This is a genomic window from Rhodoferax sp. P1_F3, assembly GCF_056405715.1.
Genome location: NZ_JBFUBO010000004.1, coordinates 113232 through 170902, shown reverse-complemented (window position 1 = coordinate 170902; position 57671 = coordinate 113232). Strand labels below are relative to the sequence as shown.

The 57671-nt window shown below is 60.5% G+C and carries 46 protein-coding genes and 2 tRNA genes (1 of these 48 only partly in view); 21 read left to right on the top strand and 27 right to left on the bottom strand.

What is annotated here, in order from left to right; translation table 11 throughout:
- Positions 1–147: 147 nt before the first annotated feature.
- Positions 148–786 (bottom strand): NAD(P)H-dependent oxidoreductase, encoded by a 639-nt coding sequence (locus AC1DZ5_RS08525; RefSeq protein ID WP_477888023.1) that lies wholly within the window; start codon positions 784–786, stop codon positions 148–150.
- Between the two features lie 144 nt (positions 787–930).
- Positions 931–4956: a phosphoribosylformylglycinamidine synthase gene (purL, locus tag AC1DZ5_RS08520; protein WP_477888021.1), complete on the bottom strand. Its 4026-nt coding sequence runs from the start codon at positions 4954–4956 to the stop codon at positions 931–933.
- Between the two features lie 162 nt (positions 4957–5118).
- Between purL and AC1DZ5_RS08515 the strand changes: the two genes are divergently transcribed.
- The 3 genes from AC1DZ5_RS08515 to AC1DZ5_RS08505 are packed head-to-tail and all read left to right on the top strand — an operon-like array spanning position 5119 to position 9144.
- Positions 5119–5667 (top strand): response regulator, encoded by a 549-nt coding sequence (locus AC1DZ5_RS08515; RefSeq protein WP_477888019.1) that lies wholly within the window; start codon positions 5119–5121, stop codon positions 5665–5667.
- 43 nt (positions 5668–5710) lie between these two features.
- Entirely contained in the window at positions 5711–6520 is an 810-nt protein-coding gene (gene map / locus AC1DZ5_RS08510) for a type I methionyl aminopeptidase (RefSeq protein ID WP_477888017.1), read from the top strand.
- Between the two features lie 26 nt (positions 6521–6546).
- A complete protein-coding gene (locus AC1DZ5_RS08505) occupies positions 6547–9144 on the top strand; it encodes a [protein-PII] uridylyltransferase (RefSeq protein ID WP_477888015.1) in 2598 nt (865 codons plus the stop codon).
- Here the strand turns inward: AC1DZ5_RS08505 and AC1DZ5_RS08500 are convergent.
- From AC1DZ5_RS08500 to smc, 5 genes are all read right to left on the bottom strand, one after another.
- Entirely contained in the window at positions 9134–10762 is a 1629-nt protein-coding gene (locus AC1DZ5_RS08500; protein ID WP_477888013.1) for a sensor domain-containing diguanylate cyclase, read from the bottom strand. The genes AC1DZ5_RS08505 and AC1DZ5_RS08500 overlap by 11 nt on opposite strands.
- Before the next feature lie 154 nt (positions 10763–10916).
- Positions 10917–11456, bottom strand: coding sequence for a peptide deformylase (def, locus tag AC1DZ5_RS08495; RefSeq protein ID WP_477888011.1), 540 nt, complete (start codon positions 11454–11456; stop codon positions 10917–10919).
- Entirely contained in the window at positions 11453–13519 is a 2067-nt protein-coding gene (gene ligA, locus AC1DZ5_RS08490; protein WP_477888009.1) for an NAD-dependent DNA ligase LigA, read from the bottom strand. Before ligA ends, def begins: the two co-directional genes overlap by 4 nt.
- A gap of 17 nt (positions 13520–13536) precedes the next feature.
- Positions 13537–14580 carry a cell division protein ZipA C-terminal FtsZ-binding domain-containing protein gene (locus tag AC1DZ5_RS08485; protein ID WP_477888007.1) on the bottom strand — a complete coding sequence of 348 codons (1044 nt, stop codon included), beginning with the start codon at positions 14578–14580 and terminating at the stop codon, positions 13537–13539.
- Between the two features lie 28 nt (positions 14581–14608).
- Positions 14609–18124: a chromosome segregation protein SMC gene (smc, locus tag AC1DZ5_RS08480; protein WP_477888005.1), complete on the bottom strand. Its 3516-nt coding sequence runs from the start codon at positions 18122–18124 to the stop codon at positions 14609–14611.
- 213 nt (positions 18125–18337) lie between these two features.
- Here smc and dapC point away from each other — a divergent pair, with 213 nt between their 5' ends.
- From dapC to AC1DZ5_RS08450, 6 genes are all read left to right on the top strand, one after another.
- Entirely contained in the window at positions 18338–19555 is a 1218-nt protein-coding gene (gene dapC, locus AC1DZ5_RS08475) for a succinyldiaminopimelate transaminase (protein WP_477888003.1), read from the top strand.
- Between the two features lie 34 nt (positions 19556–19589).
- Positions 19590–20414, top strand: a complete 825-nt coding sequence (gene dapD, locus AC1DZ5_RS08470; protein WP_477888001.1) for a 2,3,4,5-tetrahydropyridine-2,6-dicarboxylate N-succinyltransferase — start codon at positions 19590–19592, stop codon at positions 20412–20414.
- A gap of 39 nt (positions 20415–20453) precedes the next feature.
- Entirely contained in the window at positions 20454–21620 is a 1167-nt protein-coding gene (locus AC1DZ5_RS08465; RefSeq protein WP_477887999.1) for a PilT/PilU family type 4a pilus ATPase, read from the top strand.
- A complete protein-coding gene (gene dapE, locus AC1DZ5_RS08460; RefSeq protein ID WP_477887997.1) occupies positions 21620–22807 on the top strand; it encodes a succinyl-diaminopimelate desuccinylase in 1188 nt (395 codons plus the stop codon). Before AC1DZ5_RS08465 ends, dapE begins: the two co-directional genes overlap by 1 nt.
- The gene (gene prmB / locus AC1DZ5_RS08455; RefSeq protein ID WP_477887995.1) at positions 22804–23694 is read left to right on the top strand and encodes a 50S ribosomal protein L3 N(5)-glutamine methyltransferase; all 891 of its coding nucleotides are present in this window, start codon (positions 22804–22806) and stop codon (positions 23692–23694) included. The genes dapE and prmB overlap by 4 nt, the downstream gene beginning before the upstream one ends.
- A 284-nt stretch (positions 23695–23978) precedes the next feature.
- A complete protein-coding gene (locus AC1DZ5_RS08450) occupies positions 23979–25922 on the top strand; it encodes an ABC-F family ATP-binding cassette domain-containing protein (RefSeq protein WP_477887993.1) in 1944 nt (647 codons plus the stop codon).
- A 77-nt stretch (positions 25923–25999) separates the two neighbouring features.
- On the opposite strand, the gene AC1DZ5_RS08445 is transcribed toward AC1DZ5_RS08450, so the two are convergent.
- The 7 genes from AC1DZ5_RS08445 to AC1DZ5_RS08415 form a co-directional block, all read right to left on the bottom strand.
- A tRNA-Lys gene (locus AC1DZ5_RS08445) sits at positions 26000–26075 on the bottom strand.
- Between the two features lie 17 nt (positions 26076–26092).
- Positions 26093–26168: transfer RNA gene (locus AC1DZ5_RS08440), tRNA-Lys, on the bottom strand.
- A 39-nt stretch (positions 26169–26207) separates the two neighbouring features.
- Positions 26208–27020, bottom strand: a complete 813-nt coding sequence (locus tag AC1DZ5_RS08435) for a tRNA threonylcarbamoyladenosine dehydratase (protein ID WP_477887991.1) — start codon at positions 27018–27020, stop codon at positions 26208–26210.
- 10 nt (positions 27021–27030) lie between these two features.
- Positions 27031–27822, bottom strand: coding sequence for a tol-pal system protein YbgF (gene ybgF, locus AC1DZ5_RS08430; RefSeq protein ID WP_477887989.1), 792 nt, complete (start codon positions 27820–27822; stop codon positions 27031–27033).
- An 8-nt stretch (positions 27823–27830) separates the two neighbouring features.
- A complete protein-coding gene (gene pal / locus AC1DZ5_RS08425) occupies positions 27831–28373 on the bottom strand; it encodes a peptidoglycan-associated lipoprotein Pal (RefSeq protein ID WP_477887987.1) in 543 nt (180 codons plus the stop codon).
- Positions 28374–28397: 24 nt separating this feature from the next.
- Positions 28398–29660 (bottom strand): Tol-Pal system beta propeller repeat protein TolB, encoded by a 1263-nt coding sequence (gene tolB / locus AC1DZ5_RS08420; RefSeq protein WP_477887985.1) that lies wholly within the window; start codon positions 29658–29660, stop codon positions 28398–28400.
- Between the two features lie 10 nt (positions 29661–29670).
- On the bottom strand, positions 29671–30570 hold the full coding sequence (locus AC1DZ5_RS08415; RefSeq protein WP_477888341.1) for a glycosyltransferase family 2 protein: 900 nt from the start codon (positions 30568–30570) through the stop codon (positions 29671–29673).
- Positions 30571–30638: 68 nt separating this feature from the next.
- Between AC1DZ5_RS08415 and AC1DZ5_RS08410 the strand changes: the two genes are divergently transcribed.
- Genes AC1DZ5_RS08410 through AC1DZ5_RS08385 form a run of 6 tightly spaced genes read left to right on the top strand, consistent with a single transcriptional unit; the run spans position 30639 to position 36165 of the window.
- Positions 30639–31433 carry a glycosyltransferase family 2 protein gene (locus tag AC1DZ5_RS08410; RefSeq protein ID WP_477887983.1) on the top strand — a complete coding sequence of 265 codons (795 nt, stop codon included), beginning with the start codon at positions 30639–30641 and terminating at the stop codon, positions 31431–31433.
- The gene (gene msbA / locus AC1DZ5_RS08405) at positions 31426–33159 is read left to right on the top strand and encodes a lipid A export permease/ATP-binding protein MsbA (RefSeq protein ID WP_477887981.1); all 1734 of its coding nucleotides are present in this window, start codon (positions 31426–31428) and stop codon (positions 33157–33159) included. The genes AC1DZ5_RS08410 and msbA overlap by 8 nt, the downstream gene beginning before the upstream one ends.
- Positions 33156–33872, top strand: coding sequence for a polysaccharide deacetylase family protein (locus tag AC1DZ5_RS08400; protein ID WP_477887979.1), 717 nt, complete (start codon positions 33156–33158; stop codon positions 33870–33872). Before msbA ends, AC1DZ5_RS08400 begins: the two co-directional genes overlap by 4 nt.
- A gap of 3 nt (positions 33873–33875) precedes the next feature.
- Entirely contained in the window at positions 33876–34520 is a 645-nt protein-coding gene (locus AC1DZ5_RS08395; protein WP_477887977.1) for a class I SAM-dependent methyltransferase, read from the top strand.
- Positions 34521–34526: 6 nt separating this feature from the next.
- On the top strand, positions 34527–35405 hold the full coding sequence (locus tag AC1DZ5_RS08390; RefSeq protein ID WP_477887974.1) for a DUF6492 family protein: 879 nt from the start codon (positions 34527–34529) through the stop codon (positions 35403–35405).
- Between the two features lies 1 nt (position 35406).
- Positions 35407–36165, top strand: coding sequence for a hypothetical protein (locus AC1DZ5_RS08385; protein WP_477887972.1), 759 nt, complete (start codon positions 35407–35409; stop codon positions 36163–36165).
- Here the strand turns inward: AC1DZ5_RS08385 and AC1DZ5_RS08380 are convergent.
- From AC1DZ5_RS08380 to AC1DZ5_RS08330, 11 genes are read right to left on the bottom strand one after another with little or no spacing between them, the layout of a single operon-like run.
- On the bottom strand, positions 36117–37652 hold the full coding sequence (locus AC1DZ5_RS08380; protein WP_477887970.1) for an O-antigen ligase family protein: 1536 nt from the start codon (positions 37650–37652) through the stop codon (positions 36117–36119). The genes AC1DZ5_RS08385 and AC1DZ5_RS08380 overlap by 49 nt on opposite strands.
- Entirely contained in the window at positions 37645–38589 is a 945-nt protein-coding gene (locus tag AC1DZ5_RS08375) for a glycosyltransferase family 2 protein (protein ID WP_477887968.1), read from the bottom strand. Before AC1DZ5_RS08375 ends, AC1DZ5_RS08380 begins: the two co-directional genes overlap by 8 nt.
- Positions 38586–41006 (bottom strand): glycosyltransferase family 4 protein, encoded by a 2421-nt coding sequence (locus AC1DZ5_RS08370; RefSeq protein ID WP_477887966.1) that lies wholly within the window; start codon positions 41004–41006, stop codon positions 38586–38588. Before AC1DZ5_RS08370 ends, AC1DZ5_RS08375 begins: the two co-directional genes overlap by 4 nt.
- A gap of 9 nt (positions 41007–41015) precedes the next feature.
- Positions 41016–42491 (bottom strand): ribonuclease G, encoded by a 1476-nt coding sequence (gene rng / locus AC1DZ5_RS08365; protein WP_477887964.1) that lies wholly within the window; start codon positions 42489–42491, stop codon positions 41016–41018.
- Positions 42473–43093 carry a Maf family protein gene (locus AC1DZ5_RS08360; protein WP_477887962.1) on the bottom strand — a complete coding sequence of 207 codons (621 nt, stop codon included), beginning with the start codon at positions 43091–43093 and terminating at the stop codon, positions 42473–42475. Before AC1DZ5_RS08360 ends, rng begins: the two co-directional genes overlap by 19 nt.
- Before the next feature lie 2 nt (positions 43094–43095).
- Complete coding sequence (gene rlmH, locus AC1DZ5_RS08355; protein ID WP_477887960.1) at positions 43096–43563, bottom strand: 23S rRNA (pseudouridine(1915)-N(3))-methyltransferase RlmH; 468 nt, start codon at positions 43561–43563, stop codon at positions 43096–43098.
- An 8-nt stretch (positions 43564–43571) separates the two neighbouring features.
- A complete protein-coding gene (rsfS, locus tag AC1DZ5_RS08350; RefSeq protein ID WP_477887958.1) occupies positions 43572–44258 on the bottom strand; it encodes a ribosome silencing factor in 687 nt (228 codons plus the stop codon).
- Positions 44258–44872, bottom strand: a complete 615-nt coding sequence (gene nadD, locus AC1DZ5_RS08345) for a nicotinate (nicotinamide) nucleotide adenylyltransferase (protein ID WP_477888339.1) — start codon at positions 44870–44872, stop codon at positions 44258–44260. The genes rsfS and nadD overlap by 1 nt, the downstream gene beginning before the upstream one ends.
- Positions 44873–44874: 2 nt before the next feature.
- Positions 44875–45795: an oxygen-dependent coproporphyrinogen oxidase gene (gene hemF / locus AC1DZ5_RS08340; protein ID WP_477887956.1), complete on the bottom strand. Its 921-nt coding sequence runs from the start codon at positions 45793–45795 to the stop codon at positions 44875–44877.
- Positions 45792–47084, bottom strand: coding sequence for a phosphoribosylamine--glycine ligase (purD, locus tag AC1DZ5_RS08335; protein WP_477887954.1), 1293 nt, complete (start codon positions 47082–47084; stop codon positions 45792–45794). Before purD ends, hemF begins: the two co-directional genes overlap by 4 nt.
- The gene (locus AC1DZ5_RS08330) at positions 47081–47800 is read right to left on the bottom strand and encodes a YebC/PmpR family DNA-binding transcriptional regulator (protein WP_477887952.1); all 720 of its coding nucleotides are present in this window, start codon (positions 47798–47800) and stop codon (positions 47081–47083) included. Before AC1DZ5_RS08330 ends, purD begins: the two co-directional genes overlap by 4 nt.
- A 134-nt stretch (positions 47801–47934) precedes the next feature.
- Between AC1DZ5_RS08330 and AC1DZ5_RS08325 the strand changes: the two genes are divergently transcribed.
- The 4 genes from AC1DZ5_RS08325 (at position 47935) to AC1DZ5_RS08310 (ending at position 52646) form a co-directional block, all read left to right on the top strand.
- Complete coding sequence (locus AC1DZ5_RS08325) at positions 47935–49530, top strand: helicase HerA-like domain-containing protein (RefSeq protein WP_477887950.1); 1596 nt, start codon at positions 47935–47937, stop codon at positions 49528–49530.
- Positions 49531–49593: 63 nt separating this feature from the next.
- The gene (upp, locus tag AC1DZ5_RS08320) at positions 49594–50247 is read left to right on the top strand and encodes a uracil phosphoribosyltransferase (protein WP_477887948.1); all 654 of its coding nucleotides are present in this window, start codon (positions 49594–49596) and stop codon (positions 50245–50247) included.
- Between the two features lie 65 nt (positions 50248–50312).
- Entirely contained in the window at positions 50313–51293 is a 981-nt protein-coding gene (locus AC1DZ5_RS08315) for a GSU2403 family nucleotidyltransferase fold protein (RefSeq protein WP_477887946.1), read from the top strand.
- Between the two features lie 66 nt (positions 51294–51359).
- A complete protein-coding gene (locus AC1DZ5_RS08310) occupies positions 51360–52646 on the top strand; it encodes an amidohydrolase family protein (RefSeq protein ID WP_477887944.1) in 1287 nt (428 codons plus the stop codon).
- A 41-nt stretch (positions 52647–52687) separates the two neighbouring features.
- Here the strand turns inward: AC1DZ5_RS08310 and AC1DZ5_RS08305 are convergent, their stop codons facing one another.
- Entirely contained in the window at positions 52688–54133 is a 1446-nt protein-coding gene (locus AC1DZ5_RS08305; RefSeq protein WP_477887942.1) for an aminotransferase-like domain-containing protein, read from the bottom strand.
- Between the two features lie 89 nt (positions 54134–54222).
- Here AC1DZ5_RS08305 and AC1DZ5_RS08300 point away from each other — a divergent pair, with 89 nt between their 5' ends.
- On the top strand, positions 54223–55491 hold the full coding sequence (locus AC1DZ5_RS08300) for a benzoate/H(+) symporter BenE family transporter (protein ID WP_477887940.1): 1269 nt from the start codon (positions 54223–54225) through the stop codon (positions 55489–55491).
- A gap of 5 nt (positions 55492–55496) precedes the next feature.
- On the opposite strand, the gene AC1DZ5_RS08295 is transcribed toward AC1DZ5_RS08300, so the two are convergent.
- The gene (locus tag AC1DZ5_RS08295; RefSeq protein WP_477887938.1) at positions 55497–56804 is read right to left on the bottom strand and encodes a serine hydrolase domain-containing protein; all 1308 of its coding nucleotides are present in this window, start codon (positions 56802–56804) and stop codon (positions 55497–55499) included.
- A gap of 180 nt (positions 56805–56984) precedes the next feature.
- Between AC1DZ5_RS08295 and AC1DZ5_RS08290 the strand changes: the two genes are divergently transcribed.
- Positions 56985–57671: the 5' portion of a response regulator gene (locus AC1DZ5_RS08290; RefSeq protein WP_477887936.1), read on the top strand. Its footprint extends 63 nt past the window's final position; the window shows 687 of its 750 coding nt (coding positions 1–687); the start codon lies at positions 56985–56987; its stop codon lies off the right edge, out of view.

The following is a 57671-nucleotide window of genomic DNA, read 5'->3' as shown; positions in this document are numbered from 1 at the left end:
GCGTCAATTGCAACAATCTGTTTCAAATAAGAATTTATTCCTTGAAAAAGTGAAAAAGTTGACTTCTCCATCGCGAGCCACAAAGCGACGCGCATGAAAAAGGGCTGGTAAATACCAGCCCTTTGGAGATCAGAACGCCGTGGCGTTTCAGGCCACTTCGGTGATGAATTGCTCGCGCGGGCGGCGTACCTTTTTCAGGTTCACCAGCCAGTCGCCTTCTTCTGCACGGTAGCCCAGGGGGAGAATCGCCACGCTGCGCAGGCCGCGTGCCTGCAGGCCCAAGATCTCATCCAGCGCCTTGGGGTCAAAGCCTTCCATGGGCGTGGCATCGACTTGCTCTTCGGCGGCGGCAATCAGGGCGGTGCCTAGGCCAATGTAGGCTTGGCGAGCAGCGTGCTGGTAGTTCACCTCGGCATCGCGCTGGGGATACGTGCCCAGCAGCATTTGGCGGTAGTTTTCCCAACCTTCGTTCTTGATGCCACGCTCGGCATTCACCAGGTCAAACATGGCGTTGATGCGCTCGGCGGTGTAGTTGTCCCAGGCGGCGAAGACCAGCAGGTGCGAACTGTCGGTGACTTGTTCCTGGTTCCAGGCAATGGGCTTGATGCGCTCACGCACCGCTTTGCTGGTGACCACAAAAACTTCAAAGGGCTGCAGACCGCTGGAGGTGGCGGTCAATCGCACGGCTTCCAGAATGCGGTCCACCTTCTCTTGAGGCACCACCTTGGCGGGGTTGAACTTCTTGGTGGCGTAGCGCCATTGCAGTTTGTTGATCAGGTCGGACATGTCGGGAACTTTCAAAAATAATTGCTATGGCAAGTATTTTGGGCGGTTTGGCCAAAAGACAAGGGCGCGGGCCCGAATTCACGGAGCCGGCTCCCCTCATTTACCTGCGCCAAGCCAAGGCGCACAAAATATGTTATCCGCGCGTCAACCCACCCACTTGCGCGCGTTGTGCCAGAGCTGCATCCAGGGGCTGTGGGCGTCCTGGTCCAGGTTGGTCCAGCTCATCTGGATGTTGCGGAAGACGCGCTCGGGGTGCGGCATCATGGCCGTGAAGCGGCCGTCGGCCGTGGTCACTGCGGTCAGGCCGCCGGGGCTGCCGTTGGGGTTGAACGGGTAGGCCTCGGTCGCTGCACCGCTGTTGTCCACGTAGCGCATGGCCGCAATCGCCTTGTTAGCGTTGCCGCGGTACTTGAAGTTGGCAAAGCCCTCGCCGTGTGCCACGGCAATGGGCAGGCGCATGCCGGCCAGATCCTTGAAGAACAGGCTGGGCGACTCCAGCACTTCCACCAAGCTTAGGCGTGCCTCAAAACGCTCGCTTTGGTTGGTGGTGAAGCGCGGCCAGTCTTGCGCGCCGGGGATGATGTCGGCCAGCTCGGCAAACATCTGGCAGCCGTTGCACACGCCCAGGCCAAAGGTGTCCTGGCGGGCAAAGAAAGCCTTGAACTGGTCGGACAGGCCGTCGTTGAAGGTGATGCTGCGCGCCCAGCCGATGCCCGCGCCCAGTGTGTCGCCATAGCTGAAACCGCCGCACGCCACGACGCCCTTGAAGTCGGCCAATTTGGCGCGGCCGGTCTGCAGGTCGGTCATATGCACGTCATAGGCTTCAAAGCCGGCTTCGGTGAAGGCGTAGGCCATTTCCACGTGCGAGTTGACGCCTTGCTCGCGCAGCACGGCCACCTTGGGGCGGTTCTTCAGGATGGCTGGCGCTACGTTTTTAGTAGCTGCTTGCGAAGATTCCACGAGGGCTAGCGCCTTGTTTGGCAGATAAACGTGCAGGCCGGGGTCTTTTTCGGCGCCCGCGGCGGCGTGCTCGGCATCGGCACACACGGGGTTGTCGCGCTGCTGGGCAATTTTCCAGCTCACGGCGTCCCACACCTGGTGCAAGTCGGCCAGCTTGGCGCTAAAGATGCTCTTGGCATCGCGCCAGATTTGCAGCTCGCCCTTGCCGGCGGCAATGGCGTCAGCGGCGGGTCGCGTTTTGCCAATGAAGTGGCTGAACTTGGACAGACCGTGTTCGCGCAGCGTCGCCATCACTTCGGAGCGCTCAGATGTGCGCACCTGCAGCACCACGCCCAGTTCTTCGCTGAACAGGGCCTTGAGCGTGAGTTCGTCCCGGCGGGCACCCACCTGCCCTGCCCAGTTCTTGCTGTCGCCCACATCCATGCGGCTGTCGCTGATGCCGTCGCCTTCGGTCACCAGCATGTCCACATTGAGCGCCACGCCCACACGGCCGGCAAACGCCATTTCGGCCACCGTGGCCAGCAGGCCACCGTCGCCGCGGTCGTGGTAGGCCAGCACTTGGCCCTTGGCACGCAACGCGTTCACGGCGTTGACCAGGTTGACCAGGTCCTTGGCATCGTCCAGATCGGGTACGGTGTCGCCGGTCTGGTCTAGCGTTTGCGCCAGGATGCTGGCGGCCATGCGGTGCTGGCCCTTGCCCAAGTCGACCAAGACGAGCGTGGTGTCTTCGGTCGCATTGAGTTGCGGGGTCAGCGTGCCGCGCACGTCCTGCAGCGTGGCGAATCCGCTCACGATCAGGGATACGGGCGAAGTCACCTTTTTGTCCGCGCCCTCGTCTTTCCACTGCGTGCGCATGGACAGGCTGTCCTTGCCCACGGGGATGGAAATGCCCAGTGCAGGACACAGCTCCATGCCCACAGCTTTGACGGTGGCGTACAGCGCGGCGTCTTCACCGGCTTCGCCGCAAGCGGCCATCCAGTTGGCGGACAGCTTGACGCGCGGCAACTCAATCGGCGCAGCCAGCAAGTTGGTAATGGCCTCGGCCACGGCCATGCGGCCCGATGCTGGTGCGTCCAGCGCGGCCAGCGGCGTGCGCTCGCCCATGGACATGGCTTCACCGGCAAAGCCCTTGAAGTCGGCCAGTGTGACCGCGCAATCCGCTACCGGCACTTGCCAAGGGCCAACCATCTGGTCGCGGTGCGTGAGGCCACCGACGGTGCGGTCGCCAATGGTGATGAGGAAGCGTTTGGAGGCGACTGTCGGGTGCGCCAGCACGTCGATCACAGCCTTTTGAATATCCACACCCGTCAGGTCCAGTGGCTTGAAGGTGCGCGCCACGGTCTTCACATCGCGGTGCATCTTGGGCGGCTTGCCCAGTAACACGTTCATGGGCATGTCGACGGGCGATTCCGCGCCCTCGTCCACCAACTGCAACTGGCGCTCTTCCGTCGCCACGCCAATGACGGCAAACGGGCAGCGCTCGCGCTCACACAGCGCCTGGAACTGTTCCAGCGACTCGGGGGCAATCGCCATCACATAACGTTCCTGGCTCTCGTTGCACCAAATTTCCTTGGGTGCCATGCCGGACTCTTCGAGCTTCACGGCACGCAGGTCAAAGCGCGCACCGCGACCGGCGTCATTGGTCAGTTCAGGGAAAGCGTTACTCAGGCCACCAGCACCCACATCGTGGATCGCCAGAATCGGATTCTTGTCGCCCTGCATCCAGCACTGGTTGATGACCTCTTGCGCCCGGCGCTCGATCTCGGGGTTGCCACGTTGCACCGAGTCAAAGTCCAGTTCGGCCGCATTGGCACCCGTGGCCATGGAGCTGGCCGCGCTGCCGCCCATGCCGATGCGCATGCCAGGGCCACCCAATTGGATCAGCAGGCTGCCGGCGGGGAATTCAATCTTGTGGGTCTGGCCCGCGTCGATGATGCCCAGGCCGCCCGCGATCATGATGGGCTTGTGGTAGCCGCGCTGCACCGTGTCCACGTCGCTTTCCACGGTCTGCTCGTATTCGCGGAAGTAGCCCAAGAGGTTGGGTCGGCCAAATTCGTTGTTGAAGGCGGCGCCGCCCAGCGGGCCCTCAACCATGATTTGCAGCGGACTGGCGATGTGCTCGGGCTTGCCCATGGTGCTGCCCCACAGCTTGGAGACGGTAAAGCCGGTCAGGCCCGCCTTGGGCTTGGAGCCGCGGCCGGTGGCACCCTCGTCGCGGATTTCGCCGCCCGCGCCCGTAGACGCGCCGGGAAATGGGGAGATCGCGGTCGGGTGGTTGTGGGTCTCCACCTTCATCAAAATATGGTTGGTTTCGCTATGCTTTTCATAGCTTGCTGCGCATATTCCATCTGGGCTGGAGGCCGATTTGGCTACAAACCGCTCAACCTGCACGCCTTCCATGACCGACGCGTTGTCCGAGTACGCCACCAGCATGTACTGCGGCGCCAGTTGGTGCGTGTTGCGGATCATGCCGAACATGCTCTTGTCCTGCGCCACGCCGTCGATGGTGAACTGCGCGTTGAAAATCTTGTGGCGGCAGTGCTCGCTATTAGCCTGCGCGAACATCATCAGTTCCACGTCGGTCGGGTTGCGGCCCAAGGTGGTGAAGGCGTTCACGAGGTAGTCAATTTCGTCAGCGGCCAGGGCCAGTCCGAACTGCGTATTCGCCTTGACCAGTGCATCTTTGCCACCACCCAACACGTCCACATGGTCCATGGGCGCGGGCTGCAGTGCGTTGAACAGCTCCTGCGCCTGGGCGCGGTCCAGCATGGCGCTTTCGGTCATGCGGTCGTGCAGGAGCGCGGCGACCTGTTGCAGTTGCTCGGTGCTCAGTGCTCCCTTGGACAGCAGGCCATTTTTTAGGGTGATGCGGTACTCCACCAAACGTTCGATGCGCTTGACAGCAAATCCACAGTTGTGGGCAATGTCTGTCGCTTTGGAGGCCCAAGGGCTCACCGTGCCGAAACGGGGGCTGACCACAATCGCCACGCCTTCAGAGGCGCCAGCATACGGATCCCCATAGGTCAGCAAAGCGGCTAGTTTGCCGGCCAGCGGTTGGTCCAGTGCGGTTTCGGTCGCCACCAAATGGACAAATCGGGCCGAAATGCCCGAAATTTTGTCGTGGATGCCCTGCAAAAGCGGCAAAAGTTGTTGAACACGGAAGTTGCTCAGGGCGTTGCCGCCTTCGAAAGAGGTGATGTGCAGGGTCACGGTGGTGGCCTAGGAAAGATGAAGCGTCGCCCGAAGGGCTGGATGGGTGAGCGGCGATTTTAACTGGCTGCACGGTCGGCTCTGGTCACGCAGTCCACGACAAAAAGCGGACAATTTGTGACTGGGCCGGTGGGCCCCTACAAACACAGTGGAGTTTCGTTGGTGGCGATTTTTTCCAAATTCCGCAGTATTTTCTCGGCGCCTGGCGCCGCGCCCGGGCCTCTGCCCATCGTGGACCCCACGGGGCAGTTGCCCGAGCGGCGGCTGCGCCCCCGGCTCAATGCCCGTCCCGACCTGCGCATTGTTGTGGTGGACGATTCGGCCACGGTGTGCGCTGCACTGCGCAAGATCCTGCAGTCCATCGGCCTGGATGTGCGCGTAGCCGCCAGCGCCGAGGTAGGCCTGGAAATGGTGCTGGCCGACCCGCCCGACCTGATTTTTCTGGACATCGTGCTACCCAAGATGAATGGTTTTTCGGCCCTGCGCGTACTGCGCCGCAACCCGTTGACCCGCAATATCCCGGTCATCATGATCAGCGGCAACGAGCAGGCCACCGAGCAATTCTTTGGCAGCGCCATTGGGGCCGACGACTTCATGAAGAAGCCGTTTTCCCGCCTAGAGGTGTTTGAACGCATGGAGCGCTTGCTGGATGACGGCCTGGTACCACGCCGCAAATCGCCCTTGACCATGCCCGCGCCGCTGGGCAGCTGAGGCTTCCAGCGCGTCCGCATCGGGTCTGGGATAATCGGGCCCCATGACTATCACCTACAAAGACGCGGACGGCGTCGCAGGCATGCGCGTGGCGGGCAAGCTGGCTTCCGAAGTTCTGGACTACCTCACCCCCTTCGTCCAGCCCGGCGTCACGACCAACGCGCTCGACAAACTGGCGTATGACTACATCACCGAGGTGCAAGGCGGCATTCCTGCCCCGCTGAACTACACCGGCGGCGGCAACATCCCCTACCCCAAATCCATCTGCACCTCGGTCAACCACCAGGTCTGCCACGGCATTCCCAACGACAAGCAGCTCAAAAAGGGCGACATCGTCAATATCGACGTCACTGTCATCAAGGACGGTTGGCACGGAGACACCAGCCGCATGTTCATGGTGGGTGAGGTTTCGATTGCTGCCAAACGCCTGTGTGCCATTACCTACGACGCCATGTGGCACGGCATCAAGATGGTCAAGCCCGGCATCCACCTGGGTGATATTGGCCACGCCATCCAGAAGTTTGCCGAAGGCCAGGGCTTTAGCGTGGTGCGCGAGTTCTGCGGCCACGGCATCGGCCGTATCTTCCACGAAGAGCCGCAGGTGCTGCACTATGGCCGCCCCGGCACGCTGGAAAAGCTGGTCGAGGGCATGACCTTCACCATCGAGCCCATGATCAACGCCGGTGGCAAGGACATCAAAGACGGACCCGAAAAAGACGGCTGGACCATTGTGACCAAGGACCGTTCGCTCTCCGCCCAGTGGGAACACACCGTACTGGTGACGCCCACCGGCTACGAAGTGCTGACGCTGTCGGCCGGCAGCCCGGCCACACCGGCCTTTGTGGCGGCCTGAGTTTTTCTTTTCCCATTTCAGCACCCATGATTGAGCTGCAGGCCCTGCGCGCCGAATACCGCGCGCACAAAGCGCAGTTGTTGCAAACCATTGCAACGCCCCAATCCACTGGCCGGGCCGTACGCAAGGTGCTGCAACGCATGTCCCAGCTCACCGACAGCGTGCTGGTGCGCCTGTGGCAGCACGCTGGTCTGGGCGAGCCCTATGCCCTGTTGGCCGTGGGCGGCTTTGGCCGCGGCGAGCTGTTCCCGCATTCGGATGTGGATGTGCTGGTGCTGCTGCCCAATGGGCAGTCGCCCGAGTTCGACCCGGAGCTGCAAAAGAAGATAGAAGCCTTCATTGGCAGCTGCTGGGATGTGGGCCTGGAGATCGGTTCCAGCGTACGCACCCTGAGTGACTGCCTGGCCGAGGCCGACAAGGACGTAACGGTGCAAACTGCGCTCCTAGAGTGCCGCCTGATCACGGGCAACCAGGTGCTGGTGGGGCAATTCCAAAAAGCCTTTTTTGCGGCGATGGACCCCAAGGCTTTCTTTGTGGCCAAGACGCTGGAGATGCGCCAGCGCCACACCAAGTTTGAAGACACGCCCTACTCGCTGGAACCCAACTGCAAAGAGTCGCCCGGTGGTCTGCGTGACCTGCAGGTGATCTTGTGGGTGGCCAAGGCCGCGGGCTATGGTGACGACTGGCAGGCCTTGGCCGCCAGCGGTCTGGCAACCAACTTTGAGGTCAAACAAATCCAGCGCAATGAGACCCTGCTGCTACTGATCCGGGCACGCCTGCACCTGATTGCCAACCGCCGCGAAGACCGCCTGATTTTTGACATGCAAAACGCGGTGGCCGAATCCTTTGGCTACACAGCCCCGCCACCCGAAACCGACAAACGCAGCTTTGTACGTGCCAGCGAGGCGCTGATGCGCCGCTACTACTGGGCCGCCAAGGCTGTCACCCAGCTCAACCAGATTTTGTTGATGAACATTGAGGAGCGGCTCAACCCCTCCACCCATGCGCCCCGCCGCATCAATGACCATTTCAACGACAAGGCCGGCATGATCGACGTGGTCAGCGATGAGCTGTACCGCCGCAACCCGCATGCCATTCTGGAAACCTTTCTTGTCTACCAGACCACCGTGGGCATCAAAGGCCTGTCGGCCCGCACGCTGCGCGCGCTGTACAACGCGCGCGACCTCATGGACGCTAAGTTCCGCAGCGACCCGGTCAACCGCGCTACCTTTCTGCAGATCCTGCAGGCGCCCGACGGCATCACCCACGCCATGCGGCTGATGAACCAGACCTCGGTGCTGGGCCGCTACCTCTGGGTGTTCCGCAAGATCGTAGGCCAGATGCAGCACGACCTGTTCCACGTCTACACCGTGGACCAGCACATCCTGATGGTGCTGCGCAATGCGCGACGCTTCTTCATGGTGGAGCACGCGCATGAGTATCCGTTCTGCTCGCAACTGGCCTCTGGGTGGGATAAGCCCTGGATTTTGTATGTGGCCGCCCTGTTCCACGACATTGCCAAGGGCCGTGGTGGTGACCATTCCGAGCTGGGCATTGTGGAAGCACGCCGTTTCTGCAAGCAGCATGGTATTGCCACGGAAGACGCCAAGCTCATCGAATTCCTGGTCGGCGAACACTTGGCCATGAGCCGTATCGCGCAGAAGTCCGACCTGTCCGACCCCGCCGTCATTGCCGACTTTGCCAAGCGTGTGGGCAACGAGCGCTACCTGACCGCGCTGTACCTGCTGACCGTAGCCGACATCCGCGGCACCAGTCCCAAGGTATGGAATGCCTGGAAGGGCAAGCTGCTGGAAGACCTGTACAAGTACACCGCTCGCGCGCTCGGTGGCCGCGCACCCGACCCCGACGCCGAGGTGGAGGCCCGCAAGCGTGAAGCGCTGGTGATGGTGGCGCTGTACGCCATGCCATTTGAGGCCCACAAACCGCTGTGGGACACGCTGGACGTGAGCTACTTCATGCGCCACGATGCGGCCGACATCGCCTGGCATACCAAGCAGTTGTCCCGCCACGTGACCACAGCCCTGCCCATCGTGCGGGTGCGCCGCTCCCCCGTGGGCGAAGGCCTGCAGGTGCTGGTCTACACCCAGGACCAGACCGACCTGTTTGCCCGCATCTGCGGTTACTTCGACCAGGGTGGCTTCAGCATTCTGGATGCGCGCATCCACACCACCAACAAGGGCTACGCGCTGGACACCTTCCAGATCGTCACCACCGCGGATATGGACGAGCACTACCGCGAGACGACCAGCCTGCTGGAGAGTGGCTTGGCGCAAGCCATTGCCGAAGCCGGCCCCCTGCCCGCCCCCAGCCGCGGCAGGGTGTCGCGCCGGGTCAAGAGCTTTCCTATTGCGCCGCGCGTGTCACTTAAGCCCGATGAAAAAGCGCAGCGCTGGCTGCTCAATATCTCGGCCAGCGACCGCCTGGGCCTGCTTTACAGCGTGGCCCGGGTGCTGGCGCGCCACCAGATCGAGGTGCAATTGGCCAAGGTAGCTACGCTGGGCGAGCGCGTGGAAGATACCTTTCTGATCCACGGCCCGCAGCTGCAGCACAACCGTGCCCAGATCGAGATCGAAACCGAACTGCTGGACGCCCTCAAAGCCTAGGCACATCGGGCGCGCCGTACACACAGGTGCGCATGCGCCCGCTGTGCTTGGCCGCATACAGCGCCTTGTCTGCCTGGGCAAATAGCTCGGCACCACTACCCTGAACGGTGGTCCAGGTGGACACGCCAATGCTCACGGTCAACGTGGCGGCGGTGGGAGAACGCACATGCTCCAGGTTCAGCGCCTCCAGCGCCTTCATGATCTTGTCCGCCAACGCACGGGCTCCGACTGCATCGGTGTCGGGCAGCAGCATGGCAAACTCCTCACCACCCAGGCGTGCAGGCAGGTCCTGCTGGCGGCCGCAGGTTTGCAGCAGACGGCCCAGATGCTGTAACACCACATCACCCTTGGGATGGCCGTAGTGATCGTTGTACAGCTTGAAGTGGTCCACATCCAGCAGCAACAGGGACAACGGTGCTGTACGTCGTGCCAGTCGGCCCAGCTCCAGGCCCAGGCGTTCGTCGAAAAGCCTGCGGTTGGCGATGCCGGTGAGCGCGTCGGTGCTGGACAGGGTTTCCAGCGAATCCACCTGCGCGCGCAGCACGGCCAGCAACCCATTCACGCCCTGCGTAAGCGCCCCAATTTCGTCGGGGCGGTCGTAGCGCAGCACGCTGTCCCAGCGGCGGGAGGCACTCAACGCCACCACGTCGGCATGCAGGCGCGCAATCGGGCGCACCAGCCACCAGTGCACCGCCAGCAGCAGCACCAGCCCGGTGGTCAGGGCCACGGCCGCCAATTGGAACAACACATCCGTCACCACGTGCTGCGCCTGCGCCATCAGGCTGCGCTCCATGCGCATGTGCACCCAGGCCAACGGGTCGCCTTCCAGGTCTTCCAGCCGGTATTTCAGGGTGATGGTGGCGGGGCTGTACTGCACGCCCACATCACCATGCGCCAGAAAATGGAAATCCGGCAACTTCCAGGTGTCTGTCGGTTCGCGCGGAGCATCTGCTGCGCTACCGTCGGTGGGGTCCAGCGTGAAGGCGGCCCCAGCGTTCTGTGCAATGCCGGCCAGCGTGGCAGCCTCCAGCTCGCGGGCCATCACCACGGTGCCAGCAGCGGGGCCGCTGCCGTCGCTGTGCACCACCTGGGTCCAGCACACGGCGGCCAGCTTGGTCTGCAGCCAGGCCAGGCCGCACTCGGTGGCTTTGGGGTTTTGCGGCTTGTGGACCCAGCGCCGCAGCAGCGGCACCAGCATGTCCTGCGCACGTGGCATCACGCCACCACTGAGTTCGCGGGCGCCAAATCCCACTATTTGGTGCTGGCGGTCTAGCAGCAGCACGGCGTTGAGGTTGGAGGTCAACATGGCAGCGCTGCCGATGTTGCTGCGCTCAAAAACCTTGTCGGGGCGTAACAGGTGGAAGTACAGCTCGTCCCAGAAGGCCCAGTCGTGGTTCAGCGCGCTCACCGCCGCCATCTGCTCGTCAAAGCCGCTGACCACGCGTTTGGCGCTGTCGAGCGCGATGCGGCGCTCAATGCTGTCAAACGTAGGCAAGAGGCTGTTTTTCATGAGCAAGAGGCCCACACTGCCCATCAGGCCAAACACCAAGGCGAACGCCACTACGATCCGGGGACCGATTCCTAAACCCGCAAAAAAATGGCGCGTGGTTTTGACCATGGGAACACTGCAACGACTGTTATTTTGTGAAGCAGCTTACCGCCAAACACCCCGGTCGTACAGACAGGGCCACCCTCCCCTGGTGCAAATAAGCCCCTAGCCCCCGTTAACACTGCGCAAGCAGCTACATTTTTAGTAGCATGGTGCTACGCTTTCAGTCATCCTCGGCTGCCGCAATGCCGGGGAATAGCACCTCGGTATAGCCAAACTGGGCAAAGTCCCGCACCCGCATGGGGTAGAGCTTGCCGATCAGGTGGTCGCACTCGTGCTGCACCACGCGCGCGTGGAAACCATCCACCGTGCGGTCGATAGCGTCGCCATACTGGTCAAACCCCGTGTAGCGGATATGCGCCCAGCGTGGCACCACGCCGCGCAGGCCCGGTACCGACAGGCAGCCCTCCCAGTCGCTTTCCTCGGCCTCGCCCAGTGGGGTGATCACCGGGTTGATTAGCACCGTGGGCGGCACGACGGGCCGGTCTGGGTAGCGCGGGTTGCGGTCATTGCTGCCAAAGATGACCAGCTGCAGGTCCACCCCAATCTGCGGCGCCGCCAGCCCGGCACCATTGACCGCCCGCATGGTGTCCAGCATGTCGGTGATCAGCAGATGCAGCGCGTCGGTGTCGAACTCGGTCACCGGTTGCGCCACGCGCAGCAGGCGCGGGTCGCCCATTTTGAGAATATCGCGGACGGTCATTTCAGCATCTCCAGCATGGCGGCCTCGTCCAGCACGGGCACACCCAATTCATTCGCTTTGTCCAGCTTGCTACCAGCCTCAGTGCCAGCGACCACATAGCTGGTCTTCTTGCTGACCGAACCTGCGACTTTGGCGCCGGCGGCTTCCAGCAGGTCTTTGGCCTGGTCGCGGCTCAAGGTGGGGAAGGTGCCCGTCAACACAAAGGTCTTGCCGGCCAGGGGCTTGGGCGCTTGCGCTGCGGGCTCGCCCTCTGCCCAGGTCACGCCGCAGGCGCGCAGCTGTTCCACCACTTCGCGGTTGTGTTCCTGCGCAAAAAAGGTGTGCAGGCTTTTGGCGACGATGGGGCCCACGTCGCTCACACCGGTCAGGGCTTCTTCGGAGGCATTCATGATGGCGTCCAAGGTGCCGAAGTGGCGCGCCAGCTCCTTGGCCGTAGCCTCGCCCACATGGCGAATCCCAAGACCAAACAGAAAGCGCGGCAGCGTGGTTTGCTTGGACTTTTTCAGCGCGGCAACGATGTTCTGTGCCGACTTCTCCGCTATGCGGTCCAGCGCGGCCAGGGTGCTGAGTCCCAGCTTGTAGAGGTCGGGCAGCGTGCGGATGGTGTTGCTCTCCACCAACTGGTCCACCAGTTTCTCGCCCAGACCTTCCACCTCCACCGCGCGGCGCTGGGCGTAGTGCAGGATGGCCTGCTTGCGCTGCGCCGGGCAAAACAGACCGCCGCTGCAGCGGTGGTTCATCTCGGTCTTTTCGCGCACCACATCGCTGCCGCAGATCGGGCATTGGCGGGGCATACGGAAGTTGGGTACGTAGCTGGCACGCGGACCCGCGCTCACAACACCCACCACTTCAGGAATCACATCACCCGCTCGGCGCACGATGGCGCTATCGCCCACGCGCACCCTCTTACGCCGCAGTTCAAACAGGTTGTGCAGCGTGGCGTTGGACACGGTGGTGCCACCCACAAACACCGGATCGAGCCGCGCCACGGGCGTGAGCTTGCCGGTGCGGCCCACTTGCACGTCAATACCCAGCACCTTGGTGATCTGTTCTTGCGCCGGGTATTTGTGCGCCACGGCCCAGCGCGGCTCGCGGGTCACAAAGCCCAGCTGTCGCTGCAACGCCAGGCTGTTGACCTTGTAGACCACACCGTCGATGTCATAGGGCAACTGGTCACGCGAGGCACCGATGCGTTGGTGATACGCTATTAATTCAGGAGCGCCTCGCGCAATGTCCACGAGGGCTGCAACCGGAAAACCCCATGATTTCAGGATTTGCAGCATGGCGTAGTGCGTGGCGAAGGCCGGGCCACCCTGCTCCGCTGCCGTCACCTCACCCAGGCCGTAGGCAAAAAAGCTCAGGGGCCTCTGGGCTGCAATGCCAGGGTCCAGCTGGCGCACGGCACCGGCGGCGGCATTGCGCGGGTTCACGAAGGTCTTTTCACCCTTCTCGCGCTGCTTCTCATTCATGGCCTCGAAATCGTCGCGGCGCATGTAGACCTCGCCACGCACTTCCAGCACCGCGGGCACGCCCTCAGGAAGACGTAAGGGGATTTGGCCAATCGTGCGGATATTCTGCGTGACGTCCTCGCCATACTCACCGTCGCCGCGCGTGGCGGCCTGCACCAGCACGCCCTGCTCGTAGCGCAAACTCATGGCCAGACCGTCGAACTTGAGTTCGGCCACGTACTCCACGGGTGCATCGGCCTCACCCAGGCCCAGCTCTTTGCGCACGCGGGCATCGAAGGCTTGGGCACCGGTGGATTCGGTATCGGTCTCGGTGCGGATGCTGAGCATGGGCACCACATGGCGCACGGTGGCAAAGGCGTCCAGCGGCTTGCCACCCACGCGTTGCGTGGGCGAGTCGGGCGTCACCCATTCAGGGTGCGCGGCCTCGATGGCCTGCAGCGCCTGGAACAGGCGGTCGTATTCGGCATCAGGAATCGAGGGCTCGTCCAGCACGTAGTACTGGTGTGCATGGAGGTGCAGTTGCGCGCGCAGCGCCTGTAATTGAGCGTAGTCCGGCGTGGCCGGCTCGGAAGAAAACAAGTCCAGCGTCGCCATACCTGACCCAAAAAAAGTTAGCTGAACAAACGCCGTGCCAGCGGCGATCCTGCGGCCAGGTCACGCTGCTCCAGCGTGTCGTACAGGGTTTGCAGCTCGGTGCCAATCACGTCCATGGTCTGCGCGGCCAGCGGCTGGCCGTTGTCGTCGGTCACCACGCCTTCCATGGCCTGGGCCAGGGCGGATGCGGCTTCACGCATGCGTTCAAACGGCTGCTCGGCACGGTCCACCTGGGCTACATCCAGGTGCAGGCTGATGTCGCGGATGGCGGATTGGGCAGGGTCTTCGGCCAGCGCGGCTTGGGAGTCAAAGCTCAGTACCAGCAGCGGCGGCAGGCCGTCAACCGAGCACGGCAGCACCAGGCGCCCGGGGATCACGCCGGGCACAAAACCCAGGCGCGCCGCGTTTTGCTGGATGTAGCCGGGGCTCCACGACGCGTTGCGGGCGCGGATGGTGAAGCCCAACTGCGCATCGTGCGCGCTGGCGAACTGGTCCAACTCACGGGCACGCGCCACCTCGTCCAGCATTTCTGGAAATTCGGGCGTGGCGTTGATGGCGTCGGCAAAGGCCTGCGTCTTCACCACGAACTCGGAATATTCAATCTCGTTGAGCGCGCCCGAGCGGTTGGCCAACTGCACACCAGCCTGGAAACCGCCGTAGCGTTGGCCAAGGCCGGGCGCTTCCCATACCAGGGTGATCAGGTTGTACCCCTCGACCGAGAACGGCTTGGTGCCAGCGCGGCGCGTACTGGGCAAGGCGGCCAAAGCGGCTTCGCCCGACACGGCAGTGACTGAAGGGTCCAACGCCACCGTAGCGATCACATCGATCAGCGAGTCCATCGCCGGGCGGCGCGGCGCTTGGGGCAGCGTGAACGCGGGCGTTTCCAGCGCACTGTCGGACAGCGTGGGTTCGCGGTCGGTGGTGGGCTGCGTGTCGTCGGTCGCGGGCTCTGGCTGGGCCTGGCGCGGCGCGTTGCGGCGCGAGGTCCAGGCGCTGTGCGCCACCACGCCGGCGAGCACCACGCCGCCTGCGATTGCCAGTCCGAGTTGTAAGTTGCTCATCGTTAGGTCTTGTGTGGGTTGCTGGCGCTCACGCCAGTTCAGCCAAGGTGACGGCAGACTCCATGTCCACGGCCACGATACGGGACACGCCCTGCTCCTGCATGGTCACGCCGATCAATTGCTCGGCCATTTCCATGGCGATCTTGTTGTGGCTGATGAACAAGAACTGCGTGCCCTTGCTCATGCTGGAGACCAGTTTGGCATAGCGTTCGGTGTTGGCATCATCCAGCGGCGCGTCCACCTCGTCCAGCAAGCAGAACGGTGCGGGGTTCAGTTGGAAGATGGCGAACACCAGCGCAATGGCCGTCAGCGCCTTTTCGCCACCGGACAGCAGGTGGATGGTCTGGTTCTTCTTGCCGGGTGGCTGGGCAATTACCTGCACACCCGAGTCCAAAATTTCGTCGCCCGTGATGACCAGGCGTGCATTGCCGCCACCAAACAGCTCGGGGAACATGCGACCAAAGTGCATATTCACCTGGTCAAAGGTGCCCGACAGCAGTTCGCGCGTTTCGGCGTCGATCTTGCGGATCGCGTCTTCCAGCGTGTTCATGGCCTGGGTCAGGTCCACGTTTTGTGCGTCGAGGAATTGCTTGCGTTCGCGTGCCGCGGCCAGCTCGTCCAGCGCAGCCAGGTTGACCGCACCCAGCGCGGCAATCTCGCGGTGCAGGCGGTCGATATCGCCCTGCATGCCAAACAGGCGCACATTGCCGTCCTTGATGCTTTGTTCGATGGCTTCCAGGTCGGCCTGGGCATCCACCAGCTGGGCTTCAAACTGCTCGAAGCCCAGGCGCGCGGCCTGCTCCTTGAGCTGGAATTCGGTGATGCGCTGGCGCAGCGGCTCCAGCTCGCGCTCCAGCTGCATGCGGCGCTCGTCGCTGGCGCGCAGCTTGGCGGTCAGGTCGTCGTATTCGCTGCGCTTGGCGCCCAGGGCCTGCTCGCGCTCCAGCTTCAGAGCCAGTGCGTTTTGCAAGCCAGCCTGGGCGGCCGCGTCGGTCAGGCGCGTCAGTTCTTCCTGCGCGCGCTGTTCTTCCGACAGAATATTCTGCGTTTGCTGCGCTGCAGTTTCGATAGCACGCGACAGTTCAGCGTTGCGGGCTTGCAGGCTGCGCTGGGCGAAAACCGCCTCTTGCGCCTGGCGCTCCAGCGTGCGCTGTTGCTCACGGCACTGCACCAGCTTGCGCTGGCCTTCGATCACGCGCTCTTCGAGCTGGGCATGGCGCTCCTGGCTGTCGGCCAGCTGCATGTCGAGCGACTCGAAACGGCCTTCGGCTTCCACGCGGCGCTCTTGCAGGTCGTCCAGCTGGGCTTCCACCTCGGCCATATCGGCTTCGATCTGCGCGCTGCGCGCCCGGGTTTGCTCCAGCAACTGGGACAGGCGCAGTGTCTCCACTTGCAGCTCGTGCGCACGGCTTTGGGTTTCTGCGGCCTCGCGGCGCACGCCCACCAGGCGCTGGGCGCTCTCGGCGTAGGCGCTCTCGGCGCGGCTCAGCGCCACGCGGGATTCATCAGCAATCAGCTGCTGGGCACGCAGCTGCTTTTCCAGGTTTTCAATTTCCTGCGCGCGGGCCAGCAGGCCAGCCTGCTCACTGTCCTGCGCATAAAAACTCACACCGTGTGCTGTGACCACATGGCCGGACTTCACATAAATACTTTCGCCGGCCTGCAGCTTGTCGCGCTGGGCCAGGGCATCTTCAAAGCTGCTGGCGGTGTAGCAGCCTTGCAACCAATCGGTCAGCACGGCCTTTTGGCCGACATCATTCACCCGCAGCAAGTCTGACAAGCGCGGAAACGCTGCGCTGCGCTCGGGCGCGGCTGCCAGCGGTGGGCTGTAGAACGCGAGCTTGGCGGGCGGTGCATCCACCGCAAAGGCACGCAGCATTTCCAGCCGCGACACTTCCAGCGCGCCCATGCGTTCACGCAATGCGCCTTCCAGTGCGTTTTCCCAGCCCTGTTCGATATGGATGCGGGTCCACAGGCCCTGCAAATGGTCCAGCCCATGTTTGGCCAGCCAGGGCTGCAGCTTGCCGTCGGTCTTGACCTTCTCTTGCAAGGCCTTCAGCGCTTCCAGCCGGGCCGAGAAATCTGCCTGCTTGGCCGATTCGTCGTTCACGGTTTGCTGCTGGGTGCGGCGGGCTTCGTCCAGTTGGGGCACGGATTCCTGCAGCTCATGCAGGCGGGCCTCGGCGATCTGGTTGGTTTCCTGCGCAGCTTCCAGCTGCTCCTGCAGGCTGATCAGGCGGGCTTCGTCCGGGGCGGACAGTGCGTTGCGGTCCGTCATCAGGCGGTCGCGGCGGGTGTTCAACTGACGGCTTTGCTCTTCGATACTTCGTTGTTCGGCGGCCAGCACCTGGATCTGCTGCTGCACCTGGACCACACTACCGCGCTGGTCGTTGGCCGCGTTTTGCGCCTTGGCCACGGCCTCTTCCATGTCGGGCAGTTGCATGGCCTGCTCTTCCACTTGGGCGGCCAGCAGCTCGGTTTGTTCTTCGCCCAAGGCGGCCAGCTCGGCCAGGCGTTCGATTTCGGCCTGCGCATCGTCGCGGCGCACGGCCCATTCGGCGATTTGGTCTTTCAGCGTCACCAGGCGCTGCTCCACGCGCTGGCGGCCTTCCACCACAAAGCGGATTTCAGCTTCCAGGCGGCCCACATCGGTGCTGGCCTCGTACAACAGGCCCTGGGCCTGGTTCACCTGGTCACCAGCGGCATAGTGAGCCTGGCGCACGGTTTCCAGGTCGGCTTCGATATGGCGCAGATCGGCCATGCGCGATTCCAGCGCGTTGACGGCACCCAAGCCTTCGGACTGCACCTTGGCCTGATCGGCCAGCGCCTCGGCGCGCTTCAGGAACCACTGCTGGTGCTGTTTCTGCGTGACTTCGGCCTGCAGCGCGTTGTACTTCTGCGCTACCTCGGCCTGTTTTTCCAGCTTGTCGAGGTTGGCGTTGAGTTCGCGCAGGATGTCTTCCACGCGGGTCAGGTTCTCACGCGTGTCTGACAAGCGGTTCTCGGTCTCGCGGCGGCGTTCTTTGTATTTGGAAACGCCCGCGGCCTCTTCGAGGAACAGGCGCAGCTCTTCGGGCTTGGACTCGATGATGCGGGAAATCGTGCCCTGGCCAATGATGGCGTAGGCACGTGGGCCCAGGCCGGTGCCCAGAAACACGTCCTGCACGTCGCGGCGGCGCACGGGCTGGTTGTTGATGAAGTAGCTGGACCCACCATCGCGCGTCAGCACGCGCTTGACCGCGATTTCACCAAACTGGCCCCACTGGCCACCGGCGCGGTGGTCCGCGTTGTCAAACACCAGTTCCACGCTGGCGCGGCTGGCCGGCTTGCGGCTCGTGGTGCCGTTGAAGATCACGTCCTGCATGGACTCACCACGCAACTCGCTGGCCTTGCTCTCACCCAGCACCCAGCGCACCGCATCCATGATGTTGGATTTGCCGCAGCCGTTGGGGCCGACCACGCCCACCAGTTGCCCCGGCAACAGGAAGTTGGTGGGCTCCGCAAAGGACTTGAAGCCGGATAACTTGATGGAATTGAGGCGCACGGATCGGTGGTATCTGCTCTAAGCAGTTGATTTCATTGGATTAATCAGCCAGCGGTGACTGACGAATGGCCCCCGATGATACTGTGTAGCAGGTGCTGTATCCGCTACGCAGCGCTGGGCAAACGTTACAGCCTGAAAACCACCGCCACGCCAACCCGCTGTAGGGCGCGTTATGCCCGGATGCGCCGGGGACTCAGGGGATAATGCCGCCCCATGAACCCGAATTTGTCGCGCCTGCAAGCCTACCCCTTTGAACGCCTGCGCCAGCTGTTCTCCACCATCACCCCCAACCCTGCCTATCGGCCCATCAGCTTGGGCATTGGCGAGCCCCGCCACCCTACGCCCGATCTGATCAAAGACGCCTACTGCGACGCCATCCGCAGCGCCGACGGCGGCCTGTCGGCCTACCCCGCCACCACAGGCGATGCCAAGCTGCGAAATTCCATGGTGCGCTGGCTGGAGCGCCGCTACGGCCTTCAGCTGGACGCCGCCACCCAGGTGCTGCCCATCAACGGCTCGCGTGAGGCGCTGTTTGCCTTTGCCCAGACGGTGGTGAACCCCGAGAAGGCCGACGCGCGCGGTCCCGTGCAGGTGGTGTGCCCGAATCCGTTCTACCAAATCTACGAAGGCGCGGCCCTGCTCTGCGGTGCCCAGCCTTACTTCGTGGCGTCCGACCCGGCGCGCAACTTTGCGCAGGACTGGGACAGCGTGCCGGCCGACGTGTGGGCCCGTACCCAGCTGCTGTATGTCTGCTCCCCCGGCAACCCGGCTGGCGCGGTGATGCCACTGTCCGAATGGGCCAAGCTGTTCGCGCTGAGCGACCAATATGGCTTTGTGATCGCCTCCGACGAGTGCTACAGCGAGATTTACTTCCGCGATGAGCCGCCTCTGGGCGGCCTGGAGGCTGCCGCCAAGCTGGGCCGCAGCGACTTCAAGAACCTGTTGTCCTTCACCAGCCTGTCCAAGCGCAGCAATGTTCCGGGCATGCGCAGCGGCTTTTGCGCGGGCGACGCCAAGCTCATCAAGCAGTTTTTGCTGTACCGCACCTACCACGGCAGCGCCATGAGCATGGTGGTGCAAACTGCCAGCGCAGCGGCTTGGGATGACGAGGCCCACGTGGTGGAAAACCGTGCGCAGTACCGCGACAAGTTTACCCAGGTGACCCCCATGCTGGCCGAGGTAATGGACGTGGCCCTGCCCGATGCGGGCTTTTATTTGTGGGCCAAGGTCGAGGGCAGCGACACGGATTTCGCGCGCGACCTGCTCGCTCTTTACAATGTGACGGTCTTGCCCGGAAGCTACCTGGCCCGCGAGGCCCATGGCAGCAACCCTGGCGCGCAGCGCATCCGCATGGCGCTGGTGGCCGAAGCCGCAGAGTGCGTGGAAGCCGCGCAGCGCATCGTCCAGTTTGTGAAATCCCGAGTTTCCTGAGTCTTTCAACCACTTTTCCCTTCTCAAAAGCCCTATGAGCCAACAACTGCAAACCGTTATCGAAGCCGCGTGGGAAGACCGCGCCAACATCTCCGTCGCTTCCGCTCCCGCTGAAGTGCGCGATGCCGTGGAGCATGTGCTGAACGAACTCGACGCTGGCCGCCTGCGTGTAGCAACGCGCGAAGCCGTGGGCCAGTGGACCACCCACCAGTGGATCAAGAAGGCCGTACTGCTGAGCTTCCGCCTCAAAGACAACGCTATCGTGCAATCTGGCGATCTGGGCTTTTACGACAAGGTGGGCACCAAGTTCTCCGGCATGTCCGAAGCCGACCTCAAGGCCAGCGGTGTGCGCGTAGTGCCACCCGCCGTGGCGCGCCGCGGCAGCTTCCAGGGCAAGGGCGTGATCTTGATGCCTTCCTACTGCAACATCGGCTCCTATGTGGACGAAGGCACCATGGTCGACACCTGGGCCACCGTGGGCTCCTGCGCGCAGATCGGCAAGCATGTGCACCTGTCCGGCGGCGTGGGCATTGGCGGCGTGCTGGAACCCATGCAGGCCGGCCCCACCATCATTGAAGACAACTGCTTCATCGGCGCCCGCTCCGAAGTGGTCGAAGGCGTGATCGTGGAAGAAAATTCGGTGATCTCCATGGGCGTGTACATCGGCCAAAGTACCCCCATTTACGACCGTGCCACCGACACCGTGACCTACGGCCGCATCCCCTCCGGCTCCGTGGTCATCAGCGGCAGCCTGCCCAAGAATGACGGCAAATACAGCCTGTACGCGGCCATCATCGTCAAGCGTGTGGACGCCCAGACGCGCTCCAAGACATCGCTCAATGACCTCTTGCGTGATTGAGCGCGATTAAACCCATAGACCTGTTCTGAGAGGTACGCCATGGCCACCACCACGCCCCAACCATCGGGAACGATGGAGCGCATTCTTCGCCTCATGGGTGACAAGAAGGCGTCGGATGTGTACTTGTCCGCGCACGCCCCTGCGCTGATCAAGATCAATGGCCAGTGCGTACCCATCAACAGCCAGGTACTGCCGGCCGACGCGCCCAAGAACCTGCTGGCCGAGGTGCTTTCGCCCGAACAGATGGCCCTGCTGGACGTCGAAGGGGAGCTGAACGTGGGCTTTCCGATGGCGGGGGTGGGCCGCTTCCGCGTCAGCGCCATGCGCCAGCGGGGGTCCATCGCCGCCGTGATCCGCTACATCGCGGTGGACATTCCTACCCTGGCGAACCTGCAGCTGCCACCGATTCTGGGCGACCTGATCATGGAAAAGCGTGGCCTGCTACTGATGGTGGGTGCGACCGGAGCGGGCAAGAGCACCACGCTGGCGTCCATGATGGACTACCGCAACGAAAACGTCTCGGGCCACATCCTGACCATCGAAGACCCGGTGGAGTTTTTGTTCAAGAACAAGAAATCCATCGTCAACCAGCGCGAAATCGGTACCGACACGCAAAACCTGCAAGTGGCGCTGAAAAACGCACTGCGCCAGGCGCCTGACGTGATCCTGATTGGTGAGATCCGCGACCGTGAAACCATGTCGGCAGCCATTGCCTACGCGCAGTCGGGCCACCTGTGCCTGGCCACCATGCACGCCAACAACAGCTACCAGGCGCTGAACCGGATTCTGAGCTTCTACCCTGTGGAAGTGCGACAGACCATGCTGGGCGACCTGTCCGCGGCCCTGCGCGCCGTGGTGTCGCAGCGCCTGCTGCGCACAACTTCGGGCATGCGCACGCCGGCCGCCGAGGTACTGCTGAACACCAAGCTGATTGCCGAGCTGATTGAAAAAGGTGACTTCTCGGGGGTGAAGGAAGCCATGGAAAAGTCCATGGCCGAGGGCTCGCAAACCTTCGAGCACGACATCGCCCGCCTGATTGTGGAAGGCGTGGTCGAACGCAAAGAGGGCCTGTCCCACGCCGACTCGCCCACCAACCTGTTGTGGCGCCTGCAAAACGATTTCAGCAAAGCCGCCAAGCCGGCCGCTGCGGTGGAAGAGGAAGAAGAAGCCTCGTTCACCGAAATTACCCTGGACGTGAAGCACTGATGACAACAACACTGCAGCTCACCGAGCAGCTGCTTTCCATGGCGTCGGTCACCCCGCTGGATGGCGGCTGCCAAGCCCTGATTGCCCAACGCCTGGCCCCTCTGGGCTTTGTCTGCGAGACCATAGCAAGCGGCCCGGCCGACTTCCGTGTCACCAATTTGTGGGCAAAACGGGCTGCAGCCCCCGTCAATACTGCGCCAGCGGCTAGCAAAATCGTAGCAAAAACTTTGGTGTTTGCCGGCCACACTGACGTGGTGCCTACCGGCCCGCTGGAGCAATGGGACAGTGCGCCCTTTGTGCCCACCCACCGCGACGGCAAGCTGTTTGCCCGCGGCGCCAGCGATATGAAAACCTCGCTGGCGGCGTTTGTGGTGGCCATCGAAGAGTTTTTGGCCACCAACCCCGACCCGCAGCTCAACATCGCCCTGCTGCTGACCAGCGATGAGGAAGGCCCCGCCAATGACGGCACCGTGGTGGTCTGCAACACGTTGAAGGCGCGTGGCGAAGTGCTGGACTACTGCATCGTGGGTGAGCCCACCTCGGTGGAACGCACCGGCGACATGATCAAGAACGGTCGGCGCGGCACCATGAGCGGCAAGCTCACGGTCAAGGGCGTGCAGGGCCACATTGCCTACCCGCACCTGGCCAAAAACCCCATCCACCTGGCCGCGCCTGCGCTGGCCGAGCTGGTGGGCATCGAGTGGGACCGTGGCAACGACTTCTTCCCGCCCACCACCTGGCAAGTCAGCAATATGCACGGCGGCACCGGCGCCAGCAATGTGATTCCGGGTCATGTGGTGATCGATTTCAACTTCCGCTTCTCCACCGAGTCCACGCCCGAGTCGCTGCAAAAGCGCCTGGCCAGCGTGCTGGAAAAGCATGAACTGGAATACGACCTGGCCTGGACCGTGGGCGGCCTGCCCTTCCTCACCACACCGGGCACTCTGGTGGACGCAGTGCGCGACGCCATACGCTCAGAGACCGGCATTGAGACGCAGCTGTCCACCACCGGCGGCACCAGCGACGGGCGCTTTATCGCCCAGGTCTGCCCCCAGGTGATTGAACTGGGCCCGCCCAACGCCACCATCCACAAGATCAACGAGTTTGTGGCGGTGGCGGATATCGAGCCGCTGAAGAACATCTACCGCCAGGTGCTGGTCAACCTGAACCGTCAGGCGCAGGCATGACCTTGGCAGAACTGGTGGCCCAGGCCACCCAGCAGCTCACCGACGCCAAGGTCTCCTTTGGCCACGGCACCACCAATGCGCGTGACGAAGCCACCTGGCTGGTGCTTCACGCGTTGGGCCTGCCGCTGGATACACCGTTGGACGCCGGCGATATAGAGTCAAATCGGCCTGTAGCCCCCGAGGAATATGCGCGAGCAGCTACGCTTTTAGGAGCGCGCATCAGTACCCGCAAGCCAGCGGCCTACCTGACGAACGAGGCCTGGTTGCAAGGCGTGCCGTTTTATGTGGACGAGCGCGTCATCGTGCCGCGCTCGCTGATTGCCGAGCTGCTGGTGGATGGCAGCATCGATTACTGGCTGAAGGAAAGCACCCACCGTGTGCTGGACCTGTGTACCGGCAACGGCAGTCTGGGCATTCTGGCAGCCATGGTCTATCCGGAAGTGGAAGTTACTGGTGCCGACATTTCGGCCGATGCGCTGGCCGTGGCCCGCATCAACGTGGACAAACACAGCCTGCAGGAACGTGTGCGACTCGTCGAGTCTGACGGCTTGGCCGCCCTGCCTGGCCCGTTTGATTTGATTCTCTGCAACCCACCGTATGTGAACGCGCAGAGCATGGCCGCCTTGCCCGCTGAGTACAAGGCGGAGCCCTTTATCGCGCTGGACGGCAACCAGTCTGGCGGTAGCGGCGATGGCATGGACTTTGTGCGCACCCTGCTGCAGCAAGCTCCGTTGCACATGGCGCCCGAGGGTGTGCTGGTGCTCGAAATCGGCAATGAACGCGACTTCTTTGAAGCCGCCTTTCCTGCGCTGGAAGTGGTCTGGCTGGAAACCAGTGCGGGTGAAGAGCAGGTGTTGTTGGTGACCAAGGAGGCTTTGTTGCTTTAACCCCGAGGCTCCGTGCTGAGCCCGCAACAGGCCAGGGGTAGGGAGCTACGTTCGTGTCCCCCGGCCTACGGCCTCCTCCTTGACCTCACTGCGCCCCCTCCCCCTAACCTGCTGCTACGAATTTTTTCCTAGAGCGCCAGGATGCATCGCTGGGGATGGTGGCCCACTGCGAACCCAAAGTGTTCGCCCGCGAGATGCGCCGTAGAACGGAGCCCCCCGTCTACCAGCCCTCGCCAACCCCCAGGCCTGAAAACCCTGAATGAATTAATAGCTGAGTCCCCGAAATGATTACCTTAAAAAATGTCACCCTGCGCCGTAGCGCCAAGGTGCTCCTCGAAAGTGCTTCCGTTACCCTGAACCCTGGCGAAAAGGTCGGCCTGGTGGGGCGCAACGGTGCTGGCAAGTCCTCATTGTTTGCGCTGCTCAACGGCAACCTGCACGAAGACGCCGGTGAGTACTACATTCCCACCCAATGGCGCATGGGCCAGGTGGCCCAGGACATGCCTGAGACCGACCAGGGTGCGACCGACTTTGTGGTGGAAGGCGACACCCAGTTGGGTGCCGCGCGCGCCGAAGTGGCGGCTGCGGAGGCTACCGATGACTACGACCGCATGGCCCACGCCTACACCGCCCTGCAGGATGCGGGTGAATACGACGCCGCTGCCCGCGCCCAGGCGCTGATTCTGGGCTTGGGCTTCAAGACCACCGAGCTGGACAAACCCGTCAACAGCTTCTCGGGTGGCTGGCGCATGCGCCTGCAACTGGCGCGCGCGCTGATGTGCCCCAGTGACTTGCTGCTGCTGGACGAACCCACCAACCACTTGGACTTGGACGCTTTGGTCTGGCTGGAAGCCTGGCTCAAGAAATACGAAGGCACCATGGTCGTCATCAGCCACGACCGCGAGTTTTTGGATGCTGTGACCAACGTAACGCTGCACATCGACGCGGGCAAGCTGGTGCGCTACGGCGGCAACTACAGCAAGTTCGAGGATCTGCGTTCGGAGCAGATGGCGCTGCAGCAAACCGCTTTTTCCAAACAGCAAGACAAGATCGCCCACCTGCAAAAGTTCATTGCCCGCTTCAAGGCCAAGGCCAGCAAGGCCAAGCAGGCACAAAGCCGGGTCAAGGCGCTGGACCGCATGGAGAAGATCGCGCCGCTGCTCAGCGAGGCGGACTTCACATTTGAGTTCAAAGAACCTGCCAACCTGCCCAACCCCATGTTGTCCATGAGCGGTGTGAGCTTCGGCTACCCACCACCCGAAGATGCCCCCAAAGGCACACCGCCCACCACGATCGTGCACAACGTCAGCAAATCGGTGCTGGCCGGGCAGCGCATCGGCATCCTGGGCGCCAACGGTCAGGGTAAATCGACTCTGGTAAAAACCGTGGCGCGCGATTTGCAACCCTTGGGTGGCGACGTGACAGAGGGCAAGGGCCTGAACATCGGCTACTTCGCGCAGCAAGAGTTGGACGTGCTGCGGCCCGACGAGTCGCCGCTGGAGCACATGATCCGCCTGGTGCGGGAGATGACGGCCGCCGGCAAAATTGCGGGCCAGCAAACACGCGAGCAGGACCTGCGCAGCTTCCTGGGCACCTTCAACTTTGGCGGTGACATGGTCAAACAGGCCGTGGGCAGCATGAGCGGTGGCGAAAAGGCTCGCCTGGTGCTGTGCATGATCGTCTGGCAGCGCCCCAACCTCTTGCTGCTGGATGAGCCTACCAACCACTTGGACTTGGCAACCCGTGAAGCGCTGGCCATGGCGCTCAACGAGTTCGAAGGCACTGTGATGCTGGTGAGCCACGACCGTGCGCTCTTACGCTCGGTGTGCGATGAGTTCTGGATGGTGTCACGCGGCGGCGTGGAGCCGTTTGATGGCGACTTGGACGACTACCAGCGCTACCTGCTGGACGAGGCCAAACGCCAACGCGAACTGGCCAAGGAAGAAGCCAAGTCAGAGGCCATCAAACCCGTTGCCGTGGCCCCGGTTGTGATCGTCAAGACTGGGCCTGCACCCGAAGCCCTGCGCAAGTTGAAGAAGGAAATTGCCCAGGTAGAAGAGCGCATGGCTGCGCTAAACACCGAAGGCGCGGAGCTCGAAAGCAAGCTCTCCACCAACCCGCACCCGTCCGTCATTGCCGAAACTGGCAAACGCCTGAAGGCCGTGAATGGTGAGCTGCAAACCTTGGAAGAACAGTGGCTGGCGCTGACCACACAGATGGAGGGCTGAGGCCCTTTTCCCCATCAAAAGGGCAAGGAAAAAGCCCACTGTTTTGCAACAGTGGGCTTTTAGATTCCACAATGAAGTGGTGGGAACTGAGAGATTCGAACTCTCGACCTACGGATTAAGAGTCCGCTGCTCTACCAGCTGAGCTAAATTCCCTTAAATCGTCAAAACCTTGGTGGGACCAGCGGGGGTCGAACCCACGACAAACGGATTAAAAGTCCGCTGCTCTACCAACTGAGCTATGGTCCCTACGAAAACCTGCAACTCAGTTACATGTCCCGCGAAGCCTCAAATTATAGCGTGTTTTGTAGTGCCATTAGAGGACGCGCGCGATATTTTATCAATCATCCACCCTGCAGCGCACATACCAAAGGTGGCAGTTACCGTCACCAGTGATCCATAGCCATGACAGTTCAGCGAGCCATCGGATTGCACGTCGCACGAGGCATCTGGCGCAGCCACCGCTTCCTTGCTGAACACGCAGGCCACATGGATCTTTTTGCCATTCTTGGGTGCGCCATGTTCCTTGCGCAGGCGGTAGCGCAGTTGCGCCAGCAAGGGGTCATGCGTCACTTCACTGAGGTCAGCAATGTCCACCGCGTGCGCATGCCGTTTGCCGCCTGCGGCACCCACGGAAATAAAAGGCGTTTTGGTCTTACGGGCCCACGCGGCCATCGCGGCCTTGGCACGCACTTGGTCGCAGGCGTCCACCACACCATCGATGCCTGACGCAACCAGAGATAGCCAACTGTCAGGCTCCACAAAGGCGTCCACACCGGTGACTTCACATGCGGGGTTGATCAGGGCAATGCGCTGGCGCATGGCCTCAATCTTGGCCATGCCCACGGTGTTGGTTAGCGCGTGGAGTTGGCGGTTGATGTTGGACTCGGAAATGTGATCCATATCCACCAAGGTAATACGCCCTACCCCGCTGCGCGCCAGCGCCTCCGCGGTCCAAGAGCCCACCCCACCTATACCCACCACCATGATGTGCGCATTCCGCACGCGGCGCGCCGGATCAGCCCCCAACAGACGGTCCAGACCAGAAAAACGCCGGACCAAATCAGCGCCATCTGGCAAGTCAGGAGTCTCGGCGGGCATCTACCAGCAATTATTTGAAGCGCGCCAAGCGGTCTTTGCCCGCCGCAGCAGCTTCAGTGCCAGGATGGCCGGACACCAGCTCTTCCAAAGTCTTGCGGGCTGCCTTGGTGTCTTTCATTTCAAACTGGCAATTGGCAATTGCCAGCAAGGCTTCTGGAACACGGATGTGGTCAGGAGCCTGCTGCACCAGCATGCGGAAATTGGCCAGCGCTTCTTTGTAGTCCTTGGTGGCGTACTGCGCATTGCCCAACCAGAACAGAGCCGAGGGACGGTAACCACTCTGGCCATAGCGGTTCACAAAATCAACGAACGCCACTTGGGCAGCGCTGAATTCACCTTTGCGAAAGATCGCCAAGGCGGCATCAAAGTCACGCTTTTCAGCGGGCTCCGCCAGAAACTCGCGGCCATCGGCTGTCACACGCGTGGGTTCCAATTTGCGCAAGCGGTCTTCCAGGGTTTGCCCAGAGTCCTTTTGTTTGCGCTGGACTTCAGACAAATCGCGGGCCATCTGTTCGTCTTGCCCGCGCAGCTTGGCAATCTCGGCCCGGCTGGCTTCTAGTTGGTTTTGCAAGTCTGCCAGGCTACGGCGCAGCTGCGCGGCCTCCTCGGTTGCGCGGCGACTTTCCTCCGCCAACTTCTGCTCAGACTCCTGACGCAAGGTGTCTATCCTCTGCCGCAGATCCAGAATCGCTCGGCGCGCCTCTTCGTCATCGAAAAGACCCGCAAAGGCGGTGCCCAATGTCAGCAGCAGCAATGCCGATGCCGTGGCATTGCGAGCGCATTTCAAGGCGGAGAAGGCCATCAGTCTGCTCAGCGGTAGCTGATTTCAGCGCGGCGGTTTTTCTCCATCGCCGCTTCTGTGTTACCCAGGGCGGCAGGCTTTTCTTTGCCAAAGCTCACCGCCTCCAGTTGGCTGTCTGCTACGCCCTGCAAAACCAGCGCCTTGCGCACGGCTTCAGCACGCTTTTGACCTAGCGCCAGGTTGTATTCACGACCACCGCGCTCGTCGGTATGGCCCTCCAAGGTCACCTTGCGGGACTTGTCGGCCTTGATGAACTTGGCATGGGCCTCGATCACGGACTGGAACTCGGAGCGGATGACGAAGCTGTCGTAATCGAAATATACGGTACGCGTCGTGGACTTCATGAAGGCATCACGCTGCTGATCCGCGGTCAAGTCATTGCTCTTTACATCCCTATTAGAGACGTTGCCAGTGCCAGCTTGACCATCGGTAGTCCCACCAACAACGGGAGTGCCCTTGCGATCCTCGACTTTCGTGTCATCCAATTTGACAGCCGAGCCACAGGCACTCAGAACCAACGCCACTGTCATTGCCAAAAAAATCCGCTTCATTCCATACTCCTTGTTTAAATCTGATTACTTTTGCACCGGGCCCCAATCGGGCTCCCGGATATCACCACTTTGGCCAGCCAGACGGGCCTTGATTTTTCCGTCCAGTGTAGTGGTCATCAAGGCTTCACGCCCCTGCTGCAAAGTTGCATAAATCACCAAACGGCTGTTGGGTGAAAAGCTGGGATTTTCATCGGCGCTGGTGTCCGTAATCGCATTGGCGGTGCCACTGGCCAGATCCATGATGTGTAGCTTGAACGCGCCGCTAACGCGAGACACATAGGCCAGCCACTTGCCATCCGGACTAACAGCCGGGGAAATGTTGTAGGTGCCATTGAAGGTGACACGCTCCGGGTTTCCACCACTGATGGGCATACGGTAAATCTGCGGTGAACCGCCACGGTCGCTGACAAAGTAAATGGTTTTCCCGTCCGCAGTAAACACAGGCTCTGTATCGATGGCGGTGGACTGCGCAAGGCGCTTGGGTTCTCCACCGTTGGCATCCATCAAATAAATCTGCGAACCGCCATCGCGACTCAGCGTCAACGCCAAGGTACGGCCATCGGGTGACCAGGCGGGTGCGCTATTGGAGCCTTTGAAGTTGGCCACCAGGCGGCGGCGCCCCGTTCCTACGTCATGCACATAGACCACCGGCTTGCGGGACTCAAATGACACATAGGCCAGTTGGTTGCCATTGGGAGCCCACGAAGGGGAAATCACGGGCTCCAGGCTGTTGAGAGCACTTTGGGGATTCTCACCATCTGCGTCGGCCACCCAGAGATTGAACGATGTGCCCGCCTTGGTGACGTACGCAATGCGCGTGGAAAAAATGCCCTTGTCACCGGTTAGCTTTTCGTAGACAAAGTCGGCCACCCGGTGGGCTGCCAAGCGCAAATCGCCTGCTGCCACGGCGTGGCTCTGACCACCGAGATCCTGATTACGCACAGTGTCCCAGACCCGAAAGCGAACATCGTAGCGACCATCAACCAGCCGGGTTACGCTGCCAGCCACCAGAGCGTCAGCCCCTTTTTGACGCCACTGCACCACGTCAGGCCGGGACGCCTCGTCCCAAGCACCGGCCACGTTATCGGTACCGCGGAACTGACCGCTGCGCTCCAGATCAGCCATCACAATGGAGGCCAACTTTTGAGGTGCGGCGTCTTCACCACGAAACGCGGGTATGGCGATGGGCAACTGTGTCAGGCCCACACCAGATACTTCTACGCGAAATTGAGCAGAGGCCTGCAGGCTGAAAAAACCAACAATCAGTGACAGAAAAAATTTATGCATCGTGTTCCGATTATCCCCAACTGCGAATGACGGTATTGCTGGCTGCAAGACTTTCTTGGTAACCAACAGTTGCGCGCACCTGTCCCGTCTTTTGACGCTCACGTACCTTGTCGGCATTTACGCCCTGCCGACCCCGGTCTGACTCTGGATGCCACAAGTGGTACACCTCTGTCGCACAAAAGCCGTTTTTGCGAGTCAGGCCCGCATTGTGAAGCCGCAGCACAAAGTCTGCATCCTCATGCCCCCAGCCCACAAAGGTTTCATCAAAACCGTTGACAGCCTCGTAGTCTGTGCGCCACACCGCCATGTTGCAACTGCGAATGCCCTTCCAAACAAACTTGGTTTGCCGTCGAAGTCCCAAATCAGGTAGGCGCAATGCACCTGTTAGCTTGCTCGCATCTCCTGCCCAACGCCGGGCCAGCCAGTAGCCGAAGGCATGCCCCACGGGTACCTCATGGTTGAACAGCAGGCTATTGGTAAAGGAAGGGCTCAACAACACCCGGCTACCATTGATAAAGCATCCCATTTGCTGAAGATTGCGGTGACGGGCAATGAAATCCACCTCTGGCACGCAGTCACCATCCAGCAGCACGAGATAGGCCCCTTTAGAGGCTGCGACGCCCAGGTTGCGCACCTGGGCTGCCGTAAAGCCCACGTCCGGGTGCCATACATGGGTTACCGGAAACTGCGCGGACTCCGCAGCGTCGGCAATTGCGACCACATGCTCGCGCGTTGAGCCATCGTCGGCAATCACCACTTCGAACCGACGATCAGTCTGGCCAGCCAGGCCTGCAAACACCAGCGACAGTGCGTCACTTCGGTTGTAGGTGGTGATCACCACTGAAATCAATTCGGAGAATGGCATTTTGGAATAAACTAGGCCGCCTTCGCGGAGAGTGTCGAGAGGCACTTTCAACCCGCTTTGTGAGCGGGATTTTGAACGAAAGTTCAACACACAACAGAATGTTATCACCCCGCATGCCCCTGATTTCCGTTTACATCATTGCCTACAACGAGGCGGAAAAAGTGCGCGCAGCAATTGAAAGCGTGCGCTGGGCAGATGAGATTGTGGTGGTGGACTCCTGGAGTACGGACGGAACCGCTGAACTGGCGACGCAGCTGGGAGCTAAGGTAGTGCAGGTGGAGTTCAAGGGTTTTGGTGACTTACGCAACCAAGCAATTGCGGCCTGTGTACACCCTTGGATCTTCAGCCTTGATGCAGATGAGCGGTGCACCCCTGCGGCGGCGCAAGAAATTCGCGCTCTGACACAAAGCAACGATGCGCTGGATGCCTACTGGACGCCACGCCGCAATTTCTTCATGGGCCGCTGGATCCGGCATTCGGGTTGGTACCCCAATTACCGCCAACCCCAGCTGTTTCGTAAGGGTGCCATGGCCTATGACCAGAAGCCGGTGCACGAAGGTTATGTGTTGAACTCGACCAAACCCATTGGTCACATGCAGACAGCGATTTGGCAGTTTCCCTTTAAAAACATGGCCGAAGTCATGCACAAGGCGAATCGCTACTCCTCACTGGGTGCTGAAAAGATCAAACATAAGAAAATTTCCATGTGGTCGGCCTTGCTCCATGCAAAGTGGGCTTTCTGGAAACACTATCTTTTCAAACTGGGATTCTTAGATGGATGGGCTGGTGTTGTGATCGCGTTGGGAAATTTCGAGGGAACTTTTTATCGCTATGTGAAGGCGTTGGAGATACAAAAAGGCGAGGCTTGGCGCTCGCCCACCAAGCCTTCATTGCCCCAGCATGACTAAAGCAGACCGCGCGCTGTACCTGCGACTGGTGGGCTTTCTGCGCCCATACTGGAAGGCCTTCTCCATTGCAGTGGTTTGCATGGTGTGCACGGCGTCAACTGAGCCGGTCTTTCCAGCCATCATGAAGCATCTGCTCGACAGTGGTTTCCGTACTACCGACTCGCGCATGGTGTGGGTGATCCCAGTGAGTATCGTGTTTCTGTTTCTGGCGCGTGGAGTGCTGTCCTTCGTGACAAATTACCTCATGACTTGGGTCTCAACGCGATTGGTCGTCGACCTTCGGCGCGCGATGTTCGACAAGCTGGTGGGTGCGCCGACGCAAATCTTCCATACCCAACCCGCCTCGCAATGGATTGCTCGCCTGCTCTATGACGTGGACAACATTAACCAGGCCGCCACCAATGTGTTGGTCACGGCGGTGCGTGAATCCTTGACTGCCGTAGCTCTGCTGTCCTATCTGGTCTACCTGGACTGGAGGCTGACCTTGATCACGCTGACTGTGGGGCCGGTAATTGCTGTTCTGATCCAGAGTTTTGGTCGCCGCATACGCAAGGCCAGCAAGGCCAGCCTGGAGTCGTTGCGTGCCGTAGCCCACACCGTGGAAGAAACTACCGCAGCCGACAAGGTCATCAAGATCTATGGCGGCCAGGCGCAGCAGAAAGAGCGTTTCCACGCCGTCACCGAAAGCTTTCGCCGCAGCATGATGAAAGAGGCCGTACCCGCCTCGGCCCTGACACCCATCACGCACATGACGGCATCCATCGCCATTGCCTTCATCATCTACATGGCCTTGAGCCGCACCATGGGGCAGGCCGGAGACACTGCCGGCGGCTTTGTTTCCTTCATCACCGCCCTGCTGTTGCTAATTTCACCGATCAAGCAACTCACAACCATAAGTCCTGTCCTGCAGCGTGGCTTGGCCGCCTGCGAAAGCGTCTTTGGTGTGCTGGATGCACCGGTGGAAGCCGATACGGGCCAAGCCAGGTTGCCAGAGTGCAAGGGCGAAATCCGCTTCGAAAACGTAACCTTCCGCTACCCCGGAAGCGACAAGCTGGCACTGGACAAGATCAACCTCCATGTACAACCCGGCCAGACCATCGCCCTGGTAGGCGCATCTGGCGGGGGGAAAAGCACTCTGGCCGCACTGATTCCACGCTTTTACACACCGGACTCAGGTCGCATCACTGTGGATGGTGTCGACATCGCCACACTGGCGCTGACCAACCTGCGTGAGCACATCGCATTGGTCAGTCAGGACATCGTTCTGCTCAATGACAGCATTCGCGCGAATATTGCCTTCGGCCAGTCGCGCAGTGCCGACGACACCAAAGTGCAGGAAGCGGCCATTGCTGCCCATGCTTGGGAATTCATTTCCCAACTGCCGCAGGGTCTGGATACGCTATCAGGAGAGAACGGAGCCACGCTGTCGGGTGGCCAGCGCCAACGTATTGCGATTGCGCGCGCTTTACTCAAGGATGCGCCCATCCTGATCCTCGATGAAGCCACCTCGGCCCTAGATACAGAGTCAGAGCGCGTGGTACAGGATGCACTGGCCGCTCTCATGCGCAACCGCACCACCCTTGTCATCGCACACCGGCTCAGCACCATTGAGCGCGCCGACTTGATCGTAGTGTTGGATCAGGGCCGCATCGTGGAAACTGGCGATCATGCGTCCCTGCTCCAGCTCAATGGCTATTACGCCAACTTGCGTAGACTGCAAACATGAAGATACCTATTTTAATGTACCACCAGATTGACGAACCGCCGCCGCGTGGGACACCTCTGCGTGGGCTCATTGTTGCTCCTCGTTCCTTTGCATTGCAAATGCGAATCTTGCGCATTTTGGGATATCGAGGTTTGTCTATGCGCGATTTGGAGCCCTATTTACTAGGTGAGCGGCAAGAAAAGGTAGTGGGCATTACTTTTGATGATGGCTACCAAAATAATGCAACAAATGCGCTCCCAGTTTTAAAGAATAATGGTTTTACAGCAACATGCTACGGGGTAAGTAGCTTGATAGGCGGAACGAATGCCTGGGACAAAGGCAAAGTGGCAGAAAAACCGCTGATGACATTACGGGACTGGATGCGCTGGTTAGACGCGGGAATGGATGTGGGCTCACACACGCAGACACATGCAGACCTCAATGAACTGTCGCACAGTGCTGCCAAATTGCAGATTCAGGAATCCAAAAGTAAATTGGAACAGGCATTGGGATGTGAAGTTCGCCACTTCTGTTATCCCTATGGCAGATACACCCTGCAACACACGGAAATGGTTAAGAGTGCGGGATACGTCACTGCAACGACCACCCGTCGTGGCCGCGCGGCACCTGGGGATAGTTTTCTAGAGTTGAAACGTATCATGATTGCAAGGGCTACCAATCCTTTTACATTTGGATTGAAGATCGGTACAAATTATGAAGATAAACGGAACTGACCCATGGATGGCTACCGAGACAAACCATCGAACTATTTCACGCATGCACGAACTGACATTTTCGATGCACTGCCTCCTGCCACTTCAACCCCATTAAAAGCACTCGAAATTGGGTGTGCAGAAGGCTTTACTTTAGATTGGCTTAAAAAAACCGGGGTGTGTGATTGGGTGGCTGGAGTCGAACCTTATGCTGCCATTAACGCTGAGGTGAGGTCGATTGATCATTTCGAAAAGATAGATATTGAAGTACAAATGCCCAATCTTCCCAAAGAATCGGTGGATTTAATATTGTGTTTGGATGTACTTGAACATTTGCGTGATCCTTGGGGAGTACTGTTGAGTTTGGACAGTTTTTTAAAACATGGCGGACATTGGATTATCAGTGTCCCCAACGTTCGAAATTACCGTGTTGTGATGAATTTGCTATTTAAGGGGAACTTTGAATACAAAGATGCCGGCATTATGGATCGCACCCATCTACGATTTTTTACACGAAAAACGCTGCTCAATATGGTTCAAGCCACAGGCGCACATATTGATCAGGTGGTAGACCCAGAAACCAAACGTGGACAAAAGAAAATTCTTGAAAAATTAGGTATGGGTGAGTTGCTCGCCAAGCAATGGCTTCTGTCTGCTACTAAACCTTAGTGAAACGTGCATCCTCTCTCCTTATACTGCAAAAGCTATCGCACAGATTTATTTCGAACAATCCGTCTTGCGCGATCTATTGAGCTTTTTAATAGCGAAAAAATTCCTTTTTTTGTATCGGTTCCAAATAGTGATGCGCAACTGTTTAGAGATCATCTTGAGGAATTCAATGTCCAAGTACTTGAGGATAAAGCCATACTATCCAGTACCAGCTATGGAGCCAGCGCAGCATTAGATAGTTTACCAGGCCATATCACACAACAAATAGTTAAATCAGAATATTGGCGCTTGAATATATCGAGTTCCTATGTATGTCTTGATTCTGATGCTATTTTCATTCGTCCTTTCGGAATAAAAGATTTTCTTTGGCAGCAAAATGTGCCATATACCGTTATTGATGAAGCGCAAGAGCATTTGGAGGCTTGCTTAACGTCTCGCAAAGATGCAATATTCAATAACTTTCAGCTTGAAGCGAAAACCGTCCAAACATTATTGGGCCGGCATGGACGCACATACGCATTTGGTCCATTTCCACTCGTTTGGCACAGAGATGTCTGGGAAAGTTTGGAGCAAAGATATTTGATACCCCAAGGCATGAATCTAATGGAGGCCATACAAAAATCCCCTTTGGAGTCCAGATGGTATGGTGAGGCGCTGCTCAAATTTCAAGCGATTCCGCTTGTCCCTTGCCAACCTCTCTTCAAGGTTTATCATTACGCTTGGCAATTGGATCGCAGTTCCGCCACGAAGGAACAGCTTGCAAAGATATATTGTGGAGTGATCTATCAATCGTCTTGGGAACGAGATATGGATTGGCCGCGGGAAGGCGGTCCCTGGACTTCCCGGCTCGCGCGTCGACTACGCCGTCGTTTGGGGAGAGTCTGACATGATTCTCGCTAAGTACATCCCAATATTGCTCACATCGAGCGTAACTGCTTTTGATAAAGGGGTGCGTTTGCAGGATTCAGGGCAAAGGACTGCTTATGCCTTGGAATCCATTCAACGCTGGCGCCAGTTGGCGCCTGAAAATCCACTTGTTCTCTGTGATGGTTCGGATTTTGACTTCTCTCCCATCGTGAAAACCCTAGACAATAATAATTCGATTGAATGTCTCCGTTTTCAAAATAATATTGCCCGAGTGCAATCGCAAGGCAGGGGATATGGAGAAGGAGAAATAGTTCGATTTGCTGTAAAAAATTCAAGTTTTATCAATGCCAGAGGTTATTTCGCAAAATGCACATCTAAACTTTGGATCGATAATTTTGCGCAATGCGTAAGTAAGTGGAACAATGCAATGCTGGTGAAAGGTGTTTTTTCTAATGCGTTCTCCCCCATCCTCCCTACTCAGTTTTCCTATATTGATACTCGATTCTATGTTACGGAAGTTGGCAACTATACATCCCACTTTCTGCTTGCGCACGAGTCAATAGATGCTTCAACTGGACACGGCCTGGAGGAATGTTTTCGTGATATTTTCTTATCCATCGGATGCCCGCCTCGTCTAATGGGCGTTCCCCCTGTAATTTGCGGCGTTGGCGGTGGTACTGGACAATATTATAAAAACACCTTCATACGTCGCTCAAAAGAGCGATTACGTTATACACTGATTCGATCGGATCCGCGTTTTAAGTCTTGGTTCGTATAATTTTTTTGGCACGATAACAATAATATTAATAATATTGAGGCTTGCATTTGCAAATAGTGCTCTTGGTATACGGCATCGACAAAACCACGTAAAAACCAAAATACGGCCAACAAAAAAAGTGCGAGGCCATTCGGCCAAAGTTCCCGATTACATAATTCTCTCCATCCACGCAGTGCGAGGGTGAGCAGCAGCAACGCATACAATCCCCCGCCCAAACACCCTAGCGCTAAAGTTATATTTATCCAAGCATTGTGTGCATGCGAGTAATTCAGTTCTGGAACGTGACCGCAAACCTCTTTCATCCGCAATTGATATGCATCACGGCCACCATTAAGACCCCATGGATGCTGTTTGACAAGGTCTAAGCCAGCGCGGGCCATTAATACGCGTGCGCCATCTCCATTCAAACCATCAACAAGAGTTTTAACGTATTCCTCGCTGCTATCGGGATATTGACTTCGAACATACGAATCAACGCGTGTGGAAAATCCGTCGCATAATAATCGTTGAGGCGACTCCAATTCAAAACCAAGTGATAACTTGTCCCACATCGAGTACCACAACACATTCTCCGAAGCAACTTTAAAAAATAAGGTGCAAGAAAGAACGGCTACTAGGCCCAAAATGCCTCCAACCCGCCATGCGGATCTCTTGGAATGCTTTGTGAATTCACCTAGATTGTTTCTATTGCGCAGCGCTATCCAATACGCTGCCAAGGCCAATATGATCAGAACTAGCCCAAAATATGCAGCTGCTCGGGACTGCGCAATTATTACGCTGAATAAGCATGCGGAAATCAGTGTCACTGCCTTTAACAGGCGTCTGTAGTCGGCATTCTTCCACGCAGAGAAGGCTACAGCCAAGGCAAGGCAAGTCGCTTGCGATGCAGGGTATCCAAGATTCCCATGCATAGGTTCAATTCCTCTAAATCCAAAAGGGAATGTTTTGAAAGCGTTTAGAGGAACAGAAACGCCTGTAATAACTTTGAATAATGAATCTGCTACCTGCCCAAGCGTCGGATCTTCATAAAATTCCGGTTGCAGAATCCCCCCCCATGCGAGCACCAATAGAAAAAAATGAATGAAGACAGGCGTGGCGCTTACCAAGGCGAGTTGCCACAATCCCAGGCGATCTCCACCCAATATCAAAACCGCGCCTGCTGCCAATATCCAGGTCAAAAGAGATTCCCCCCACATCCCCTTTCCTAGCAGGTTGCTCAAGGCATCATGAGCATCCGGTGCCACCAGAGGAAATAACAGAAGAAATATGCACCATGACGCAAGAGGAAACGGAATAGCCTTTGCCAGTGTGATGATTCGACCGCGATTACTTGAAAACTCATGCACAGAATAGACAAGCAGCATTCCTAGAAGAAGCAGATGCAATATATTGCGTAACGCAATGGTTCCGGTGACGGATAATATTGATAAAAATAGCAATAGCAGCATTAAAAATATGCGCTGAAACCATGACATGGCGTTATTCAAAATGCTCTCCTGCCATCTTTCTGGATTTGTTGCGCCAAAGCCAGCGTTTGATAAGACTTCGTGGCGCATCTCCGTCAATGGCGCCAACCCGCAATTCAGCTCGTATGCGAAGTGAAGGGCTGAAAAGTCCTATCTGTTTTAGTTGCACATACCTTTCCAGTATAGCCAAATTCCCAATTCGAGTGTGCTCGAAACGAGCTGAAGGATGTTTGGCTTGCAACAATTTTTTATTCTTCTTGATGAGGGTTCTGGCTGCTTTATTTCCTTGGAAACTTGCACTACCCACATGCAAAATAAAGACATCTTCAGTAATCATTTGTTCGAAACCCGCCGCTCTCAACCGAAGGCTGAAGTCAAAGTCTTCGTAGTAACCCATTCCAAATGACTGGTCCAGTCCACCCAATTGAGTCCATATGCTCTGCCGAATGGCGATGCAAAAAAAGTCACAACGGTATGTGGGCATTAGCTGATGCGAGGGGTTGTCATGTAGCACATCTCCTATCTGCATCCATTGCGCATGGGTTGCACCTGGCTTCCACAACCGCTGGCCGTTGCCGGCTGCATTGGTCACGGGTCCCAACATCGCGACATTCCGGGGCGTTTCTTGCAGCACCTTGAGCAATGCATCCAGAGCTTGCGCGGGGAACACAGTGTCATTGTTTACGAGGAACAACCATTCACCTCGGGCATGACTAGCCCCCCAATTCATACCTCCAGCAAAGCCTAGATTCTTTTCACTCAATAGACAATGAAAGCCAGGATGCACAAGACACCATTGTTTTGTCAACGTTGCTGAATCGTCAGGCGAACCGTTATCCACAACGAATATTTCCAGCGCTGGGTTATTTGCCCAGGGGAGGAGAGATTCCAGACACGGCTTCGTAACCGTTTCGAAATTCCGAAAACCAAGCACGACCAGAGACAATTTAGGCTTCATTCGAGAAATTTTCGCATTCTGTTCACTGCAGTTTCAGTTGTATGGGGACTGGTTCGCCCTGTGTCAGGGAGATCGCCAATTTTCCAATTGAAAATTACTTGCTCTAGGGCTCTTACTAGGCTCGCTTGATCCTCCACCGCCATATGCCCCTGGACCTTCAGCAGATCGACCATCTGCGGATTACCGTATACCGTTGCCAAAATCGGTCTCTGCATCCACAAGTATTCGTAGAGTTTGGAGGGGATGTACTCAGAACAAATAGGCTCGGCGCCGTGCAGCAGTAGCAACACATCAACGCTGCGCATACGGCGCAGAATTTGCTCACGCCCAGACAGCCCGGTCTTGGGATCAGCTTCGATACGGCCAAGGTGCCGCACTAGATCCCGCACAGGCGATTTGGCAATAGCAGCCTGGGACACAGCATCCAATGGTCCGCCAGTAAGTTGCAGTTCCAGCACAGAACGCAGCTCTGCGTGTTCAGATACCAACGCCTCCAGCGCGGAGATGATGGGGGTAAGGTTTCGCGTGACCGACAGCGAGCCGAAATGCCCTATAACCATCTTTGACCCCTGCACATACGGCGGCAGTTCCTTGAATGGCGCGTCAATGCCCGGTAGCATCATTTTGCCGCGTTCGCCTAGCTGGGGGTGGCGGCGTCTCGCACTGGCGAGTGCTTGATCTGTAAACCAGATAGCCACATCGGCATCGGTACAAATCTGGCGCTCTACCTCGGCCTGCATACGCTCCTGCGCAGTCTTGGGCGTGCTGCCCGGCATCACCAGGGGGTCATGTACCTCGGCCAGCCAGCGCACCCCTAGCGCCTGCTTCAACGCACGTCCGGCCACGTGCGCAGCGAAGGCGCCGCCAGTGGAGTAGATAAGATCAAATTTGCGATGCCGTGCCAGTGCGCGCCCCTTGAGATAGGCGCTGAGCCACCAAGACCAGGAGCTTTCAACGGGGCGCACCAGTTTTTCGACAAACATGAAAGGCAGCAATGGGATCGACAGCAACACCATGACCATGCGGTAGGCCTTGGGATTTGCCAAATGCTTGCGCAGCACATGGCGCAACTCGAAACGGATGCCCGCTGGCCCCGCTGGCCAGAGTTGGTGGTGTTCGTATTGGTGATCCAGATTCCCGGAAACTCCGCTAAGCACTACCAGCTCAATGCCAGCTGCTTCCAGATGCGGCAGCTTATCGGTGATGGTCTGGCTCGCCGCGCGGCCATCCATGTTGAAGGCGTGTGATAACACTAACCAGCGTTGCTTGAACTTCTTGGCAATCCCTTGGTATAGGGCCTCATATTCAGACGCGACCTGCTGCCACGAATGCGCGCCAGCAAAGCGAATTTCTTCTGTGGACAGACTCTTGGCAAGTGACGGGGTGGTTTGAATGCGTTGTATTGTTTTCGCCAGCTCTTCGGCATCCGTCGGATCCTGCAGCAGCAGCGCGTCGTGTTCATCCGACAAATCCCGCGCGATGCCGGCATAGGGGGCTCGGCTCACGACGACAGGAAGTCCGTGTGCCATGGCCTCCAGCACCACCATGCCATAGGCATCTTCCAATGTCGGATGCACCAGCATGTCTGCCGCACTGTAGGCCCGCCCCATGTCAGACAGGCTGCCCAGAAAGTGCACCCGTGATGCAAAACCCAGACGTTCTGCCAAACGCTGCATCTCGGACTGGGTTTCGCCTTTGCCAACCACCGCCAGGTGCGTATCTGAGTCCAGTTGCCTCAGCGCTTCCAGCAAGGTGGGCAGACCCTTCTTGGCGAAATCGTTGCCCACAAACAGCAGCAATGGCACTGCGTCCGGCAAACCCAGCGCTTGACGCGCCGCACCTTGGGCTTCCGCAGATGCTCGCCCCGGCACGGCCTGGACACCCGGTGTCACTACCTCCAACATGTGCGCCGCCGCAGGAAACGCCTGTTGAACTACTTCCCGAAGCGATGCAGAGGCGCACACCACCCGCTTCTTGTACGCAAATGCATAACGTCGCCGCTCCAGCCACAGATAGGCCAGCAACCGCGGACTCGTCAGCACCTTGAGCCAGCGCAACGCCAGCGCGGCGCCTTGTTTGCCTTCAAACAAGGTGTGCTTCACCGGCAGCACATGCACGGTCTGCACATCGCCATGCCAGGTGTTTTCATGCGAATGCACGATGTCAAATCCCGTACGCGTGGCACGCCAGGTTTTCCAGGCAAAGTACAGCTGGTTGACCCAGCGCGGCCGCTGCAGCGGCATGGGAATGCAGTGGTAGATCACACCAGGATAGTCGTGCGCAATCGTCTGCGCAAACACATGCACCTCGTGGCGCGCCGCCAGCTCTTCCACCACGGCAATGGAATAGCGCTCTGCCCCACCTCCCGTGGTGGCAAAGTTTCGGCTCAGTACGGCGATCCGCAAACGTTCAGTCACACGCCACCATCACAAGAGCACGATGTCGTACTGTTCCTGCGCCATGGCCGCTTCGCTTTGCAGCGACACCGGCTTGCCGATGAACTCGGACAGGCCCGCGAGGTGCTGGCTTTCCTCGTCCAGGAACAGTTCGATGACCTTAGGCGAAGCAACGACGCGAAACTCGCGCGGGTTGAACTGGCGCGCCTCGCGCAGGATCTCGCGGAAGATGTCGTAGGCCACGCTGCGCGGAGTCTTGACAATGCCCTTGCCTTCGCAGGTGGGGCATGGCTCGCACAGCATGTGGGCCAGCGATTCGCGCGTGCGCTTGCGCGTCATCTCCACCAGGCCCAGTTGCGAAAAGCCACCGGCCATGGTCTTCACACGGTCGCGCGCCAGCTGCTTGCGGAACTCGCCCAGCACCGCCTCGCGATGGTCTTCGCGCGCCATGTCGATGAAGTCGACAATGATGATGCCGCCCAGGTTGCGCAGGCGCAGCTGCCGCGCAATCGCCTGCGCGGCCTCCAGGTTGGTCTTGAAGATGGTGTCGTCAAAATTGCGCGCACCGACAAAACCACCGGTGTTCACGTCCACCGTGGTCAGCGCCTCGGTCTGGTCGACGATGAGGTAGCCGCCGGATTTGAGCTCAACCCGACGCGCCAACGCCTTGGCCACCTCCTCGTCGATGGAATACAGGTCAAAAATCGGGCGCTCGCCCTTGTAGTGCTGCAGCTTTTCGGCCGCGGCCGGCATGAACTCCGAGCCGAAGGCCTGGAGCGCATCAAACTGTTCGCGTGAATCCACACGGATGGTCTGCGTGCCCTCGCCCACCAGGTCGCGCAGCACGCGCTGCAGCAGGCTCAGGTCTTGGTGCAGCAGACTTTGGGCAGGCAGGCGCACCGAGGCGTCCTTGATACGGGCCCAGGCCTTGCGCAGGTAGGCAATGTCGTCACCCAGCTCGGTATCCGATGCATCTTCGCCATTGGTTCGCAGGATGAAGCCGCCGCCCTCCTTGCCCGACAGCTTCTGCATGCGGTTGCGCAGCTCGTCGCGCTGGGCCGTGGGGATTTTTTGCGACACGCCAATATGGTCGTCCTGCGGCAAAAACACCAGCAAGCGCCCGGCAATGCTGATCTGGGTGGACAGGCGGGCACCCTTGGTGCCAATCGGGTCCTTGATGACTTGCACCATGAGCGACTGGCCTTCAAACACCTGCTTCTCAATGGGAATTTGTGGCTGCGAAGCACGCGACGCACTCAACGACTCACCCTCGGCCGGCGGGTGCCACACATCGGCCACATGCAGAAAGGCCGCGCGCTCCAGGCCAATGTCGATAAAGGCCGACTGCATGCCCGGCAGCACGCGCGCCACCTTGCCCAGATACACGTTGCCCACCAGACCGCGCTCCAACGTGCGCTCCACGTGCAGTTCCTGCACCGCACCATGTTCGACGATGGCCACCCGTGTCTCTTGCGGCGACCAGTTGATCAGGATGTCTTGTTGCATGCAAAGCCCACTTCGCGCAAGGCCTGCGCAGTTTCAAACAAAGGGAGGCCCATGATGCCAGAGTACGACCCCTCAATGCGCGCAATGAACGCGGCCGCCCGGCCCTGCACGCCATAGGCACCGGCCTTGCCCATGGGCTCGCCGCTGGCCACGTAGTCGGCGATCTCGGCGTCACTCATCTCGGCAAAAGTCACGCGCGATTCGCAATAGGCTTGGGCCAACTTGTCACCCCAGCCAATGGCAATTGCAGTGAACACGCGGTGCGTTTGGCCCGACAAGCTACGCAACATGCGTTGAGCATCGCCCGCGTTCTCGGGCTTGCCCAGAATGGTGTCGCCCATCGCGACCGTGGTGTCTGCACACAAAATAGGACGATTTTGACCTCCAGCCCTCGCCAAACGTGCGCGAGCCGCTATCAATTTAAGAGCGGTCACGCGCTGCACATAGGCCGCAGGCGCTTCGCCCGCTAGCACCACTTCCAGGCTTTCTGCATCTTCGTCGGGCGTGGGCAACAGCAATTCATGGGCGACGCCAATCTGCGTCAGCAACTCACGGCGGCGCGGGCTTTGGGAGGCCAGGTAGATGAAATCAGGACTGGACATGCTCACTCGCGGTGATAAGGATGGTTGGCGTTCACGGACCAAGCGCGGTACAGCTGCTCGATCAGCAGCACGCGCACCATGGCGTGCGGCAGGGTCAGGTCGGAGAGGCGCACGCGCTCATGGGCGGCCTGGCGAAACTCGGGGTCCAGCCCATCCGGGCCGCCGATGACCAGGGCGATGTCTGTGCCGCCGAGCTGCCACTCCTTCAGACGCTCGGCCAGCGCTGTGGTGCGCAGGCTGGTGCCGCGTTCGTCCAGTGCGACGATGCGCGCGCCTTTGGGGATGGCTTCTTCGATCCGCTTACGCTCCGCAGCATAGAGTTGCTCTACGGTTTTGGAGCCGCGTGGCTCGGTTTTGATGGCTTTGAGCTCGACCTTGAGTTCATGGGGGAAACGCTTGGCGTAATCCTCCCACGCGGTTTGCGCCCAATCCGGCACCCGCTGCCCGACAGCGATGATGACCAGCCGCATCGCTGGCCTCAGGCTTTACGGGGGGCGGCTTTCTTGGCGGGCGCCTTCTTGGCCGCCACGGGCTTGGCTGCCGTCTTTTTGACTTCAGGCTTGACCACCACGGTTTTCACCGGGGCTTTGGCTGCGACTGTTTTCTTGGCGGGCGCCTTTTTGGCAGGGGCTTTGGCGCCAGCCGACTTGGCAGCGGCCTTCTTCAAGGCGGCTTTGGACGGGAAAGCTTCTTCCACGCCCTTCTTGGCTGCGCTGGAGCGGCGCATGTTGGGCTCCGCGCCCTTGGCAGCGGTCTTGGTGGCAACCGGCTTGACGACTTCTGGCGCAGCTGGCTTAGCCGAGCCCAACTTTAGGCGAATGGGTTTTTCGCCCCACAGCTCTTCCAGGTGGTAGTACTGGCGGAAGTTGGGTTGGAAGATGTGCACCACGGCCTGTGCGCAGTCCACGATGATCCACTCGCCGTTGGCTTCGCCTTCAATGCGGGGCTTGGGGAAGCCTGCTTCGCGTACGGCATCGCGCACGCTGGCGGCCAGCGCCTTGGTCTGGCGGTTGCTGGTACCCGAGGCGATGATCACGCGCTCAAACAGGGAGGACAGGTGCTCGGTGTCGAACACCACAATGTCTTGGGCCTTGACGTCTTCCAAGCCGTCCACGATGGCACGCTGAAGTTTTTGGGTGTTTTTGGCAACGGTGGAAGTAGTCATCAGGTCGATTGGTAAAGGTGGTGTTGGTCAATATAACGCGCAACGGTTTCAAAAACCAGTGGGACCAGACTCTGGCCCGCTTGAGCGCGGTGTCGGATATCGGTGGCGCTGATGTCCACAGAGGGCATGTTCAGGGTCGTCAGGTTGGGTACCTGGGCTCTCAAGGCATCAAACTGGCCCTTGGCCCCCGTTGAATCTGCGCGAGCAGCTACACAAATTATAGCAAGTGCGGGCAGCCGCTCCCAACGGCTCCAGCCCGGCAGCGCGTGTGCCTGGTCTTCGCCGATCAGCAGGTAGAGCTGCGCGCCAGGATTCTCCTGCTGCAGCTCCAGCAAAGTGTCTACGGTGTAGGTGGGGCCAGGGCGGGCCAACTCTCGCCCGTCCACCACCACCTGCGGCAGGTCCGCAAAGGCCAGCTGGGCCATGGCCAGGCGGTGGGAGGCATCGCTGAGCGTGCGGCTTTTGTGCCAGGCGTGGCCTGTAGGAATGATGTGCAGTGCGTCGAGCTGCAACTGGGCAATGGCCGTGGCCGCCAGCGCGTGGTGCCCCAAGTGTGGCGGGTCAAATGCCCCGCCAAACACGCCAATGCGCCGGGATGCTGCGGCTGCAGGCACTGTCAAACCCAATCCCTCGCCGTCAAAAAGCGCTCGGTGAGCGCCGCCTCGGGCGACCCAGCGGCTGGCACCTGCTGGTAGGCCCAGCTCACCAGCGGTGGCATGGACAGCAAAATCGACTCCGTGCGTCCGCCAGATTGCAGGCCAAAGTGCGTACCACGGTCCCACACCAGGTTGAACTCCACGTAGCGGCCGCGGCGGTAGAGCTGAAACGCGCGCTCGCGCTCGGTGTAGGGCGTGTCCATGCGGCGCTGGACGATGGGCAAGTAGGCGGTCAAAAATGCATCGCCCACAGATTGCAGCATCGCAAAGCTGCGGTCCTGACCCAGTTCGGAAAAATCATCGAAGAACACACCGCCCACACCACGTGGCTCGTCGCGGTGCTTCAAAAAGAAATACTCGTCGCACCACTTTTTGAAGCGCGGGTACTTGTCGTCGCCAAACGGCTTCAGTGCATCCTTGCAGGTTTGGTGAAAGTGCACGGCGTCTTCTTCGAAGCCGTAGTACGGCGTCAAGTCCATGCCGCCGCCAAACCAGCACACCTCTTGCCCGTGCGGGTTCTTGGCCGCCAGCATGCGCACATTCATGTGCACCGTGGGCACATAGGGGTTGCGTGGATGGAACACCAGCGACACGCCCATGGCCTCAAACGGCGCACCGGCCAGCTCGGGGCGGTGTTGCGTGGCACTGGGCGGCAGCTTGGGGCCACGCACATGCGAAAAACCGCAGCCCGCGCGCTCAAAGACCGTGCCGCCTTCCAGAATCTGCGTGATGCCATTGCCCTGCAAAGGCTCATGGGGCGCTTTTTCCCAAGGGTCCGACAGGAAGGTGCCGCCATCCATCTGCGCAATGGCGGCGGTGATGCGGCTTTGCAAGCCCGTCAGGTACTGGCGCACCTGCGTGGGGGTTGCCTGCACGCTCATCCCTTGATGGCCCGGTAACCAATGTCCGTGCGGTACTGCATGCCATCAAAAGCAATCTCACTGATGACCTGGTAAGCACGCTGCTGCGCCTGCTTCACGCTGTCGGCCAGTGCCGTCACGCACAGCACGCGCCCGCCAGAGGTTTGCAGCACACCGTCCTTGATCGTCGTGCCGGCATGGAACACGGCAGCGTCCTCGCTGTCCTTGGGAATGCCGGTGATGGCGTCGCCCTTGCGCGGGCTCAGCGGGTAACCATGGGCAGCCAGCACTACGCCCAGCGCGGTGCGGCGGTCCCACTGCAGTTCAATTTCGTCGAGTTTGCCATGCGGGCCGGGTTCGGTGGCGGCCATCAGCACGTCTACCAAATCGGTCTTCAGCCGCATCATGATGGGCTGGGTCTCGGGGTCGCCCATGCGGCAGTTGAATTCCAGCGTCTTGGGCTGGCCGTTTTTGTCGATCATCAGGCCGGCGTAGAGGAAGCCGCTGAACGGAATGCCATCAGCTTCCATGCCCTTGACCGTGGGCAAGATGATCTCGCGCATGGCCTTGGCGTGGATGTCGGGTGTCACCACAGGCGCGGGCGAATACGCGCCCATGCCACCGGTGTTGGGGCCCTGGTCGCCATCCTGCAGGCGCTTGTGGTCCTGGCTGGTGGCCAGGGGCAACACGTTTTTGCCATCCACCATGACGATGAAGCTGGCCTCTTCGCCTTCGAGGAATTCTTCAATCACCACACGCGCGCCACCATCGTTGTGCGCTACGCCCAGGGTGTTGTCTACCAGCATGAAGTCGATGGCTTCGTGCGCCTCAGCCACAGTGAGGGCCACCACCACGCCCTTGCCCGCGGCCAGGCCATCGGCCTTGACCACGGTGGGCGCGCCCATCTTGTCCACATAGGCGTGGGCCGCTGCGGGGTCGGAGAAGGTGGCGTACTCGGCTGTGGGAATGTTGTGTCGGCGCATGAAGGCCTTGCTGAAGGCCTTGGAGCTCTCCAGCTGGGCTGCGGCCTTGGTCGGGCCAAAGATGCGCAGGCCGTGGGCGCGGAACTCATCCACCACACCGGCAGCCAGAGGCACTTCGGGGCCCACCACGGTCAGGGTGATCTTGTTTTCCTGTGCCCAAGTACGCAGGGCCACCACGTCGGTGATGGCGATGTTTTCCAGATGCGGGTCGGTCGCCGTGCCACCGTTGCCGGGGGCCACGTAGACCATCTGGATTTTGGGAGACTGGGCCAGTTTCCAGGCCAGGGCGTGTTCGCGACCACCGCCGCCAATAACAAGAATATTCATAGTGCAGCGTTGTGGTAAATCTCTTGGGTGTCGTCCAGGTCTTCCAGAACGTCCAGCAGTTTTTGCATGCGCTCGGCATCGTCGCCGGTCAGCTCAATGGTGTTGTCGGCGCGCATGGTCACGCCGGCTACTTCGGCCGTCAGGCCTGCCGCTTCCAGCGCTGCCTTCACCGACTCAAAGTCGGGATAAGCGGTCAGCACCTCAATCGCGCCGTCGTCTCCCGTGATCACATCCTCGGCACCGGCTTCCAGCGCCACTTCCATCAGCTTGTCTTCGCTGGTACCGGGTGCGAAGATCAACTGGCCGCAGTGCTTGAACTGAAAGGCCACCGAACCTTCGGTGCCCATATTGCCGCCATGTTTGGCAAATGCGTGACGGACCACGGCCACGGTACGCACCTTGTTGTCGGTCATCGTGTCCACGATGATGGCTGCGCCGCCGATGCCATAGCCTTCGTAGCGGATTTCTTCGTAGGTAATGCCTTCCAGCGTTCCTGTGGCCTTGGCAATGCCGTACTTGACGTTTTCGGCCGGCATATTGGCCGCCTTGCCCTTCTCAATCGCCAAACGCAATCGCGGGTTGGCGCTCAAGTCGCCACCACCCAAGCGGGCCGCCACCATGATCTCGCGCATGACCCGCGTCCAGATGCGCTGCCGTTTCTCGTCCTGGCGGCCCTTGCGGTGCTGAATATTGGCCCATTTGCTATGTCCTGCCACTTGATGCCCTCTAAAAATTCGTTACGCTACTCCTTCGATTGTAAGTTCAGCGCCCCCAACCCAGCCGTGCGGCTGGCCCCCCGAGGGGGTGCAAGTAAACTTGGGGCGGCCCAGCATTTACTTGAGAGACTTCCATGGCTTCCATCCAAGACGAGGACATCCTGATTGCCCAGCACGGCAGCGGCAACGCCACGGTCCAGTGCTTTTTGCGGCCCGACAAGGCCAACCGCCATGGACTCATCACCGGCGCCACCGGCACTGGCAAAACCATTACCCTGCAAACCCTGGCCGAGGGCTTCTCTACCCTGGGCGTGCCCGTCTTCATGGCCGATGTGAAGGGTGACTTGACCGGCATCTCCCAAAAAGGTGCATTGGGCGACAAATTGGCCAAGATCCTCAAAGAGCGCGGTATCGACGAACCCGCGTTCTCCGCCTTCCCCACCACGCTGTGGGACGTGTTTGGCCAGCAGGGCCACCCGGTACGCGCCACCGTGAGCGACCTGGGCCCGCTCTTGCTGGCCCGCATGCTCAACCTCAACGAAACGCAGGCCGGCGTGCTGCAACTGGTGTTCAAGATTGCCGACGACGATGGCCTACTGCTGCTGGACATGAAGGACCTGCGCGCCATGTGCCAGGACGTGGGAGAGAACGCCAGCCACTACACCACCGAGTACGGCAACATCAGCGCCGCCAGCATCGGCGCCATCCAGCGCGGCCTCATGCAGATCGAGGAGCAAGGCGGCGACCAGTTCTTTGGTGAGCCCATGCTCAACATTGCCGACTTCATGCAGACCGACGGCAGCGGCAAAGGCGTGGTCAACATCCTTGCGGCCGACAAGCTCATGCAGTCCCCGCGCCTGTATGCAACCTTTTTGCTGTGGATGCTGTCCGAGCTGTTTGAGGCCCTGCCCGAGGTGGGCGACCTAGACAAGCCAAAGCTGGTGTTCTTCTTCGACGAGGCCCACCTGCTGTTTGCCGATGCGCCCAAGGTGCTGATAGAGCGCATAGAGCTCGTCGTGCGCCTGGTGCGCTCCAAGGGCGTGGGTGTGTTCTTCGTCACACAAAACCCGCTGGATATTCCCGACAGCGTGCTCGCCCAGTTGGGCAACCGCGTGCAGCATGCGCTGCGCGCCTTCACCCCGCGTGACCAGAAGGCCGTCAAGAGCGCGGCCGACACCATGCGCGCTAACCCCGGCCTGGACGTGGCCACTGCCATCACCGAGTTGGGCGTGGGCGAAGCGCTGGTGAGCCTGATGGACGAAAAAGGCCGCCCTTGCCTGACCGAACGCGTGTTTGTGCTGCCCCCGGCCAGCCAGATCGGCCCCATCAAGCCGGAGCAACGCAAGGCGCTGCTATCCGAATCCATCGTCGCCGGTGTGTATGAAAAGGCCGTGGACCGCGAGTCGGCGTTCGAGAAGCTCAAGGGCCGCACCCAGGCCAACATGGGCCACGCCGAGCCGGTGCAGGACGACTTTCCGGCGGCAGATACTGCTGCACCACCGCGCGCATCCAGGCCGGCATCTACCCCCACGCCGACCGCAACACCCGCGCCCAGCGGTGGCGGCATTCTGGATAGCATTGGTGACATGCTGGGCGGCGGCGCCCGCCGCTCGCGCGCCAGTGTGGGCGAGCAAATGATCAAGAGCGCCGCCAGCTCCATCGGCCGCGAAGTGGGCCGCCAGATCATCCGCGGCGTGCTGGGCAGCATCCTGGGCGGTTCGCGCCGCTAGGTCGGGCGCCAAACTTGCTTTGCGACAATCGCAGCCTACACAAAACAAATAAGGAATAAGAACATGGTCACCATCGATCCTGCAGCCCGTGCCAATGTCACGCTGATCGACCACCCGCTGGTGCAGCACAAGCTCACGCTGATGCGCAAAAAAGAAGCCAGCACCAGCAGCTTTCGCCGCCTGCTCAACGAACTGGCCGGCCTGATGATTTACGAAGTCTGCCGCGACATGCCGCTGCAGGACCTGGAAATTGAAACCCCGCTGGAGAAGACGACCGGCAAGGTCATTGACGGCAAAAAGCTGGTGTTCGCCAGCGTGCTGCGCGCCGGCAACGGCATTCTGGACGGCGTGCTGAGCGTGGTGCCCGGCGCCCGCGTGGGCCACGTGGGCCTGTACCGCGACCCCAAAACCCTGCAGGCCGTGGAGTACTACTTCAAGATGCCCAGCAACATGGAAGAACGCGATGTGGTCGTGGTGGACCCCATGCTGGCCACCGGCAACTCCGCCGCCGCCGCCGTGGCGCGCCTGAAGGCCTGCAATCCCAAGTCCATCAAATTCCTGTGCCTGCTGACCTGCCCCGAAGGCATCAACACCCTGTACAAAGAACACCCCGACGTGCGCGTTTTCACCGCCGCCATCGACCGCGGCCTGAACGACCACGGCTACATCATGCCGGGCCTGGGGGATGCGGGGGACCGGATTTTTGGCACCCAGTAATCTGTAAGTCTTTGAATTTATTTAATGTTCAATGTATTATCTAAAAATAGAAAAATACATTGAACATGCCCTCCAGCACCTTCTTCCTCGACCAGTCGGAAAGCCAGAAGCGCCAGTTCATTGACGCGGAAACGGTGTTTCTGGCTGCAGCCAAAGCCAAAAAAGCAGCGGCAGAGGTGCGAGGCAGCATGCTCTGGCGTGAGTTGCGCGGCAAATCCACCCTGATTCGCACATCCGCCAACGGCGCCCAAAAATCTCTGGGGATGCGCAGTGAAGAAACAGAGTCGATCTACGCCAACTTCATGGCCCGCAAGAAGTCGGCAGAGGAACGACTCAAAGCGCTGAAAGCCCAACTTGCGACTCAACAACGCCTGAATCGCGCGCTGCGCGTGGGCCGCGTGCCGAATGTGGTGGTCGGCGTGCTCAACGCGCTGGAGAGCATCGGGGTGCAGGAGCACTTCCTGGTGGTCGGCACCCACGCTCTGTATGCCTACGAAACAGCCGCTGGTGTGCGGATTGCCGAAGAAGCCATGGCCACGCGCGATGTGGACATGCTGTTTGACGCCCGCAAACACATCTCCTTTTTCACGACCATGAAGAAGCTCGACAGCTCCCTGATTGGCGTGCTGCGCAAGGTGGATCCCAGCTTTGAAGTGGTGGAAGACCAGCTCTACACCGCGCGCAACCAGGACGGGTTTGAGGTCGACATCATCCGCCGCGCAGCCAAAGATGCCGATCCGCATCCACTGCGCATGAGCGACGAAGACGACGACTTCTGGGCGGTACAGGTGTCCATGGGCGAGCGGCTGCAGTCAGCCCGGCGCATGGACCAGGTCGTGGTTGCCACCTCTGGCGAGATGGCGCTGATGCGCACCATCCACCCGCTGGACTTTGCCCGCATCAAACAAAGCCTCGCCACCCAGCTGGGGCGCGACCCGAACAAGAGCGGCAAAGATGCACTGCAATCCCGCATCGTCACTGAATTGGTAAACGAATATTTGCCACACTTCTTGCTTGCCGAAGGTGGCAACGCATCAGTCGAATAGGCCTCTAGCCCCCGTGACCATTGCGCAAGCAGCTATCAAATTTGTAGTAACCATCAAGACCACACCATGCTCGATCTGCTGATTTACAACGCTACCCTGCCCGATGGGCGAAACAACATGTCGGTGGCGGTGCAAGCCGGGCGCATTGCCGAAGTAACCGAAGGGCTCAGCCCCGCTGCGGCGCCTGCCAAGGAAACGGTGGACGCCGGCGGCCTGCTGCTTTCTACGCCTTTTGTGGATGCGCACTTCCACATGGACGCCACGCTGAGCCTGGGCCTGCCGCGCCTCAACGCAAGCGGCACGCTGCTGGAAGGCATTGCGCTGTGGGGCGAGCTGAAGCCGCACCTGACCTTTGACGCACTGGTGGAGCGCGCCCTGGCCTACTGCGATTGGGCCGTAGCCAACGGCCTGCTGGCCATCCGCAGCCATGTAGACACCAGCGACCCGAGCATGCTGGCGGTGGAAGCGCTGCTGGCTGTCAAAAAGCAAGTAGCGCCCTACATCGACCTGCAGCTGGTTGCCTTTCCGCAGGACGGCGTGCTGCGCAGCAAAGGCGGCGTGGACAACCTCAAGAAGGCCCTCGCCCTGGGGGTAGACGTGGTGGGCGGCATTCCCCACTTCGAGCGCACCATGGCGGATGGTGCCGCCAGTGTGAAGCTGTTGTGCGAGCTGGCGGCCGAACAGGGCAAGCTGGTGGACATGCACTGCGACGAGTCCGACGACCCGCTCTCGCGCCATATCGAAACTCTGGCCTATGAAGCCAACCGCCTGGGCCTGCACGGCCGTGTCACCGGATCGCACCTCACCTCCATGCATAGCATGGACAACTACTACGTGAGCAAGCTGCTGCCGCTGATGGCAGAGGCGCAAATCAGCGTAGTGAGCAACCCGCTCATCAACATCACGCTGCAGGGCCGGCACGACACCTACCCCAAGCGCCGCGGCATGACGCGCGTGCCCGAGATCATGGCTGCAGGCATGACCGTGGCCTTTGGCCAGGACTGCTGCATGGACCCCTGGTACAGCATGGGCAGTGGCGACATGCTGGAGGTGGCCAGCATGGGCCTTCATGTGGCGCAGATGACCAGCCAGGCCGCCATGGCGCAATGCTTTGAGGCCGTGACTCGAAACCCCGCCCGCATCCTGCACCTGGAAGGCTACGGGCTGGAAGCCGGCTGCAACGCCGACTTCGTACTGCTGCAGGCGCAAAACCCCGTCGAAGCCATCCGCCTCAAAGCCACCCGCCTCAAGGTCTGGCGACGCGGTGCGTTGGTGGCGCAAACACCGGCACGCACCGCGGCGCTAAGCCTGCCCGGTCGGCCAGCCCAAACTTCGTTCTTACATACGAAATAGGCCACTAGCCCCCGTATCCATTGCGCCAGAAGCTCCTTATTTCATAGCACCAAGGAGTGGCGCTTGAGCAGGCTGCCCACGGTGGCCAGCGCAAACTCCATCTCGGGGCCAAAAGGTTGGGCCACGTTCAGGCGTAAGCAGTTGCCGTGCTTGCCCATGGCGCTGAACAGCACGCCTGGGGTAAACGCCACGCCCTGCCCCACGGCCTGGCGCAGTACGGCCAGCGTGTCGACGCCGGGCGCGCATTCCACCCACAGCCACCAGCCGCCCGCGCTGGTCACCCGGCAGTCCAACGGAAAGTGCCGTTGCACCGCAGCCAGCACCAGCGGTAAGTTGGCGGCCAGCCGCTCGCGCAGCTTGCGCAGATGCGGCGCAAACGCGCCCGACTGCATGTATTGCGCCAGCACCGCCTGCTCAAACAGCGGCGTAACCAGCGACTGGCTGAGCTTGAGCGACGCAATGCGCGCATGGTGCCGCCCACCGACCACCCAGCCCACGCGAAACGCTGGCGCCAGGCTTTTGCTGAACGAGCCGCAATAAATCACGCTGCCATGCCGGTCCCAGGCTTTCGCGGGCTGCGGGCGCTGCGCCTGGTTGCACAGGTCGCCAAAGGCGTCGTCTTCGATCAGCGTCACCCCAAAGCGCTCCACCAGCTTCAGCAGGCGGCGTTTGTGGCTATCGGGCATGGCGCAGCCCAGCGGGTTCTGAAAATTCGGCATCGCCACCACCGCGCGTATGCCGCTGTGGTGTTCCAACGCGTACTCCAGCGCCTCCAGGCTCATGCCCTGATCGGGCACACAGGGCACCTCCAGCGCTTTCAGCCCCAGGTTCTCCAGCATTTGCAGCAGGCCAAAGTACGCGGGTGATTCCACCACCACGGCGTCACCGGGCTGCGCCACAGCGCGCAGTGCCACGGCCAGCGCCTCGGTACTGCCATTGGTGATCAGCAGGCCTTCAGGCTCCACGTCCAGGCCCAGGCCGGCCAGCCACGGGATCAGCGCTGCCTTGAATTCGGGCAGGCCCGTGCCCGTGGGGTAGGCGCCCAGCGCGCGTGGGTTGCTGCGCAGCACCCGCTGCCCCATGCGGGCCAGCGCCTCCACGGGGTACCAGTCGGCCGCGGCGCTGGCCAGGTGCAAGCCCATGCGCAGCGGCTGCGCGGTCAACGAATACAGCTCGCTCATGCGCTGCTGCAGCGAGGCGAAATGCTCAAACGCAACGGCTGGCGCTGCCGCAGGGGTGGCCACCTTGGCGCTAGGCCGCGCCGCGCGCCGGGCCTGCCAGTCGGCCACAAAGATGCCGGACTTGGACCGTGCCTGCACCCAGTCCTGGGCCTCCAGGTGGCGGTAGCAGCGCACCATGGTGGAGGCACTGACGCCAAACGCCGCAGCCCCCTCGCGCACTGAGGGCAGGCGCTCGCCCGTGGGGCGGCGGCCGGCCTGCATGTCCTGCACCAACTGGTCTGCCAGCGCTTGATAACTGTATTGCATTACAAACCTTAAAATTACATATCTGTATAGCATACAGATATGTCGGTCTGTGTCCCCCATCGCCGCCAGCTCGGCCTACAGTGCCAAGCATGAATCCTTTATCGACCTCCACCTCCCCCAACCTGGCCGCCACGACCAACCCGGCCACCTGGGCCCGCGCCAAAGACATGTTCCCTGCCGTACTGGCGGGGCTCATCGCTGTGCTTATCTCCTATGCCGGCCCGCTGCTAGTCGTGTTGCAAGCAGCACAGATGGCGCACCTGGAGCAGGCGCAACTGGCGTCGTGGGTGTGGGCCATCTCCTGGGGCGCAGGTGCCTGCAGCGTGTGGATGAGCTGGCGCTACCGCGTGCCCGTCATCTGCGCCTGGAACACACCGGGCGCGGCGCTGCTGGTCACCGCGTTGGTTACTGTGCCGTTCAACCAGGCCGTGGGTGCCTATCTGTTTGCCGCCGCGGCCATGTTGTTGGTGGGAGCCACGGGCCTGTTTGAGCGGCTGATGGCCGTCATCCCCAAAAGCCTGTGCGCGGCTATGCTGGCGGGCATTCTGTTGCGCTTTGGGCTGGACGTATTTGGCGCTGCCCGCAGCGAAGTGCCCGGCACGCCGTGGCTGGTGGGCACCATGTTTGTGGGCTACCTGCTAGTCAAGCGCGTGTCGGCCCGCTATGCGGTGGTACTCACGCTGCTGCTGGGTGTGGCCCTGTGGCGCACGCTGGGCTGGGGCGATGCCACGCCCGGCGCGGCGGCCGGCACCGGCTGGGCCTGGCAGCTGACCACGCCGGTGTGGACCACACCCGCGTTTTCGCTCAGCAGCATCGTCAGCGTGGGCGTGCCGCTGGCTGTGCTGTGCCTGACCGGTCAGCAGGTGCCCGGCATTGCCGTGCTGCGCGCCGCCAACTACCAGGCGCCCACTAGCAAGCTGGTCACCGGCACCGGCCTGGCCAGCCTGCTGATGGCTCCGTTTGGTGCCCACGGCGTGAACCTGGCAGCCATCACCGCCGCCATCTGCACCGGGCCTGAAGCCCACCAGCGCCCCGAGCGGCGCTGGGTGGCGGGCGTGGCCTGCGGCGCGTTCTACCTGCTGATTGGCAGCTTTGCGGGCTCTCTCACCGGCCTGTTTGCGCACCTGCCCCATGCCCTGGTCACCACGGTGGCGGGCCTGGCGCTACTGGGCGCCATCCAGGGCGGCCTGGTCAACGCGCTGAACCAGCCGCAAGAGGCCGAGGCCGCGCTGGTGACCTTTCTGGTCACCGCTTCCAACGTCACCCTGCTGGGCCTGGGCTCGGCCTGCTGGGGCATTGTGCTGGGGCTTATTACCTATTTGGTCCTGCGCCCGCGGCAGGCCAAGCCCGCCCTTTAAGGCGATTACCGGCCTCGCACCGCTGCCGCCAGTGCCGCAAATGCATTGCGGTCCAGCACATGGGTGAAGGCCGTGTTGGGCACCGGGTGCGATGACAGCTTCACCACCACCAGTTCGGCCGCCGGGTTGATGTGGATGTGCTGGCCGTTCAGGCCCTTGGCCTCAAAGCTGCCGTCGGCGTCGTGTGGTATCCACCACTGGTTGTGGTACGAGTAGCCCGCACGCATGGTCTGGCCTGCCGCCTTGAACTTTTCGGGGTCTGCGCCCTTGCGCAGCTCGGCCACCGTGGCGGCGGACAGCACCTGCTGCCCGTTGAAACGCCCGCCATGGCGCAGCATCTCACCCAAACGCCCCAAATCGCGCAGCGTGGCACTCACGCCCACGCTGGTGACCTGGCTGCCACCTCCATCGGTCCACACAAAGGCATCCTCCTGCGCCCCGATGCGCGACCAGATGCGCTCAGACAGCAGCGCCGCATAGCTCTTGCCGGTAACACGCTGCATCAGCCACCCCAGCACCTCGGTGTCCACCGTTTTGTATTGGAAGCCGGCACCATGCTCGCCATCTTTCTTCACGGTTTTCAAAAACTCGGTCAGCGCCTTGGGGCCTGCATAGTTGGGCGGTGTGGGTAGCAAGCCCGCGGCGATCAGGTACTGGAAGATGCCAGAGTTGGGATCGGCAAAGTCCTCGCTGTATTTCACGCCCGTGGTCATGTCCAACGTCTGCTGCACTGTAGCGTCGCCCCATGCGCTGTCCTTCAGTTCCGGCAGGTAGCTAGACACCAATGCCTGCGGGTCCAGGCGCCCTTCCTGGATCAGCTCGGTAGCCAGCAACCCGGTCAATGACTTGCTCATGGACCCCAGCACATGCGGCTGCTGCGGCTGCATGCCCACGTAGTTGCGTTCGTACACCACCTTGCCACGGTGCAGCACCAGCAGCCCGTCGGTGTAGGTGTTTTTCTGCCAGTCGGCCAGCGTGGTTTTGCCACCCTTGTCGTCGGCAAAGCCCAGCCCGTCCAGCTCACGCAGGGCTACTGGCAGTGCCGATGGCGCGCCTGCACCGCGCCAGATGGCAGTGGTGGGGCCCAGTTCGCGCAGGTGGTGGAAGGCCCAGCGGCCATTGGGGTACTTCAGTACGGTGGCCAGGCGCACGATTTTGTCGGGCGCGGGCGGAAAGCTCTGCATCAGTTGCAAAGCCACGGGATCGGTGGCATCGGGTGGGGGCAACGCGGGGGTCTGGGCGTGGCTGCTGTGGGCCAGCACTAGCAAGGCGGACGCCAGGGCCAGCGACAGGGAGGAACGGATAAGCGGCATACAAACTCCTGAGGTAGAACGGTGATGGAAAAAAGAACCAACGCCATTGCAGTCGCCGCAGGTATCGGTCATGTGTCGAGAGGCCGCCGTTTGGTATGCCCAGAAGTCCCCGCACTTTCCAGACAAGTTGGGATACAAACCCACGCTCTTGCCCAGCCGCAACGCGCAGACAATCCCCTCATGGAATCCGAAGACCACATCCTCATCGTTGACGACGACGCAGGCATCCGCGAACTGGCGGCCGAGTACCTGCGCAAGCAGGGCCTGCAGGCCAGCGTGGCGGCCGACGGACGGCAGATGCGGGCGGTGCTGGCCTCCAAACGCATTGACCTGCTGGTGCTGGACTTGATGCTTCCGGGAACGGACGGCATCGCGCTGTGCCGCGAGCTGCGTGCACCGGGCGTGCCGCCACTGCCCATCCTGATGCTCACGGCGCGCAGCGACGAGGCGGACCGCATCCTCGGCCTGGAGTTGGGCGCCGACGACTACCTGACCAAGCCCTTTGCCGCGCGTGAGCTGCTGGCGCGCATTCGCGCCGTGCTGCGCCGCACACGCATGCTGCCGCCCAATATGGCGGCATCTGAGCCCGCACGCGAGATCGCCTTTGGCGACTGGCGGCTGGATACCACGGCCCGCCATTTGCTGGATACCACCGGCGCGGTGGTGGCCCTGTCCGGCGCCGAATACCGGCTACTGCGCGTGCTGCTGGAACACCCCCAGCGCGTGCTGACGCGCGACCAGTTGCTCAATCTGACCCAAGGCCGCGACGCCGATGTGTTCGACCGCTCCATCGACCTGCTAGTGAGCCGCCTACGCCAGAGGCTGGGCGATGGTGCCCGTGGCTCCCGCTACATCAAGACTGTGCGC

Bases quoted from the DNA above. Each gene is read 5' to 3' on its own strand.
- AC1DZ5_RS08525 (WP_477888023.1), bottom strand. From the start codon at position 786: ATGTCCGACCTGATCAACAAACTGCAATGGCGCTACGCCACCAAGAAG.
- map (WP_477888017.1), top strand. From the start codon at position 5,711: ATGACTATCACCTACAAAGACGCGGACGGCGTCGCAGGCATGCGCGTG.
- AC1DZ5_RS08505 (WP_477888015.1), top strand. From the start codon at position 6,547: ATGATTGAGCTGCAGGCCCTGCGCGCCGAATACCGCGCGCACAAAGCG.
- AC1DZ5_RS08500 (WP_477888013.1), bottom strand. From the start codon at position 10,762: ATGGTCAAAACCACGCGCCATTTTTTTGCGGGTTTAGGAATCGGTCCC.
- def (WP_477888011.1), bottom strand. From the start codon at position 11,456: ATGACCGTCCGCGATATTCTCAAAATGGGCGACCCGCGCCTGCTGCGC.
- ligA (WP_477888009.1), bottom strand. From the start codon at position 13,519: ATGGCGACGCTGGACTTGTTTTCTTCCGAGCCGGCCACGCCGGACTAC.
- AC1DZ5_RS08485 (WP_477888007.1), bottom strand. From the start codon at position 14,580: ATGAGCAACTTACAACTCGGACTGGCAATCGCAGGCGGCGTGGTGCTC.
- dapC (WP_477888003.1), top strand. From the start codon at position 18,338: ATGAACCCGAATTTGTCGCGCCTGCAAGCCTACCCCTTTGAACGCCTG.
- dapD (WP_477888001.1), top strand. From the start codon at position 19,590: ATGAGCCAACAACTGCAAACCGTTATCGAAGCCGCGTGGGAAGACCGC.
- AC1DZ5_RS08465 (WP_477887999.1), top strand. From the start codon at position 20,454: ATGGCCACCACCACGCCCCAACCATCGGGAACGATGGAGCGCATTCTT.
- dapE (WP_477887997.1), top strand. From the start codon at position 21,620: ATGACAACAACACTGCAGCTCACCGAGCAGCTGCTTTCCATGGCGTCG.
- prmB (WP_477887995.1), top strand. From the start codon at position 22,804: ATGACCTTGGCAGAACTGGTGGCCCAGGCCACCCAGCAGCTCACCGAC.
- AC1DZ5_RS08450 (WP_477887993.1), top strand. From the start codon at position 23,979: ATGATTACCTTAAAAAATGTCACCCTGCGCCGTAGCGCCAAGGTGCTC.
- AC1DZ5_RS08435 (WP_477887991.1), bottom strand. From the start codon at position 27,020: ATGCCCGCCGAGACTCCTGACTTGCCAGATGGCGCTGATTTGGTCCGG.
- ybgF (WP_477887989.1), bottom strand. From the start codon at position 27,822: ATGGCCTTCTCCGCCTTGAAATGCGCTCGCAATGCCACGGCATCGGCA.
- pal (WP_477887987.1), bottom strand. From the start codon at position 28,373: ATGAAGCGGATTTTTTTGGCAATGACAGTGGCGTTGGTTCTGAGTGCC.
- tolB (WP_477887985.1), bottom strand. From the start codon at position 29,660: ATGCATAAATTTTTTCTGTCACTGATTGTTGGTTTTTTCAGCCTGCAG.
- AC1DZ5_RS08410 (WP_477887983.1), top strand. From the start codon at position 30,639: ATGCCCCTGATTTCCGTTTACATCATTGCCTACAACGAGGCGGAAAAA.
- msbA (WP_477887981.1), top strand. From the start codon at position 31,426: ATGACTAAAGCAGACCGCGCGCTGTACCTGCGACTGGTGGGCTTTCTG.
- AC1DZ5_RS08400 (WP_477887979.1), top strand. From the start codon at position 33,156: ATGAAGATACCTATTTTAATGTACCACCAGATTGACGAACCGCCGCCG.
- AC1DZ5_RS08395 (WP_477887977.1), top strand. From the start codon at position 33,876: ATGGATGGCTACCGAGACAAACCATCGAACTATTTCACGCATGCACGA.
- AC1DZ5_RS08385 (WP_477887972.1), top strand. From the start codon at position 35,407: ATGATTCTCGCTAAGTACATCCCAATATTGCTCACATCGAGCGTAACT.
- AC1DZ5_RS08375 (WP_477887968.1), bottom strand. From the start codon at position 38,589: ATGAAGCCTAAATTGTCTCTGGTCGTGCTTGGTTTTCGGAATTTCGAA.
- rng (WP_477887964.1), bottom strand. From the start codon at position 42,491: ATGCAACAAGACATCCTGATCAACTGGTCGCCGCAAGAGACACGGGTG.
- AC1DZ5_RS08360 (WP_477887962.1), bottom strand. From the start codon at position 43,093: ATGTCCAGTCCTGATTTCATCTACCTGGCCTCCCAAAGCCCGCGCCGC.
- rlmH (WP_477887960.1), bottom strand. From the start codon at position 43,563: ATGCGGCTGGTCATCATCGCTGTCGGGCAGCGGGTGCCGGATTGGGCG.
- rsfS (WP_477887958.1), bottom strand. From the start codon at position 44,258: ATGACTACTTCCACCGTTGCCAAAAACACCCAAAAACTTCAGCGTGCC.
- hemF (WP_477887956.1), bottom strand. From the start codon at position 45,795: ATGAGCGTGCAGGCAACCCCCACGCAGGTGCGCCAGTACCTGACGGGC.
- purD (WP_477887954.1), bottom strand. From the start codon at position 47,084: ATGAATATTCTTGTTATTGGCGGCGGTGGTCGCGAACACGCCCTGGCC.
- AC1DZ5_RS08325 (WP_477887950.1), top strand. From the start codon at position 47,935: ATGGCTTCCATCCAAGACGAGGACATCCTGATTGCCCAGCACGGCAGC.
- upp (WP_477887948.1), top strand. From the start codon at position 49,594: ATGGTCACCATCGATCCTGCAGCCCGTGCCAATGTCACGCTGATCGAC.
- AC1DZ5_RS08315 (WP_477887946.1), top strand. From the start codon at position 50,313: ATGCCCTCCAGCACCTTCTTCCTCGACCAGTCGGAAAGCCAGAAGCGC.
- AC1DZ5_RS08310 (WP_477887944.1), top strand. From the start codon at position 51,360: ATGCTCGATCTGCTGATTTACAACGCTACCCTGCCCGATGGGCGAAAC.
- AC1DZ5_RS08305 (WP_477887942.1), bottom strand. From the start codon at position 54,133: ATGCAATACAGTTATCAAGCGCTGGCAGACCAGTTGGTGCAGGACATG.
- AC1DZ5_RS08300 (WP_477887940.1), top strand. From the start codon at position 54,223: ATGAATCCTTTATCGACCTCCACCTCCCCCAACCTGGCCGCCACGACC.
- AC1DZ5_RS08295 (WP_477887938.1), bottom strand. From the start codon at position 56,804: ATGCCGCTTATCCGTTCCTCCCTGTCGCTGGCCCTGGCGTCCGCCTTG.